Raw genomic sequence first — 57,671 nt, forward strand, 5'->3', positions numbered from 1 at the left:
CATGAAATATCAACCTACTAAGCTGATTGAAAGCCTTGAAAATGCTTCCTCTCAGGAGACATTTTCAAATTTATAAAACCCAGGCTTTTGACATTAAACCTCCTTTCGTTTTTGCTGATTTCAATCCTTATTATCACGGAACTACATCTCGAAGAGGAACGAGCTTATTAAACATAATTCGGAAATTCTGTTTCAATCCTTATTATCACGGAACTACATCTCGAAGACCTTCAGGCACGTGGACATTAATAGATTTTTTGACGTTTCAATCCTTATTATCACGGAACTACATCTCGAAGTGTGTGGCCTGCAGCTCAGCAAAAGGCCTGATGCGTTGTTTCAATCCTTATTATCACGGAACTACATCTCGAAGTACCTTCAGGCACGTGGACATTAATAGATTTTCTGAGTTTCAATCCTTATTATCACGGAACTACATCTCGAAGTTGCCGATCCCCTTACCAATACCTCTCACGACTTTTTGTTTCAATCCTTATTATCACGGAACTACATCTCGAAGTTTCATCAGCGTCTACGATTACGTGGCCTTAGAGCCAGTTTCAATCCTTATTATCACGGAACTACATCTCGAAGATTTTGGATATTCATATGCAAATTCGATGAAGATGTAGTTTCAATCCTTATTATCACGGAACTACATCTCGAAGTAACAACCCAGGACGGCCGTAATTCTCTAATAACTCGTTTCAATCCTTATTATCACGGAACTACATCTCGAAGTCGAAGGCCTGATTGAATGATGGGCAATGGGTTTTTGTTTCAATCCTTATTATCACGGAACTACATCTCGAAGCCTGTATGCCTTTTTTTTGAATAATAGACTTGATTAGTTTCAATCCTTATTATCACGGAACTACATCTCGAAGGACTTAGGTTTTCTTACAGGATCTTCAATTTAAAAATGTTTCAATCCTTATTATCACGGAACTACATCTCGAAGCTTGGCTTTTCAAATCGCCGGCAGAATTCGAAAAAGAGTTTCAATCCTTATTATCACGGAACTACATCTCGAAGAATAATTATTGCCTATAATTGTGTTATGATTTCAACGTTTCAATCCTTATTATCACGGAACTACATCTCGAAGCCGTTACCTATCATAGCCCATTGATTTTCAGTTCTTATGATGAAAGAATAAATATTTGTTTTTCCAAATTTCAATACATCAAAGAGCGTTTTTTTAACGGAATCATCATACTTTCCGTTCACATATCTATTTGATCTGTAGGTATTTATATCCATTTTTTTAAGAGGGCCAAATAAATTGCTTTGAGGATCATTCTTATTTGATACATATATTCCTATAAGTACAATTTAAGCATCTTCTCTTAAATTTTGTAGCCCTAGGGTAGGTATTATTCTCAATGATAGATAGAATAGCATCTATGGAATCACGGATCAGTGCTTTATCTTTTTCAGATATTTCTACTTCAATTAGTTTATTTTTTGAACGCACATAAACCAAATATCCCCGGTTTACAGGTTTGCTAAAATTTTCTTCTATTAATACGGCATAACAGGACATTTGCTGTCGATAGGTATCATAAACCCGGTCATTATAAACAGCAAATTTATAATCCAGCGGCACCATAGTACCATCGTTGAGCAAAAGTACTTCATCAATTTTGCCACGAAGGCTGTCGTTGGTCAGGTATTGATCCGGCCATTTCTCAACCACCCCGATCTTTTTGCGCAGGTAATTTTTATTCTGCTCCAGACGTGTATCATGTATATTCCTGCCTTTTTGAACTTTGTAATATTTTTCTTCATATTGAGGAATGGCCAATACATACTCAAAATAGGTATAACGCGGACAAAAAAGATATTCAATGATGTGTGAGGGTGTGAGTGAAGCCATGGATTAAAAAAATAATGCTTTTACCTCATCTGTCACAAACTTCTTGTCAAAGGCTTGCCCCAATAATACAGTGTCATTGAGTTCATTTTTGGACATAGGGAATATGTATACTGAGTCGTCCGTTTCCTCAATCAAATCCTGAATTTCCAGTTCCAGGGTATCTTTTTCATTTGAGTTCAGTGTCCCCAGAAAAACGGAAAACTGCACCCTGTACAAGCCGGCCCGCTTACATACTTTGGCCACACGGTTTCTGGCCTTGTCATTTTTTATATCATATAGTACCCAAACAATCATTATCAATAGGTTTTAAGCTTTAATCAATTCATTGGCAAAGGCATGTGCATCCATCTGCAGAGCATTAAAACGCGTTTGATTGCGACCTTTATAACGGATGGGTATCTGCTCAATGTATTCAATAAAATGTTGCACAACAAAGGGCTTACCTTCGGTATTCAGCGTATAACCACCAGCGATTTTATCGAAAAAACTTTTTTTTACCTTTTTTGTAGAAAACAGGGTAAAAACACAACGTTCGGCATAAATTCTGTAAGGTTCAATAAAATCAAATACCAGGCTTTTCATATTATAATCATCCCTGTGAAGAAAACCTACATACGGATCAAGGCCGGCAATCATCAACGCCCTTTCAACTCGGGAATATAAAATTCCATAAGTGTAGTTTAGCATTGCATTAAATGGGTCTTTCGCAGGTCTGAAACTGCGGCCCTGAAAAGAAAACTCATCCGGTACTGATTTTCCCAGCGCCTCAAAATATTGACGTCCGGCACTTCCTTCCAACCCTCTAATAGTATCGGCAACTTCGTTAACAATCGTAGCTGGCAAACCACTAATCTTTTCCTTAAATTCTAGAATACTTTCTTGCTTTTCTGTGAGTAATCCAGAGATTTTTTTCCGGTGTTTTTTAAGATCCTGAAGATAATCGGCCTGGTTCTCGAGCTTTGTGGTAATCCAGACTTTAACCCAATTTAGCCCTTCCTCATTCAGACTAGCTTCTAGTTGCCTTTTTCGGATTTTAGTGGTACTGCCCAATTTACTATGCCAAAATCGACCAATCGGGTGTCCGTCCCTCTCCACCACGACAATATCAATGTTATTTTTTAATGCGAGAGCAATAGCATCGGTGGTCAGCGCCACGCCTTTACTTATAATAAAAGAAGAGATCTTATGCGCAGCAATATGATTTACCTTGACTTTTTCCTTCGGATCTTTACGCAAGCGGATCTCAAACATATCTTCTTTTACATGAACGTACGTACCATAAGTGTTGATAAATATTTGCATGATCAGAGTACTTTTATTGTGCCAAATCCTCTTGATACTGCCTTCCCTAATCCGATGTTTTCAGGCAAAAGCGCATTAACCAGAAAGTTCCCGGAAAAGGCCACCATTTTTTGCTCTTTAAAACGGGTACTCTTGACCTGTACTTTGGTTTTGGCCAGCAGTCTATGGTTACCTTCCAGGAAAAGGCCCATTTGTTTATAAAATGAAAGAACATGGCCTATGAGAATTTTATTCAACATCGCAGCCTGTTCTATCTGGTTCAGGGTAAGGTATTTCCGGTAGTTTTCCTGATTTAGTGCCATCCATAGCGTTTCAAACTTATATTCCTTAAGTTCATCGGTATAGCCAATCATTTCATGACCGCTGGCAATGTTTTTAGCATTTACTTCATGCACGTACCCATCGATTTGCAATTGCGTAATTTTCAGGAAAAGCCTGGTGAGCAGTTCAGCCCCTTCTTCAACAGCTACCAGGGATGGGATCCCATTCAATATCTTATACTGTACCAACGGGTACCGATGGCGAAATGAACCATTGTCATAGTGATTATGCAGCAACGGAGAATACTCCTTGAATAAATTACCGAAGTACCCTCTAAGCTTATGTGCGTCCCTGGTTTGAAGTTTTACTTCCGGGAATTGAACAGTGGTTATATGAATGGTTTTCATGGAATAAGGAGTTATGTATTGTCGGTGTTGGCGTTGTCTCTCCTTCCAGTTACACTATCGCTTTTAGTCATACTATCTTGAGTGATAATATGACTACTGCTAGACATAGTACCACTATCAAATACTTTATAAGATTGCTCCACAAACAGATCATAAGATTCCGGGACTTCGAGCAATTCACAAGCAAGCTTTTTATTACAAAGCGATTCATTTCTCAAGCCCGCAAAGTCTCGGAATGAACTCATTTCCCAATCTTCCATACGCTTGACAAGTCCGGCCTTCATAGGGTTTTGATGGATGTAATGGAAGCAGGTGAAAGGGTAGTTATCATCATCCCCAGTAGTCATACTATGACTATTATCCATTCCCTCCAACGGTTTTATCTTTGTATGTTGCTGAAACAAAGATCCTGTCCTCTTTTCTTGATTGTTAATAGCCCTTGTATATGAGCGTAGCATCACGCGAAGGTCATTGCTGAAATCCCTGCCCAGCATGTTGGTCCTGGAGAAAACCAAAAGATGGAAATGATTAGGCATAAGACAGTAGGCAATCAGATCGACATGAGGAAGCAGGTATTTTTCAGCCTTTCTTTGAAAATACAAATAATTCTCCCTGGTAAAGTACAAGGGCAACTGATTATTGCCCCGGTTGTAGATATGATAAAAAGTTTCTGGTTCCATGGGTAAATGTTTATTTACAGTTTAAAAAATTACTCCATTATAGCATATTAGTCATAGTATGACTTTAAGCCATACTATGACTTCGAATGATATTATTTTAGAATATCTCCACGGCTTTTTCAGTTTCGAGTATTTTGTAACTTAGACTTTTGTTGTAAAAATGTGGCCAGTTTTTGATCAAAAAGAGATTAAAGCAAGACTCTTGTAAATATAACCTTCATTCATGGCAAGGTTTTTTTGATCATATAAATAGATATCATAATTATCCATATTATTACATTCATACATATAAAATCCTTTATAAGCTTCAATAGGCATTTCCAGACAATTCTTGTCATAAGGTATTGGAATGTTGATCACATAGTCATAAAACTTTGGTTTAAATTTTGAGAATAACTTTTTTTTATCAAGATCTGAAAGATCTTTGTCTTCATTAATCCTAACAAATTCCTTCCAAACGTCTTTGGCATTGTCATCTAATGCTACAAACATTGACTCAGATTTAACTTCTTCTATCAGTTTAAATTTCCCCACCTGATCAAAATTTAATGATAACAAATCATTTATAAGCTTTTTATCTGAATAGTTTGAAAGATCCTGTATTTGTTTAAAGTACTCTGTGATAATTTGTAGGTACTCCTTTTCTTCTATATGAATCTGATCTCCAAGAACCAGTTCAGTCTTTAGAATAAGTTCCTTCCCATACAATCGACAAGAAATAGGGTATTGCTCATCTATTTTGTATAGAAAAACTTCGCTGGCGGTTTCCTTTTTACCATATCGATTGGCTCGACCTGCTGCTTGGATTATGGAATCCAAGGGAGCTAAAGTCCGAAAAACAGTATCTACTGATATATCTACTCCCGCTTCTACCAATTGCGTACTGACAATGATGTATTGCTTATTTGGGTTCCTATTTCCTAGTTCTGAAATAATCTTCTTCCGTTCATAAGGTGTAATTAAGGTAGTCAAATAACGTAATTCGGTATTTTCTGGCAGCACTTTTCGTAATTCCCGAAAACAGGTCAAGGTAGTTTTCTTAGTATTCAGGATAATTAAAATATCTTTGTTTGGACTTTCTTTGATATAAACTAGGACTTCATCAATAAATACTTGCAATGGGATGGATTTAGCTGTTTTATTGATAAGTTTTGTTCTGTTAAAGAAAGAAAAATACTTTTGATAATCGGCAACAAGTTCTTTGATTTCCTCACCAGGGTGGAAAATTAATGGCTGTGTGGCTGACATAAGGATAACATAACAATTAAGTTGTTCAGTTGTGGTAAAAAAAGCTTGACGAACAGTTTGCCATAATTGGTAAGGGATCTGTTGGACTTCGTCTAATAAGATAATTGAATTAGAAAGTGAATGGAATTTTAACAATTTACCTTTGTTGTTGGTGATGAGGCACTCCAGCAATTGAACAAAGGTGGTAACGACCACGGAACTTTGCCAGGTCTCGATCAAATACTGGCTTTCTTCACTACTTCGGAAAGAATCTTCACCATCCTTATATTGAAGCTCTGCCAGATGATGATGTTTTAGCAGCATATTGCTGTCAGGGTTATTTAATACTTCTTCATAAACCTTATAATTCTGATCTATGATGCTTGTAAATGGTATGGCAACAATTATTCTTCCTTCTTTCAGATTTGCCATAGATTTTAACATTAAGGCTGCTCCAAATGATGCGAGTGTTTTACCTAAACCAGTTGGCAAGGTAATAGAGTAAAGTTTTTGCTTAGGATCAAACTTTTGATTTAATCGATCTAAAACCGAATAGTAGGCTTCATTCTTTAGTTGGTTTATTTGTGAAGTAGGCTTATTGAATCCATTTTTCTTTCTATACTCATCTAGGTATCGTATCCGAGGTAATGGTAATATTGGAAAAGCTCCTGCTAGTATTACATCAGATTTATCAGAGTACAATAAAGTACTGAACATCCACAGAAAGAAAAAATAAGCAGATGATTTTTGACCCATTTCCCAGTTATCAAATTGATCCAACTCAAAATCCAGATATGCGATATTTGCATCTCGTTTAAATCCTCCAGAGCTAAACCACGAAACGAACCGGTTCCAATCAATGCTTAATTTATGTTCAGAGATGCACTTGTCTATTATATTTTGAGCTTCCACAGGAGAGATGGCGTCATATTGTTTTTGTAAATTGTCATATTTATCTTCTATCGAAATTTCATTATTGAAATCCTTAAGATGCCCATGATGTCTTTTTACAATTGTAAAACAAGTCGAAGCCATGAAATAGCCAAGCTCCTTCTCATCAGTTGCCAAAGTCTCCGTAAATCTTTGCACCACATAAAAAACAAACACTGCTGACGGGAGTGCATGGTTCTTTAAAGACGAATGTTCTGCTTCAGGATTTTTTAAGTAGTCCTGAAAATAAGAAGTAGCCTTACCCAAATCATGAAAGACCCCGCAGATATAAACCAAAGTCTCTTTTGTTTTTTGCGAAAAACCAAAATCAGTGGAATTCTTTCGGGCTATTTCTAAACAGTTTGAAGCGACCGCTTTCAAATGTTTGATCAATGGGACACCTGGATGAGACTCTAACATGGTTTATAGCAACTGAATATTTCCTTCTCCTTCTATGGCGTAAGCTTCATTACTTACTTTTGACAAAATAGGATTACCTGTCGTTTCTACTAATACTTCTCCGTATCTGGTAATTACCCTATTTGATTTCATTTCGATTGGAAGTGTTTCAACCTGAATTTGTTGCTTTTTCATCAATTCGAAATCTACCGGTGTTTCTTTATCACTTAACTGTGAAAGATTAATAGCAGAATGAATAGGAACGTAATTATGGCTCTCAATTTTTTTGCCTTGCTTTTCTCCTACCCATGTCATATCAGCGGTGAACTGGCTAAGTCCAAGGTATGGATTAAAATGAAATTGCTTATTTGTAAGCCGGTCAATTAATTCGCTTCTTCTGGGATGTTTCCAATCAAGATATATCCTGTAAACCGGATTTTTGAGTAATTCATATTCAATTTGAGTTCTACTGATAATATTGAAAAATGACTGAGGAGAGTCAGTATCCAATAAGTTAAAACCTATATTCACTTTATTAACTTTATTTAAAACTCTGATTCCGATTTTAGTGTTTTTAGGTGAGAAGACCCATCTGAGTGGCGTATTACCCTGTTTTACTTTGTTTTTATTATCCTCTCTTTCAATGCCTAACACAGCTCCTATTAAACCGGCAATGGCAGTTGGTGTGGGAATAGAATAGGATAAAGGCGAAGTAGTAGTATTAAATTTTCTGAAATGCCCGAATTCAGCGAAAACATCAAAAATGATAAACGATTTAGAGTTCATTGACTAAACTATTTTTGAGATTAACCAATGACCCATTATCAACCACTTTTAACCGAGGGTCTACTTGAACAGATATATTTTCTATTTTATCAGCATGTTCTTTTAATACGGTTTTTACGTTTGAAATATCCAGTTCATAATCTTCCAAACTTCTTATTTGAAGATCATTTTTCGTTGAGTTCAACTTTAGACGTTGTCTTAAACCTCCAATGTAAAAAGGTTCTTTATAATCAATAACTAGTAATAATAATGGAGTTTGGCCAAACTTTGAGCGAGAAATCAAGTTTTTGGTGCCATTCCAGATGCCTTCAATTAAAAGTCTTTTATCTTCTTCCGTCATTTGAGTGTACTGGCCAGCTTTTTCGTTAATGATACCATTGAAACCAATCAATGCATATGGAACTTTGTATTCAGTTCTAAATGTTGCCTGGGCCCTCTTTTCTCCAGAAGCAAAAGCGCCTGTACCTTGTTCAGTCATAATATCCGTTTCATGCAGGGATTTCCCCATTTGAAATTGAGCAGGGCCAGTAAAGGTAAATGTGTCTCCTTTTATCGGTAAAATTCCTCCAAATACTCTTACATCAATGCACGTCTCCAATACTTTGTCTTTACTCTCCTTAAATAATTCTGCACGTTGTTTTCCAGAGGCTACATAATTTTTACCATCCATCTCATAATTTGTTTCCCTAACGAAGATATCTTTTTCATTAGAACCATTAAAACCTTTATATTCGAACCAATAATCTCTAATGGTTCGTTTTAATCTGACATCAGACACCAGAATTTTGTTATCTTCAGTATCAAAACGGGGACGGTTTTCATTCAATGGATCTCCATTGGGGTTTGCGTTTTCAATTTCATAAAGAAATAGGATTTCTGATCGATTGTTTATCACATTCATTGTTTTGGGCTTTTTTAAAGATTTGATGCTATTTTCTCGGATTTGAACTTGCGGCCTAATTCAAGACCACTAACAAAATAAAAAGATATTTCCTGATTTGGTAAGTTCTTAATTTTGTAAAAATTGACAGCAAAGTTTTCAGTGGTCAAATCTCTCAGATTTTTGTAGGTGTATATTGAAGAGTATTGATTTATTTTGCTAATGCTATCAATGAAGATCCTTTGTAAGTCATTAGCTGACAAGTTTAATCCTCTTAATTTTTTTTCAAATGGTGTATTGCCTATACTTGCTTGTTGCATACTAAAAACAAGACTCACCAATACCCCTAAACTAAAAATACCCGCTATATGATTAGCATAAATAAATTCTTTGTTTTTATTTAAAAAGTCTTTTAACTTATTGATGTCAAAAGCAATTTTTTTTTGTAGTTCTTGTTTTTCTTCCTCTGTTTCTGGTATCATAAGTGTCATATTTGGTGTAAATACAATATTTAATTTTTCTAAGTATCGTAGTACAAGATGTGCTTTTAATATGGTAAGTGACATGTTTTCCACAAAGTTATCCGTGGTCATTTTCTTGTTATAGTTATTTCGGATGACCAGCATGAATCTATGGAATAAGTCGGTTCTGTTTATTGATTGCCCTGTAAATACCTTGTAAAGAATATCATAAAAGCTGTCTTCAAAGAATTGTTTAATAAGACCAAAACTAAATTTAAGATCAATTTTTTCCTTCTTTTTAAAATGGTAGTCTGCATTTTTGTACAAAGGATGATTGTTGATAATTTTGGGAATGTCTATGAACAATGTTCTGAATCTGGAAGGAGGTATTTCTTCCAGCATCAGTTTGATTTTAATGGCTTTGGTAGTTGGGTTTTCTTCATAAAACAGCATATTCAATGTGAAAAAATTATCTAGTCCACCAATTCTTTCCATTAAATAGTCTTCTCTTCGTTCTATGTCATTACTAACTTTGTAGGCTAATTTCTTAAACAGGTTAAGAGCGCTTTTTAGACCCTGCTTGTCATTAGGTAATACTGTTTTAGGTATTAAATAATAGCGTTTTCCAAAAAAGCTTCTGGACAAATTTTTAGTTACATAATTTTTCCCCAATTCAAACTCTAGGGCACAGGTTTTGCAAATAGGGTAGTTAATCCAATTGTTTTTCTGTAAAAAAAAACCACTTACCGTTCCAGGCTTATCAACAGTAGCATACTTGAATGGTGATCCAAAACCATATAGATAAGCTTTGTTCTCGAGACAAATTGAACAGACACTATTTTTCCCTTCGGAGGTGACTTTATATTTTTTCTTTTTGCCTTCAGTCCCACTTAATAGAATCTGTTCTTGAACTGACTCGAAGTCTGCTAAAAATTTTTGCTTATTATCAATTTCAATTGCTAAGGTGAATGCACTGGTTTGTCGATCTTTTATATTCAATCCAGAATGAAAAGAAGCGAGATCTGATTGAATTTGATTTTTACTTTGTTCAAAAGCATTTTTCCATTCCTTGAATAACTGGTATTCTACGATGGAAACATTTTCAGCAACTTCCAATTGACGAGGCCATTGCGAATTGAGAAGAATTCGGAGTTTTTTGTCGAGATCCCCGAATTTGGTTGTGAAAGTTATGTCTCCTCCACGTGCGGAACCTTTTCTATATCCAAATTTTTGATAGTTATCTTCATTCACTTTTGCAATATCTATATTTTTATAGAGTATATCTCCATTGGTTTTACTAAAAACGATTAAAGCCATGGTGCACACCTTTCCAGGTGTTATTTCCTCTATATAAAGCTGGAAAGGCTTTAAATCAATTTGCTTTTCCAATTCTAAGTTCCCAATTTCAGATATAGCCCTGTCTTGCACTTTATGTGTAATGTTAGTTTAAAAATTTGAATTGATAAAACTATATAATTACTTTTAGATATCCAAATCCAATAAGGATTGAAACTGTGTCATTTTAGTTTGCAACAATTCCATTTTTAACAAGGGTAAAATTGACTGAAATCACAAATCTCCATAGCTCAATCGGATAGAGCCGTACCAACGAAGGACGAGATCCGGGTTCGAATCCCGGTGGGGGGCGCTTAAACATTTAGATTGTTCAGGAGTTCTTTGATTTTGCTGCTGGAGGATTTTTAAAGGTGTTAGTATCATGACAATGGGTTTATTGTTTGTTTACGTTTTAGTCATGGTATGGCTTGGAGCCATGCTATGACTGATTCGAAGGGATGACTTGTTTAAAGTCATGCCGGACTGGTGGGAATATATTTTCTGCCCCTTAAGCTTGTTTTTTTCTTTGAAGCTTACTGAATAGTTGCATCGCCTGAACTACCAATATTCACTGGTGGTGCGCCTGGTTTGGTTGAAAGTGGTTCCCAATCCATGTTAGGTAAATAAAAAACAGTATTTAAACGCCATAGCGATGATTAAGAAAAACTTCACGATCTTCACGGGAAACCAATCTATTGTGTTTTGCCGATCCATGTTCATAATGGATATGATCAATATTCCTGAACAGCCTTTAGGAGGGATTTTCACCTTGATATTTTATCCCCAGTAATAAAGATAGCGGATGGGGGTGAAGGAAGCAACCTTTTTTTTGAATTTTGGGTGGGGTTGCCATTTATTGCGTTTTAGTCATAGCATGGCTTGGAGCCATGCTATGACTTGTTTGGAATTCAGTTATGATGTTTAGAATTCGACCGTATACATGATCGTTGGAAACATCGGCAGTTGCTCGCTGGTTTCTATTTTGTCGGTGAGGGCGTCGTAGTATTGGTCAACGTCGCCGGCGTTGTTGGTGAGGTTTTGGATGGAGAGGTTAATTTCCTGCCGGGTTTTTTTCTTGTTCCAACTGTAAGAAACAGATATGTCCCACTTGAATATGTCATCCCCGCGTTGGCTGAAGGCGTTGCGCTCGTCATATACCACGCGCCCGAGCCCGGAGCTGGCTTCAAAGTCGACATTGGTAAACCGGCGGGCACCGGCCCAGCTTACTTTCGTGTTGAGACTCAATATTTTGTTCTTCGATCCTTTGATATAAATCTCTTTACCCATCAGGAAATTGGTGAGATAATTTCCATTAAACATATTGTCCCTTTCAATGCCATCGAGCGCCTTATAGGTGGATTGGTACAGGGAACCGGTGATCAGAAAGTAGTAATTTTTGCTGAAATACCTTTCCAGTGTCAGTTCGATTCCGTAATTAATGCCTGTACCTTCATTGACAAGAGCCCTATCAGTGAATCCGCCAACTGCGTTAATAAGGGAATAGCTACTTCCGGGATCATTTTCGACGGGAATGTTGTACAAATCCTGATAGTAAATCTCTGTTTTGAAATACAGGTTTTCGTTGATGATTCGGTCATATCCAAGCACATAGTGGATGGCTTTCATAAAATCCAGGTCCAGGTTGGGACGGGTTCTTAGTCCGTTTTCGTTTTCAACCAGTGAGTAGTATGCAGGCAACGAGGCCAACTGGCTGTGTAAGCCAAACCCGGCAAAAATTGATTGATTTTCGGCTAGCTGATATTTGACTGATGCCCTTGGTTCCAGGGCCTGGCTGTTGTTAAGCAGAAAATTCTGGTAATGGAGCCCTCCGGTTACAGTCCAATCATCATTGATGCGATGTTTCCAGGTGGCAAAGGCTCTGACAAGGCCTGCGTCCCCGTCATCATCCAGCCAGGTTTCAAATACATTTTGATTATTGAGAAACTCCTGCTTAAAATCAAATATAAAATGCTGGTATCTGAATCCTGTTTTCAGGGTGTTTTTTGCATTGATTTTGCTTAAAAACGAGGTGCCGGCCATCAGGGTAAATCTGTCCAGTTGGTCTTTGAAAGTTCTTTCGAATACTTCGGGATCGTTGTTGTTTTCTTTTAATTCATAGCCACTGCCATTTTGTGAAAGTGACAGGAAACTTTCTATAGAGTTGTTGTTGTTAAAAAAATAGGTGTGACTGAGATTGACCGTACCCATGGAGGCGGTGAAGTCGTCTTTGCCAATTATCTCTTCGGTTTCGTCATCCTCGATGTCTTCCTTGATAGCGCTCAACCCACCAATGCCAAAAAGTGTGAAAAGCCCTGCTTTTTCGGTAGGAAAGGATAGTTTGAAGGCCAAATCCTGATAGATAGGAACTCCACCGAAATCAACGATCCCCAGATTATCTATTAAGCCCAGGGTCGAATACCTGTAATTAGCGAGATAAGAGGATTTTCCCCCTTCGACGAATGGGCCTTCCAGCGTGATATCAGTCCCTAAAACACCCACACCAAAGGAATATTCACGTTTATCGCGGTTCCCTGTACGCATTTTCATATCGAAGACTCCGGCCAGCACATTGCCGTACTCTGACGAAAAGGCGCCTGAATAAAAGTCTGAATTTGTCAGCATTTTACCGTTCAATATATTGATGGCGGCGCCGGATGACCCTTCTTCGGCAAAGTGGTTGGGGTTGGGTATTTCGATGCCTTCCATCCGCCATTGGACATTGTTGGGGGAATTGCCACGCACAACTATATGGTTACTTCCTTCGGCATTGGCCTGAATGCCGGCAAAGTTGGAAACTGCCCTGGCAGGATCATTGAATGTGCCGGCGTACCTGTTGGTTTCCTCAACAGAAAAAGTGCGGCCGCTGACCTGGACCATTTCATTGGAAACCTGGGATTTATGATCCCTGCCAGTCACTACTATTTCTTCCAGTTTAACCAGTGACTCCTCCAGCGAGACATTGATGACCACCTCTTTACCCGAACCTACCACTATATCGGCTATGACCCTTTGTTCATAGCCAATACTGGTTATAACGAGCGTGATACGGCCAATAGGGACATTTTCGATCCGGAAGGTACCGTCCACATCAGTACTGCTTCCCAGCACGGGATCGGAGTTCAAAACAATTACATTGGCCCCTATGATGGGCGAGTTACTGTCCTGGTCGGTAATGGTTCCTTTGACTGTTTGATGTAATGTTTCCTGACTAAGGGCAACAAATGTGGGCAGGATGATGTACAATAGTATCCTTACCGGTATTATTATGATTTTATAATTCATTGTTTTCGGTTTAAAAATTTGTGTTTGTTGAAAAGTAGCTGATTGATGTTTAGAAGCGGATGCCTGCGTTAAGACCCAAATACATTTTAACCCGGTTATTGGAATGGGTTCTGTCGTAAAGATCCCAGGGACTAAAACTGTCCCCAATCACCTGGCCTTCGGCATCTTCGATGCCTGACACAACTACATTAAAGCTGGGCCCGGCGAATAGGGCAAGTTGATCTGTAAAATGGAATGAGAAATTAAATTTCAAGGTATTGAGTAAATTAAGCTCATCCGTCCACCACGCGTCTTCATTGACCTGACTGGCTATCAGATCCGTGTTGAGACTCACGCCCTGAGATAACCTGAAGAGACTTCCTACCCCTATGCCAGTCGCCCAGAATGTCCTGTTGTTATCGGTTTTAAAGCCCACCTTATAGATCATGTAAAGTTGATCTATTCCTGATTTGAAAGTAGCATTAAGGTAAAATGTTTCATTCCACTCGACTTCAAATCTGTGGTAGCCGTTTCTGTAAAAGGTAATCAAACCCATGCCACCGCCTTTTTCCACTGAATCGGCTATGTTCACCAGGCCTAGCTGAAACCCATTGAGTTTGCGTGTGTAATTCACAAGGCCTACTTGTGTACCGGTAACGCTTTTCACCGAAACGTTAGTCAAGCCTAGCTGCAGGCCCCTGAGGTGGCCTGTATTTACATTCGCTAAACCTGCGACCTGAGCGCCATACACATTTTTGGCAGGTGCATTGATCAATCCGGCCAATTGTATTCCTTCAACCGCCCCTAAACCAGTGTTGACCAAACCTGCTGTTTGCAGTCCTTTTACATGACCTTTGTTGAAGTTAACCAGCCCGGCTAACTGTAACCCTTCTACATTACCCAGTGTGGCATTGGCCAGTCCGGCAGCCTGAAACCCCTTCATATGGCCTTTGGTGAAATTACCCAAACCTCCGATTTCCAGCCCTCTTACGCCAGCAGATACGCCGGCCAGCATATTTAATGAAAAGTTGTTAACAACCCGGTGTGAATTGAGCCCATTTGTGCCCAAGGGAAATAAAAATGTAAGTTGAGCCGGCATTTTTTTGGCCGGCAATTCCTGATTCTGGGCATTTACCCGGAGACCTATGGTTGCATAGAAGAAAACCAGAGCGCTTAGGAAGGCTGTTGTTGAGGTAGTCTTGTTTGTTCCTGATTTGTTCATATCGATTGTCTTTTTGTGAAATTCCCTGCTAAGACAATCGTTGGAAGTTTTACCCCTATTGTATTAGTTTTTTTATGCTGTTACTGAGTCATTAGGGAGTGGCGGCGGGTTCCGGGATGCTGGTTTCAGGTTCCGGGGTTAAAAGTATGGCGCAAGCGTCGCGTGGCTGTTGCACACCTTAAGCATGTGCCTGTATTTTTTATAGCCGAAAACCTCTGTGCCTCTTCGTGACTTTGTGCCTCCGTGGTGAACAATGGTTAACCACCAAGACATAAAGAGACACCAAGAATTTTTCCAAAACGTTGTCCGACAGCCACGCGACGCTTACCCTATCCGATGCCCCTAATGACGAAAGAATGAGACGATTTCATAATCGTCGCCCCAAAGGTGTACACCCTAAAATAATTGTCAATTGTTCATTGTCAATTACCAATTACACTTATTTGTTTGCATTTATCTTAGAATACGGGTTCGCGTGTGGTCTATGACTGAGCCATCACCCGCCACCTGTAACCCGACAACCAGGAACCCGCCCCCCTTACCACAAACGCACCCCAACCTCAAAACCAACCCAACCCTGCACAACATGATCCCCGAAGCGGGTTTTGTACATTTCATAAGGGGCAATATCTTCGATAAAGGGTTCCTCGGCCACATTATCCCGGTCATAGATAAAGTGGCTCCAGACCGGTCCACCGTAAATCATGAGCCTGCGGTGGATGCGAAAGCTGTAAAATGCACCGAGTCTTACATTTAAATTCATGGTTTCGGCCCAGGTATCGTCATTTTGCAGGTCGGTCACTGAAAGGTCGATGTTAAGATCATTCTGTTTTTTGCCTGCCGGTATGACGGTACCCACACCGTACGAGTAGCCCCAAACGTTGTTCGATGCAAAACCCCTTGTACCAAAACCCACCGAGTTATAAAATTTTCTGGTGCCGAATTTTATGCGTGCATTCATGGGCAAAACTTCATGGGCAAATAACTCCACTTTGTTATAACCCCGCCAGAACAGGTTGAGAAGACCTATAGAAGTGCCGGTGGCCGAAAGCCCAATATTTACCAACCCAAGTTGAACGCCGCTATTGTGTTTTGCGAAGTTTACGAGAGAAGTAAACTGCGTACCGTGCAATGTATCTACCGCGATGTTCATTACTCCCGCCAGTTGCCATCCCCTTACCTGGCCGTAGCTGCTGTTCATGACCCCTGCCAACTGAACGCCGGTAATATCTGCTCCAAAATTTACTACCCCCGCCAACTGTAACTTATTAACCTCACGCAAAGTCACGTTAGAGACGCCTGCCACCTGTATACCATCGAGGTCATTACGGGCGAGGTTGTTGATACCCGCTACCTGGATGCCGTCAGTTCTGCCGGTGATGACATTGTTTATTCCTGAAAACTGAACACCTCTCAGGGAATCAAGCACCAGGTTATTGATCCCGGCTATTTGCAACCCTTTCACCGTGCCGAAGTTGGTATTAAAAATACCTGCCAATTGTATACCGTTTGTTTCAGTGCCCACAACATTTCCTATACCGGCTATCTGGGCTCCTTGGGAGTAAAAACGGTTGATATTGATCAACCCTCCAAATTCCAGCCCGTTGCTGGCACCATTGTATCCTGCCAGAACGTTTAAAGAAAGACTGTTTTCAACGCTGCCACTCATTTTCAGATTAGTGCCGACAAATGGGACAAATGAGGCCTGGGCAAACCTGTAATTCCTGACAAACAGGTTTCCGGAACGTGCCAACCCCTGATCAGAGGAAAAAAGCTGAACAACTTTCAGGCTGTTGACCATAGCAGCCCCTTCGCCGATCCCGCTGCCAGTACTGTTACTTATACCTTTTGATGGTATAACCGGAATATTCAGGTTTTGATCCTTGTTCAGCAAAACTACCGCGGTTTCCTCAAATTTATTGCTGGCCACTCCAATGGCAATGACCTCCTCTTTTACAGGTATTTCGAGTGAAAAATAGCCTTTGGAGTCTGTGGTGGTAGATCTGAGCCCTGCAATATCATATACGGTGGTATTGCCGACATACTCCCCGGTATGGGCATTCCGGAGATATCCATCTATGGTATAATTTTTTTTACCGGCCAGGGTCCCGCTATTCTGGCTGCCGGAATATTTTGTTTTTAAAATCACCAACAGGTTGCCGCTGATTTTATATTCCAGTTCCCGCCCCAGCAACTGATTCAGCAGACTTTTAACAGAAGAGTTTTCCTGGTTAAGAGAGATCAGGCTGTCTACCGGAAGGAGGTCCGGATTGTAAGCAAAGGAAAACCCTCCCGCCTCGGCCAAATCCAGCAGCACATCCTCCAACCGCTGATCTTCTGCTTTGAAGTTAAGTCTTTTCTTCAGCACTGCTTGCTGGGCAGAAACACCTGTGTGCAGTAAAAGAAGTAAAATCAGGCAAACGAGATCAATTCGCATTGCAACCGTTGGATGTTATTTCTATCTGGTTTTCGGAAATGATATACTCGAAACCCATGACTACTGAGAGATTCTGCAGGATATCTTCAAATTTTTGATCGTTAAATACGGCCGATACCCGGCAATCGAATATGGCATCGGGATTATATAATATTTTCTTTTCAAAAATAACAGCCAGATCTTCCAAAACCTGCTGTAAAGGGGCCTGCCGGTAGGTGAGTTTACGATTAGCCCAGTACAAATGGTTAAGACTTGAGAGTTTGGTTTTGCTCAGGATGTTTTTTTCAATGTCCAGAATCCCTTGCTCGTTCGGTCCGAGAACGATACTTGATGGCGTTGCTGACCTGGGTGATGAAAGGCTGACCTTCCCTCGCTCTACCTCTACGGTCATATTATCTATGTTTTCTTCTACCAGGAAAGCGGTACCGAGAACGGTCACCTGTCCATCTTTGGTCATAACGATGAAAGGCAAATTTTCATTTCTTACTACGTCAAAATAAGCTTTTCCCTCCATTTGCACAGTGCGATGATTATGATTGAAATCTTTGTTGAATACAAGCCTGGAGGCACCGTTTAAAACCACACGGGTGCTGTCCGGAAAATAATACTCATTGATGCCCTCTTCAAAGTTAACCGCCACTTCTTTGCTAACCTGCCGGTTTACCAAATAGAACACAAGTGTCGAGCCTATAACCACGGAGGCCGCTATTTTTAACCAGGGAAAAGAAGTGCCTTTCCCTTTGTGCCCGGCAACCGGATCGACAGGCAGGGTGATGGTTTTATCTTGCTCTGTGACCAGTCCGGCTTTTTGCGCTACCTTGCTCCATGCATTATCCGTATTAAAGACTACTGCTTCGTCAATGCTGTCTTCAGTTGGCGGGTCGATCATATAATCCAGTTGAAAAACCTTCTTATACTGCTCATAAATTTTGCGGTTATCTTCAGAAGCATCGATCCACCTTTGCATGGCCTCTCGCTCTGCAGCACTTCCCTCCCCGGCGATGTAAGCCGCTAGTTTGTTGTAATCAATATTTTCCCCATCATTTTTCATTGAGTATATAAATGACAATTCATAATATATTTACCCCTATTCATAACCAAATCTTTTCCAGTATTTTTACTACTATTACTAATGTTACGCTTAAAAAGTCTATGAGCTCGGATTTTAGAAATTTGAGTGCTTTACTCATTTGATTCTCAACTGTTTTTACCGATATATTCAACTTTTCTGCGATCTCACGATATTTCAAACCTTCATTTCTACTCATCAGGAATATCCTTTTTCTTTCCGTTGGAAGTTTGTCAAGTGTTTCACGAATTCTGACTTCCAGTTCCAATGCTACCAATGTATCACTGACGTTTGCCGTGGAAGAAGAATCAATGCTGTTTTTTTGATATTCGAGTTTTACCGCTTCATGTTTCAGATGGTTGAGGCAAATGTTGCGAACCGCCTGATAAAGGTAACTTTTCAGCGAAGTAGCAATGACCAAATCTTCCTTTTTTTGCCATATCCGCACAAACATTTCCTGAACAATTTCCTCGGCCTCATCCGGATCCCTCAGGTACTTAAGTGCAAAAAGGCAAAGCGGTCGGTAGTATTTACGAAAAAGTTCCTCATAGTAACTGGCGTTACCCGACTTTATCCTTTCTAATAATTGGTGATCGTTCAAAATATGCCATTAAAATGACCAAAGATAGTGTTATTACTCCTACAGTTCAAACAGGAAACCTTTCTTAATGAGGTTATTGTATCTGCCTTTATCAAATTTATAGAGGAATGCGCCCTTTTTGGAGCTTGATTTATCTTTTTTGCTGGATTTTACAAGCAGATCCATAGAAAGGATTTTTTTTCGGAAATTGCGGTCATCCAGCGGTTTCTGATAGATCTCCTGGTATAGTTTCAGCAATTGTGGCAGTGTAAAATATTCGGGCAACAGATTGAATCCTACCGGCTTTCTGATGGCATTTTGTTGAAGCTGTTCCTGGGCATCGCGCACCATTTCGTTATGGTCCAGCACAAGCGGAGGCATATCCTTTACGTCAAACCATTGGGCTTCATGCAGGTTTTTGAGCTTACGGTTGATCTGAATGAGACTATAATACGCGATGGAAATGACACGTGAACCCGGGTCGCGGTTTACCTTCCCATAACATGTAAGCTGTTCTAAAAAAACATTTTTCAGGCCGGCTAGTTCTTTCAGAATTCTGTGCGCGGCTACGGATAAATCTTCATCTTTGTGAACGAAACTGCCTACCAGGGACCACTGTCCGGCAAATGGCTCGACCAGTCTTTTAAAAAGCAGAATCTTAAGTTTTTCTTCATTGATATCAAAGCCGAAAATAATACAATCGACAGCGACGAGTATTTTTTCAGAGCCGTAATAATAAATATTTGTCAGAGAGTGGTCGCTTTTGGCTTCTTTCATTGTTGAGGAATGAACTGTATAAAGTACGGTTATTTAATCAAAATCAAATATAAAAAATTTAGTTACGGACAGTATCAAAAAGGTGAAGTATCCTGGTTTTAAGTCGCACAGAGGAACAAAACAAGAGATTTATACCAGCGAGGTGTATTTGACAGGGTGAGTGTTCTACCCATGCTCTACCGGTACTAGTTTTGAACCAGGAACACTTCGTATCTGTTACATGGATTAAAAAGCCTGAAAACAGTGGCCCCATCGTTTGGAAGTTCTGAGGCATATACTTCACTTCCTTCAAAAATAGCATCGGTGATTTCCCGGAGGTCATTTTCCAGTCCGGTGGAGCCGTCGTCGAAATAGAATTCTTCAGTCAATGTAATGGTAACTTTGTTGCCTTCGCTGGTTGTTGGTTCGAATGCTCTTACATAGATACTACCATCTTCCATGAGCAGGCCGATAGCATAAGGGGGAAGGTTAGGGTCAATGGGATTTATGCCGTAGAGAAAGGCAAAACCGGAGGCTTCCGGGAATTTTTCTTCGATGATTCCGCCTTGCGCCAGTGAGTTGCCCTCTCCGTCAAAAACAAAAATGACATTTACGGTGTATGCATTATTGGGTTGAAAACCAAAACCTGTACTGTTAAGCAAGCTACTTATGACAGTAACGTCATTACTACCTCCGGGGATCCGCCCTTTATAAGTGGGCCCCGGTTCAGTGGAAGCATTACATAGAGGCGGGGCAGTCATCTCAAAATTATCAAGAGAGACTTCACTAATTGTAATCTGCTGACCTCCTGCCACAAAAGTTACAGGTTCTACCAACACCAGACTCCCATCGCGAAATGAATAGGCAGTGTTTTGGCGAATTCCTACCAGACCGTTGGTTAATACTTCATCCACAGTCGTGCCCACACCAGCGACATCAGCCAGGATATTTCTTCTTTCCAGATCGATAGACCAGAAGACAGAAATATTTCTGTCTTCAAGGATGAGTTGTTGAATAGGAGGATCTCCTCCGAAAATTTGCGAAGTCAGCGTGCCAAAGGCATTGAGATTTTCAGAGATTTCGCGCGCAAAGGAAGATGCTGCGCCCGGTGCTGCAGGAGTGAAAGTCAGTACTGTGGGCGATCCGAAATCGGTCGCACTGTTAAAGATGAGGTTGTCACCCACTTTTTGATCAAAAATAAATTCGAACTCAGCCCCAAAGTTAGCCTGTTCCTGTTCGAACAGGAAGTGGAAAACGCCATAAGTCTCCAAAATCAATTCCAGCCCTAATGCATTATCGATTCGGTAGGTAATGGTCTGATCATAAAATTCACCATTGTTAACAGCTACATCTGATTGAATCCTGACTTCTCCATTTTCATCAAAATCGAGGAGCATAAAAAACACCCCGGCATCTGGCCTGGGCTGATATTCCAGTTGCCATCCATTGGCAGGGGCCGTAAGCTCGTTCCTGAGACCTGATATGGCCTCATTCACCCTTTCTTCCACTGATGGCAGTCGTGGGCCATCGTCATCGTTACACGAAATTGTCAGAATCAAACACAGAAAAACCGCTGGTGTTTTATATAATCTGGTCATGAAATATTCAAAGTTTTGATTGAACCGCCTCCCTTAATTTCAGGAGATTTACGCCAGTCACCTTTTCATAGTGTTCGGAAATGGCATTGACTTTTTGTCTTATCCGTTCCCTTCCCTCATTTCTGCTGACACATTCCGGTGTATCACAATCAGCTTCATCCGTTAGCACATTATCGATAAAATTAGTGTCAAAAAGGTAAAAAGCCACTGTTTCTGCAAAGTCCTCATTGGGAGAACTGGAGGCGTAGGGTGAAACAAAGCCTCGTTGCAATGCTTCTTCCTCGGGTAAATTGAACCAGGAACCAGCGCTGGTATAGCCGGTGGGAGAAATGGTTTCGAAGGCTGTCGGAAGCTTGTAGCGTTGATGGACTGTATGGGCAAACTCATGATATACGGTTTGTAGTTGCAGGTTTCTCCAGTCAGTATCCTCAGGATCAATTGCATTGACATTGGTAAATGTAATCCTCGCCCCGGCATCCGCTGTTCCTAAAGTGACCGTTCCGTCTTCATTATAGATAAACCCGCCTAAAAATACAATCTCAACCGGAACGTGATCCACGAAAAACTCCTCCCCATTTTCAATTTCAAGGTACGGCGCAATCCAGAAGTCCTCGATGAAATCCAGCATGGGCCTGACAACCTCTACTCTTGGCGGGGTTGCCCGTTCATCGGGATCGACAAACCGGTCCACAAACCGGTACCTGATAGCCATGTTGTATTTTTGCGTGAAATTCTCATCGATGTACTGGTCCAAAGGAGTCAATTCAACATTTGTGTCCCTTACCGGAACATTTAAAGATTCATCGTCATAACAGGAGTTAGTAACAAGCAACAATCCCACAAAAAGTGTGAACTTCATGAAGTTGCCTTTGGAAAAAATCGTGTTAAACATCTCAATCTGCTTTTTCGTTATCTAATTTCTTTTACAAATTATCTTGGGTTAGGTCTCAGACCACCTACATCTATAGCCGACTCCGGTATCTGAAGTACTTTGCGCCGGTCATCTTCCCTGAGTGTAATCACAGATACATTATCACCCAGTACGTGTCTTACTTCGAGCTCAAACCTCCTTATGTCAAACCAACGCATACCCTGTGCAATAAATTCTTTCCTTTTTTCAAGCAAATAATACCGCATCATAGCTGACTGATCAGTGACAAATGGATTGCCACCCGCCCCAATAAAATTCCTGATACGGGAAAGGGATAACGTTAAATCATCAGCCTGTCTATACCGTTTATCGGTCAGTACCTGAAGGTCAGAAATGGCATCATTAATCCGGTTTTGGCGGATATAGGCTTCAATGCGGTTCAAAAGGACTTCTTCGCCTCTGAACGCTAAGGCAATATGATAGGGAAACCCAACATTTGAATTCAACCCGCTTCTTTCGAAAAGGTTTTCGTACCTGGATGGAAATGTGCCGTTGATTCCTTTTACGAAGGAAGGATCCTGCCTGTCATCGATAGTGCCGCCGCCAAATGGATGCGTGGAGAATAAGCCGCTGTAAATCTCGTCGGTAGGGCCGTGTGCAAAATCAGTTCTTTGTACCAGGGAGATTTTTCTCATCAACATTAAATTACTGGCCTGGCTGGGAGAAGAATACAGTTGTGGATAGCCTTCTATGGAGGCACTTGCAGCCCGGAACTCATCCGAAGTAAGATCCCGGACAAAAAACGAAGGGTCGGCCCCCAGTAATTGATTGCTAAATTCAATGCACCGGTCATATTCCTCTTTGAACAAATAAAAACGGGAAGCAAAGGCCAGCGCGGCATTTCTGTTGAAATGATATTTGCCCGAGTTTTCGAAAAAATTATCATTAACCAGCTCAATTCCTCTCAGCATATCGGCCTCCGCCTTGTCATACACTTCCTGAACGGAATTACGTTCATACTCGGCGATAAAAACTGTTTCGGGTTCTTCTATGTACGGTACGCCGGGGTCGCTGGCGGATGAGCTCTCGTCATAATTTCTTGCAAAAAGCGTGACCAACATAAAATGTCCGTAGGCCCTCGTTAACCTGGCTTCCGATTCAATGGCCGCTTTTCTGGCCTGCAGTTCTTCAGTATTTGCCGGTAGTTCGTCCAGTACGGCCAGCACTTCATTGGCATGTGCAATGGCATTGTAAGTTTCAAACCAGAAAAAGGCCGGTGTATCCTGATCGGTGGGGCCGCCGGTAAAATCCTGCCAGGTATAGGCTTCACTGTGATTAGGCCTGATATTGACGCCCCGGGTAAATCCTGCATTATCGGTCATCCAGTCAGTAAAAGCATAGCTGGAGATGGAATAAGCATTGGTGAGCACCTGGGCAGCTTTTTCCAGATCATCCAGGGTCACCCGGTTATCGGGTACCTCGTCAAGGAAACTGTCACAGGACGTACCTATGAATAACAAGATGAATGTAAGTAAGCAACTAACCCCTTTAAAATGGTGTCTTTGTCCCCGGTCTCGTTGAATAGCTACTATATTACTTAATAACATCTGATGAAATCTTTAGAATCCTATATTCAAAGAAAATGTAACCAGTCTGGGTTGCGGAAGCGATACACCGCCTGACCTGAAAAACTCAGGATCCTGTCCGTTTAACGCATCATCTGAATACAACAATGCCAGATTTTGCCCTTCTACGGCTAAACCCGCACTCGCAAGACCAAACCGGTTGATCCATTGAGAAGGCACCTGGTATGACAATCTGACATTTCTCAATCTTACGTAGTCACCATTGGCTACCCGTACATCACTGTTATTGAATAGCTGATAGGCCTGAATAATATTGCCGTCACTTTGCGCCACACCCAGATCCAGAATAACCGGAATGTTAGTCCTGTTTTCATCGCCGGGAACTGCCCACCTGTCTGCCAACTCTCCTGGCAGGGCATCAAAATCCGTGTACGTGGGGAAAAAGCCGTCGTTGAGCCTGATCTTGTAGTCAAATTTGAAAGATAGTAAAGCAGTAAGGGTGAATCCTTTGTAGGTGAAGGTGTTGGAAAACCCTCCCGTACCCCTGGGTTCGGTTGGCCCTTCAAAGGTAAGGATATCATTCAGGTTGTTTCTGTCCTGGAGATCATATTGAAATACCGTTTCACCGTTTTCATTGAAGAATTGAGGAATGCCCTGCGAATTCAAACCGGCAAATCTTGTGGAAAACAATCCCCTTCTGGGGCCTCCAAGCACCGCCGCCCCATTCTGGCTGATGGCGTCTGCGATTCTGGGCCCAAAATCAAGCCTCGTGATTTCATCACGGGTATAACCGACATTAAATCTCGCATTCCAGGCAAAATTTCCTTTGCGCATAATAAGAGATGCCAGCGACACCTCGTAACCTACAGCTTCCATGTCTGCAAAATTACCAAATTTTAGTCCCTGGCCTCCTACACCGCTGGTTTGAACGGTGCCGATAAGATCAAAAGCTTCCCTGATATAGAAATTAAACGATCCGCTAAGTCTGTTTTCTTTCAGTCCAAAGTCCAGGCCAACATTAAACTCCCGCAGTTTCTCCCAGGTCAGCTCGGTGTTAGTGAGGTCCACAATCTGAAGAAAAGGTTCTACGTCCGTCGGACGAATGGTAACATCTGATTGCAGGTTGAGCAGGGCGCTTGCCTGGGGGGGCAGATTACCGGAAATGCCATAGGTACCCCTTAATTTCAGATAGTCAAAGGGTCTGAATATGGAAATATTTTGAAAGAATGGTTCATTCTCGATATTCCAGGCCCCGCTGACATTCCAGGTAGGTAAGAAACGTGCAGCGTCACTTTCCCCCAACTGATTAGAACCGTCGTAGCGAACCGTGAAATTAGCGATGTAACGTGACTTATAAGCATATCCTCCGTTGAAAAACAGCCCGAAAAAGCGGTCCCGCTCTTCATTTAGCCCGAAATAATCAATGTTTTGCAGGTTGAAAAACTCGATGATGGAAGGATCGGTTACAACCACCCCGCCACTCTCATACACCACACCAATGCCGGTAGCACTTTTGGCCGTCCTGTTGGTAAAACGCAACTCTTGTCCTGCCAGGACATTAAATTCGTGCATATCGTTTAAGCTGTAAGACCATTCGGCACTTATTCTGTTGAAAATATTGATCAGTTCACTTTCATCTAAATAATTGAAACCACCTTGTGGTAGCACTACCTGAGGGTTCAGACCAGGGTTGTTGGGGTCTCTGAAAAGCAGGTTATTAGCGTCCTGGATAAATTGTGTTTGGTTTGCGCGGTAAGCCTCGGCCTGGTTAGAGTTTTCATGTACGGTATGATCCCGTTCCGTATTGGCAAACCTTGCCTGTGCCACGCCTTTAATAGAAAGATTATTAATCGGATTGACCTCAAAATCCATCTGGGCCGATACGTCTGCGACCTGAATATCAATAAAGTTAAGCTCCAGCTCTTCCAGGATATTGAACGGAGCAAAATTGCGCCTGAAGAACTCCCTGTTACCATTTTCGTCGTAAGGCCTGATGGAACGGGCTGTATTTAAGGCATAGCTTAAAGGGTTGATATCAAAGCTTCGGCTAAACCTTCCGGTAATAGGATCAAATTCCCTGTTTCTTGTGCCGGGCACTTTTTGATCCCGGTAACTGGCATTGAGTTTTAGTCCGAAAGTGAACTTATCAGAAATAAAATAGGTGTTTCTGGCAGTTCCTGTGAATCGCTGAACCCTGTCGGCGATGGTTTGTCCCTGGTCATTGAGATAACTTATCGAATAATAATTGTTGGATTTTTCATTACCCGTGGTGAAGCTTAATGAATGTTGTTGCTGCAAGCCCACATCCCGGAACAGTACATCAAACCAATCCGTGTTGGCATTTTCATACTGGTTGAGGAAAGCTTCGTTTAATGTAGACCCGGGGCCCCATGGCAGCTCATGGTTAGCAATCAAGGTGAACATTTTCCCTACGGCACCATAGTTTTGGGAACGTACCGAGGTACTGATATCTATCAGTCCTTTTTCAAACAATTCCCGGTAAACAGACATTTCTTCGGCTGAATTCAACAGGTTAAACTGGTTATAAGTCGGCCGGAGTTTTCCGGAGAAGTTACCGGTATAATTCACCTGGAGCTTACCGCTTCTTCCCCGTTTGGTGGTAATAACAATTACCCCATTCGCTGCGCGGGCTCCATAAATGGCGGTCGCCGAGGCATCTCTCAGGATCTGGAATGACTCAATGTCATTGGGGTTGAGATTGGCGATAGAGGAACTGACCAGGGTGTTGGAATTTCCTGAAATAAAATCTTCGGTATCCACGTTGGTGAGATCTTCGAGAATGACCCCATCTACCACAAAGAGTGGCTGATTATTGCCATTAATGGAGGCATTACCCCGGATTCTGATCCTCGGTGATGTTCCAAACGTTCCCGATACATTATCTACGCTTACACCGGCCGCCTGCCCTTCCAGGTCCCTGCTCACGTCCACGGTACTGATTGCCTGGATATCCTCCATTTTTATATTTTCAGCGGCTCCTGTAAACAGCTTTCTGTCGACTTCCTGAAAACCTGTCACTACCACCTCATTAAGCAGAGATGACTCCTCCTTAAGTGCTACTGACAGGGGCGCATTGTTTTGAATGGGTATTTTTGTGGTTTCCATACCCACCATTTGAAACACCAGCACTTCTCCAATCCTGACCTGGATCGAAAAATCACCATCCACTCCTGAAATGGTTCCTGTGGTAGTACCTTCAATAAAAACGGAAACCCCGGCAAGCGCCTCTCCACTTTCATCCGTCACTTTTCCTGTAACCGTTGTTTGCTCCTGGGCAATGGAAGGAATAATCCGGATAAAAAGGGCTATCAATACTATTATCCAGCCCTTTTTCTTAAATACTGGATTGTATTTGGAAACCATAGCATCAATTTCCTTGAAATTTTACTCCAATCTAAAGGTCAAATCAACATCGAGAAGTCCCTGAACCGCCTGATTGACAACTCGTATGGAAATAAAACCAGCATCACCTTCGTCATTTTTAACAGTAGGTGCCTGGAGCTGATCGAATTGAACTCCTGAGATCGTGACAAAATCATCGTTTGTAGCGGTGGCTATATCTTCACCGTCAAAATCGATAATGACAAATCTCCATTCTTCATCAGTCAGGACAATACGGTTATTATCCGGATTTATTGATATACTGAATGGTGCAGTAAGATTGTTGAAAGGCCCGGCAACAACTACCTGATCATCGTCTGGGGAATCGGCAGGAAGAAGCTGTATAATGATGTCAGCAAGGCTATCCACCCCGGTCTCATCCGGATCCCACGCGGCATCAGCATTTGTTTCGGGATAGATATTGACAAATATGCCCGTTAAAATGCGTTCTTTTACAGTAATTTCCTGAGAAGTTTCTACAAATTGTTCATCGGCCGTAAATGCTTTCAGGGTGACAGTTACGGATCCGGGAGTTGTAAAGGTAACGGAGGGGGAAATATCTGTAATCGGATCTAAGCCATCACCGAAATCCCATTCATACCTTGCGGCATTGATGGAAAGGTTATCGAACATGACAGGTACCCCAACTTCTATCTCTGCCGGTTGTACCTCGAAAGCAGCGGTAGGCAATGGCAGGGAATCATCATCACTGCACGAAAGAGCAAATATGGCCACGAAAACAAACCATAAGCTTTTGTAAAATCTTGTCATACATTTTAGAGTTTAGTAAAATTTATGTATTATTCGTTAAAGTATTTTGTATCAATTGTATTTAATAGACGCTACAAAACTACAAAAAGTGTGTTTATGATGTTTAAAATTAACCAAACGCAGCAAATATAATAATATTATTGCCTTTTAAAACGATGGGTTTTCTGCTTTTAGCATTATAATGATCTTTTTAAAAGTAACCAGAATAGAATGTTAATCAAAACAATATTTCCGGAAAATACGTTCAAATCGCTTATTTGAGACGCGACTGAGTCGTTAATGAAAGACAATATAAGGCCTCGACCGGCTGAGTCTGACTGGTAATCCCCTATGAAAACTGAAAACTAAATGTATCCGGTTATTGGCTAACTGAAATAACCGAAGTACCTTCGGCAATATTTACCGGATACACTTTGATGCTGTGGCCAAATCTTTCTTCAAAATTCCGGCTAATCTGTCCGATCATATTTTCCGGATGATCGTCCAGTACCAGATTCAGTGTACAACCCCCAAAGCCACCTCCCATCATTCTGGCACCCAGAATTTCAGGATAATATCGGGATTGCTGCACTAAAAAATCCAGCTCTTCGCAACTAACCTCGTAGTCCTGGCTCAGGCCGGCGTGTGTGGTGTACATGATTTTGCCTAATGTGGCAAACTCTCCCTGCTCAAGGGCCTTGGCAGCTTCTTTAACGCGTTGGTTTTCTTTTATAACATATTCACACCGTTTAAGTATATTAGGTGAAAGGCCGGCACTTACCTGTTCAAGCTGGGCCAGGCTGGCATCCCTGAGACTGTTAATCTCCGGAAAAGCCTGATGAAGGGCATTTACACCAATTTCGCACTCTTTTCTTCTTTGGTTATATTCAGAATCCCCCAGCGAATGGTGAACACAGGAATCAAATAGTATCAATGAAACGTTTTGAAAAGATGAAGGATGGTATTTGAATTCCATGGTTTTACAATCCAGCTCGATGGCGTTGTTGTGCTTTCCAAACATGTTGGCAAACTGATCCATAATGCCGCATTTAACACCTACAAAATGATGTTCGGCCGCTTGACCTGCAAGGGCTATTTCCATCCTGTCCATGCCCATATCAAACAATTGATTCAACCCGAAAATGATGCCACATTCCAGCGCGGCCGATGATGACATACCCGCACCAATCGGAATGTTACCCCCGAAAACGCAATTGAAACCCGATACGGACTTTTTTAACTTCTTTAGTTCATTGACGACACCTACTACGTAATTGCTCCAATGTTGATCTTTAGGGCACAATTCGTCGTCAATATTGAAGCTTATCCTGTCGTCAAGGTCATAGGCAATGACTTCACACTGCCTTGTTCCGTTGGATGCCATCGCCAGGTAAGTCATTCTGTCAACGGCCGCTGGCAAAACCAAACCTTCGTTGTAGTCAGTATGCTCGCCCAGCATATTGATCCTTCCGGGAGCGCTAATCATAATGGGTTTATCCTGGAAACGATCCTGAAAACCTAAGGTGAAAGCAGTATGGATTTTTTTTATGTAGTCTTGATTCATTGAAATACCGGTAACCGGTCAATAAGCGTAAATATAACGGTTATTAATCAATATTAAAAAGAATGCTGATTAATCATTCGAATGGCAACAAAATTGTATGTTGACTCAGGTGTTTGGCTTTGGCATGGAACCCGGTGTTACAATGAGTCAGGAGTTTGGTTCTTGTTTTGGCACTTGGTTATGTGAGGACTCCGGAGTTGAGCTTTTGTTTAGTGCTTGTCAGGCGATTAGTCATACTATGACTTTGAGTCATAGTATGACGCTTTAATAACAGCTTAATTGCCAGAGGTCAGTGTTTGCCAAACCGCTTTAAATTTTGGTTAACATATTTTTTCAAGCCTTCCAATTCTTAATAAATACTTAACTCACGGTTAAAATTCTATTCACATTTAGTTAATTAATTGTACACATCAAATTTATGTTTACAAAACAATGCAGAAAGGGAAAATTTTAATATTTGATGATGATGTGGAGGTGTTGGAATTATTGAAAGATCATTTGGAAAAAGAGGGATACAAAGTAAACGCCTATAACAAAGGGGACCTGGCGATGCAGCACGCGCTGGAATTTCTTCCTGACCTGTTCATCATCGATCCACTAATGCCAGATATGGATGGATTAAAGTTTTGCAGGGCAATTAAAGAAAATGAGGTTTTTAGCAACGCCTATGTGATATTTCTTTCAGAGAAAAATGATGAGTCGCTGGAAATAGATGCTTTCGAGAACGGGGGGGATGATTTTGTCCCTAAGCCGGTTAAAATTCGTGCGCTTAAAGAGCGGGTGAATAAAATTTTTGCCAGAAAAATACAAAAAGGTGAAAACCTGGAATTGATAGCCGATGGTAAGCTCGTCATCAACCATAACAGCTACACCGTTTTTCTTGGTAAGAAGGAATTGAATTTTCCAAAAAAGGAGTTTGATCTCCTGAGGTTTTTGGCGGCAAACCCGCAGAAAGTGTTTTCCAGGGATGACTTGTTATCCAATATCTGGTCGAGCGATTATGATGTACAGCCGAGAACCATCGATGTACATATCAGAAAGATTCGTGACAAAATAGGAAAAAATTATATCAGCACCATCAAGGGAGTAGGATACCGATTTAATCTTGGAAAGTAGCATAGATACGTTGCTTATGCGTATTCCGAAATTTTCAAGCCGCTTAGATCCAATTCAACATCTGTCCATTCCCCGTTGATAAGTACTCTAACGTATTTAAAACCTATTTCTTTTAGCATATAAGCCGCCTTTTCAAAACAGTTGATGATTTCTTCGGGGTGATGGGCGTCAGAGCTAAGGGTGATGGGAATTTTCATTTGTTTAACCTTTTCTAAAATCCACTGGCTGGGATAGGTATGTACCGTTTTCTTTTTGTAAATACCCCGTGTGTTAACCTCCAGTATTGCGCCGGAGGCCTTGATTTCTTCCAGGGTGTGCATTATTTCGTATTGATACCAGCGGTTAAATTCGTGGTAAAACTTGCTTTCCCGGTTTTGAATTTTGATTTTGTCCAAATGGCCTATGATATCGGGGCAGGCTTCCCTGACCATGGCCCTGGTTAGCTGAAAATAACGCTTGATTACTTCCATGATATCATTTTTAAATATGGCGTGTAGCCCTTCCAGAAATGTGTTGTGATTACCATCGATTTCCCAGGGTTGGCCGTTTTCATACTGATCTATAAAATGAATGGCACCTATGGTGTAATCAAGGTCCAGATTCAAGATAGAAGGATGCCTGGGTGAGATGACATCCGGAATGTAGTCGACTTCCATGCCAATGTAAAGCTGGATTTGATCGGCATATCTTTTCTTTAAAATCTGTAATTCGTTGATATAATTGAGTGTTTCCTGAGGACGCATACACCAGTCGCATTCAAATGGCAGCGGTGCGTGTGAACTGAAACCATAAGAAAATACTTTCATATCAATAGCCCTTTGAACATATCTTTCAGGCTCAAATTTCCCATCGCAATAAAAACAGTGACTATGAAAATTACTCCAGCTCATCAACTAAACAACAGTTTAAAATAACAAAAGGTTATATTATAAGCTAACGAAATAACCACCCGCAAAGATGATAGGAAATCCATTTAAAAAAACTTGTTTACAAATTTTTAACTTAAAATTAACGGATAGATAAAGTTGAAATAATTTTAAGGCTTTTGATTAGCTGGCAGATCAATATATTTGAATCTGGCTATAGATTCTAGGTGCCACATGCAGAAAAAAGAAAAACTGGTTTTCATTGTTAACCCGATTAGTGGCTATGGAAAAAATGCCGGGATAGAAAAACTAATTGCCAGGCATCTTGATCAAAGCAGGTATGAGTATGAGCTGTTAAAAACAAGCTTTCCGGGCCATGCCCGTGAACTGGCCAATGGGGCTATCGACAACCATGTCGATATGGTGGTTGCCGTTGGTGGTGATGGTACGATGAACGAAATAGCCCATGTTCTGGTAAATACACAGGTAAAACTGGGTATTATTCCTTTGGGATCGGGTAATGGGCTGGGGAGGCATGTGGGTATATCTTTAAATCCCAGAAAGGCCATTAATGTGATTAACGAAGGGAGATGTGTAGCTGTCGATACATGTCTGGTTAATGATACAACTTTTGTCAACATAGCCGGTGTCGGTTTTGACGCATTCATCAGTAAAATTTTCAATCAAAGCCAGGAAAGGGGCTATTTGACCTATCTGAAGTGCATTATCCAAAACATTAACAGATACCGCCCGCAGCATTATACATATAACCATCAAGGAAAACCAATTCAAAAAAACTACCTGACCATTGCTTTTGCAAACTCCCGGCAGTATGGCAATAATGCCTACATCGCGCCGCTTGCAAGCATTACGGACGGTTACCTGGATGTGGTATTTGTCAGGCCTTTTCCTGCTTACTACTGGCCGATGCTGATTTTCAAGACGCTGACAAAAACCCTGCACACCTCCCGGTACATCAGCACTTACCGGACACGGCGCTTTCATCTAAAATCAAATCATCCTGTTCCCATGCATGTGGACGGAGACTTTCTTGGCATTCACAATAGTTTTAACGTACAAATTCAGCCTGAAAGTTTACAGCTTATCGTAGGAAGGGAGGTTATTTAAAATAAACTTAAAACTGGCTTAACACTTGGTTGATGTCTGAAAGTTATTTTTGTAAAAACCCCCAAAATCGTGAAGACAATTCTTTTTAAATATCAAAGTTTGTTGATTAGCCTGTTTCTTACCAGGCTCTCCTCGTTTTACTCCCCGTTGAAAGCCAGCAAGAGGAAAAAGCGTATTATCAGAAGATACTTTTAACGCCGGGGCATGGGCAAGAAAAAGAGAGAGGTTGACATTGTGGTGATTTCAGATATCCACCTGGGTACGTATGGCTGTCATGCCAAAGAGCTGCTCCAGTACTTAAAAAGTATCAAACCTAAAAAGGTAATTTTAAACGGCGATATTATCGATATCTGGCAGTTCAGCAAACGTTATTGGCCCAAATCGCATATGCAGGTGGTGAAGCATATCATGGGGTTGATAAGTAATGGTGTGAAAGTTTACTACATTACAGGGAATCATGATGAGTTACTCAGAAAGTTTGTAGGTTTCAGATTGGGCTCCTTCAGCATATTGAACAAGCTGGTGCTTAAGATTAGCGGCAAACGTGCCTGGATTTTCCATGGGGACGTGTTTGATGTTACTATGCAACATTCCAAATGGCTGGCTAAGCTTGGGGCGATTGGGTATGACACGCTGATTTTGATCAACAGGGCGGTGAACTTTTTTTCGGTTAAACTGGGAAGCGGACCTGTTTCAATGTCCAAAAAAATCAAAAACGGTGTGAAATCTGCCGTAAAATTTATTAACAATTTTGAGCAGACCGCCGCAGACATTGCCATCTCCAACGAATATGATTATGTCGTGTGTGGCCATATCCATCAACCTGAGATAAAAACCATGACCAACAGGGAAGGGGAGGTTATTTACCTGAATTCCGGTGACTGGGTCGAGAACCTGACGGCCCTCGAGTGCACAAAGGGCGTATGGGTGATGTACCGGTATCACGAAGATGAAAATGCCAAGCGAATTGACATCAATAACGGCAGGGACAAGTCATTGGAAAATGGCCAGCTTTTCAAGAAACTCCAGCAGGAATTTAATTTATTAAAAAAATGAGGATACTTTATGCTATCCAGGGCACGGGTAACGGACATCTAAGCCGGGCCAGGGACATCATCCCTGTTTTGCAGCAAAAAGGTGAGGTTGATATTGTCGTAAGTGGTATCCAGGCTGACGTTACACTGCCGTATGACATAAAGTATAAACTGCGCGGGTTTAGTTTTATTTTTGGAAAAAAAGGGGGGGTAGATGTGTGGCAAACCTATCTTAAATCCAAATCCAAGAAACTTTACAAAGACATCAGGCAAATCCCGGTAGAAGACTATGATTTGATCCTCAACGATTTTGAGCCTGTTTCTGCCTGGGCCGCTTATCTGAAGAAAATTCCCTGTGTCGGGTTAAGTCATCAGGCGGCGGTGGTCAACAAAAATTCCCCCAAACCCAAGAAAAAAGATCTGCTGGGCCAAATTATTTTAAAAAAGTACGCGCCTGTTTCTGTACAATATGGTTTTCATTTCCAATCGTATGATGACAATATTTTTACACCGGTGATCAGAAAGCAAATACGGGACTTAAAGACTGATAATTTTGGTCATTACAGTGTATATCTGCCAGCGTATGAGGATAAAAAACTGATAAAATTCCTTTCGCGTTTTGACAAAACAAACTGGGAGGTATTTTCAAAACACAATCAAAAGGAAATAAAACATAATAATGTGGTAGTTAAACCGATAAATAATGAAGCGTTTCTGGAAAGCCTTCGCACCTGCCAGGGAGTTTTATGCGGGGCTGGGTTTGAAACACCGGCCGAAGCCCTGTTTTTAGGCAAGAAATTGATGGTTATTCCCATGAAGGGGCAGTATGAACAACAATGTAACGCGGCGGCATTGAAAAAAATGGGGATACCTGTTGTAAAATCCCTAAAGAAAAAGTATAATGCTAAAGTTATAGATTGGCTGGAGTCGAATCAAATAGTATCGGTTGATTATCCTGACATCACCAGGGAAATCATTGACCACATTATTGAAAAAGGCCCATATCAGGTTAGCAAAAAAGCCCATAATTTTTTAGAGGCTGATTATTTTTTAAAACAGGCCTGATTTTTTAAAAGTTTCTTGAAATACATGATTATATCCAGTGCTGATTTTGGAAAAGGCTTTCAATGGGGTGTTTCAACAGCCGCCTATCAGATAGAAGGCGCGTATCAAAAAGATGGAAAAGGTCCTTCAATTTGGGACCAGTTTACCAGTGTCAAAGGGAATATACAAAGCGGGCATCATGCCAACAATGCGTGTGATTTTTATCACAGGTTTGAGCAGGATATTGACCTGATGCGATACATGGGCATCAAAAACTTCAGGCTTTCGCTGGCCTGGACCCGGATATTTCCCGAGGGGAGGGGCCGGGTTAACCGGAAAGGCGTTGAATTTTATCACCGGTTGTTTGACTACTGCCTGGAGATGGGCATAGAGCCGTGGGTTACCTTGTATCACTGGGATCTCCCATATGCGCTGGAATTGAAAGGAGGCTGGACCAACAGGGATATTATTTACTGGTTTCAGGATTATATCGCCTTTTGCATCAAGCAATTTGGCGATAAAGTAAAACATTGGATGATCATGAACGAACCCATGGTTTTCGTGGGGGCAGGCTATTTTTTAGGCGTTCATGCACCGGGAAAAAAAGGCCTGGGAAACTTTTTGCCGGCAGTTCATCATGCTACGCTGGCCCAGGCCGCCGGAGCCGAGGCAGTCAGAGCCATTGCCTCTCATGCCGAAATCGGAACTACTTTTTCCTGTTCCTACATTGAACCATATAGCCACCGGCTGAAAGATGTAAACGCTGCCATCAAGGTGGATGCTTTGTTAAACAGGTTGTTTATTGAACCCACTTTGGGATTGGGATATCCTTTGAAAGAGCTGAAAGCATTAAATAAAATCGAAAAGTATGTCAAAGCCGGAGATGAAAGTAATATGAAGGTGGATTTTGATTTTATTGGCATTCAGAATTATACGCGTGAGATTGTAAAGTTTGCCCCGATGGTACCTTTGATCAGGGCAAAACTGGTGAAAGCCAGGAACAGGGGCGTGAAAACGACATTAATGGGTTGGGAGGTTTTTCCGCCGGGTATTTATAAAATGTTGAAAAAATTTGATGCCTACAGTGACATAAAGAAGATTATTGTCACAGAAAATGGTGCGGCTTTTAATGACACACTGTCTATGAATAAGGTAATCGATGAGTCCAGGGTAAATTATTTGAAGGATCACATTGCCCAGGTTTTGAGAGCAAAAAAGGATGGGGTGAAAGTCGAGGGTTATTTTGTATGGACTTTTCTGGATAATTTTGAATGGGCCGAAGGTTATCATCCCAGGTTTGGGTTGGTTTATGTAGACTTTCAAACCCAGCAAAGAATCGTAAAATCATCAGGTCTGTGGTATAAAAACTTTTTGGGTCACAATGGCCTGGCCAATTAAAGCGCGATACCTCTAAAAAGCATGGGATTTAGTCGGGCAAGTTTGTTGACTGGGGTAGTTTGAATTCAATGATTTCTTTAAGACTTAGTTGTAATTCCTTTTTGTATATTTTAAAGATAAGTGACCATTCCTCCTTGGCCATAAAGCCATCAGAGTTCGCAATGCTTCTCATCCAGGCAAGGGCTCTCGTCTGCTCTTCTCTGGTACATGATTTTAATAAATTTATGCACATTCTATACACCTCATCCAGGGGCAGATGCCTGATGGACGCCATGATGTGATCGAATGCTGATATGTCGATCTGCTCTGATTTTATCATCCGTTCACAAATCTTTTTTTCGAAATCACTGATTTTTCCGTCGGCCGAACTGACCAGGTAATAAAGTGATACAATCGCTTCTATAAACCTTTCGCTTTGTGTGACCATAATTTTAATTGCTTCCCGTTGAACCTAAAATATCGATTATCTTGAACTTTTTTGTAAATATCCTTTTAGAGGAATTGAAATAAAAGATTTTCTAAAAGGCGAAAATACGCAAGTGAGTTTTTTGTTTTTTTACATCTGAAAGCCTTTTAAACCATTAGTTTTGACTCATATAAAATGTGTAGTCCGGATCAGGTAACTCAAAATCAAGTATTTCCTCCAGTGTAATATCCAATTCTTTGTTGTATACCTGATAAATGATCGACCATTCCTGGTCTCCCAGGTGTCCATCGGCATTGGCAATTTTGTTCATCCAGGCCAGACATTTGACCTGCTCGGGCTTTTCGCATTGACTCAAGGCCCGGACTCCCCTTTCCAAAATATATTTGTGTGACATAGATTGGATTTCATTCAGAATCAAATCCGCCACATGCTCCGATATATTTTCTTTGTGCTTAATGAACTCGTACATTCTTGTTTCAAAGTGAGTCATATTTCCGTTTGTATTACCTATTAGATAGCAGAGCGACAATGTACTCTCGGTAAACTTCGATAATGTTCCAGTATTTTTCATGATGTTTTTGGTTTACCATTCTTGGTGCATAATGTTTGCCAAAGTTTTATCAGGGTTGAAATTTCATTAAAAAACGCCCTTAGCACCTTGAAAAGGCCTTTTTTGAAGGGTGGGAAATTGTTAAGAATAATTCCCAAAATGGGAATTGGGTTTTTTGAGGGGACAAAATTCCCAAAAAGGGACAGCTATCTGGCTGACAGGGAGAATAAAAAAACCCGGTTGCGCGCAACCAGGTTTGAGATAAGTCTAAATCAAAGTATTATTTTTTATCGTCAACTTCTTCAAATTCAACATCAGAAACATCACCATCTTCAGAAGAAGAAGCGCTTCCTTCCGCACTATCCGGTCCTGGTTGCGATTCACCACCAGGGGCTCCGGCGCCCTGTGTAGCTGCATACATTTCCTGTGCTGCTCCTTCCCAGGATTTATTGAGCGCTTCCATGGCAGCATCGATGGCAGCGATATCTTTTGACTCATGTGCCGCTTTCAGCTTATCAAGGGCCTCATTAATGGCAGTCTTGTTGCCATCCGATAATTTGTCGCCATATTCCTTCAACTGTTTCTCAGTCTGGAATATCAGCGAGTCAGCCGCATTGATTTTATCGATTTTCTCTTTTTCATTCTTATCTGCCTCCGCATTGGCCTCGGCCTCTTTTTTCATCCTTTCGATTTCGTCTTCCGTTAAACCTGAAGATGCTTCTATGGTAATCTTTTGTTCCTTTCCGGTGCCTTTGTCTTTGGCAGAAACATTTAAAATACCGTTAGCGTCGATGTCGAAAGTTACTTCGATCTGCGGCATACCTCTTGGCGCGGGAGGAATATCCCCCAAATGAAATTTTCCGATAGTCCTGTTGTCCCTGGCCATTGATCGCTCACCTTGCAACACATGAATTTCAACGGTGGGCTGATTGTCTGCCGCTGTTGAAAATACTTCTGATTTTTTCGAAGGAATGGTAGTGTTGGCCTCAATCAATTTGGTGAACACGCCGCCCATGGTTTCAATACCCAAAGATAGCGGGGTCACATCCAGTAATAAAACATCTTTTACTTCCCCGGTCAACACCCCGCCCTGGATAGCGGCACCAATGGCAACCACTTCGTCGGGATTTACGCCTTTTGAAGGCTTCTTACCAAAAAACTTCTCTACTTCTTCCTGAATTCGCGGAATTCTGGTAGACCCACCTACTAATATTACCTCATCAATTTCCGAAGTACTCATGCCTGCGTCACGGATCGCTTTTTTACAGGGCTCCAGGCTTCTTTTTATCAAATCATCTGCCAATTGCTCAAATTTGGCCCTGCTGAGCGATCTTACAAGGTGTTTTGGAATACCGTCGACCGGCATAATATACGGGAGGTTGATTTCGGTGCTGGTGGAGCTTGATAATTCTATTTTGGCTTTTTCCGCTGCTTCCTTTAATCGTTGCAGCGCCATCGCATCTTTTCTTAAATCGATCCCTTCATCTTTTTTAAACTCTTCAGCGAGCCAGTCGATGATGACCATGTCAAAATCGTCACCACCCAGGTGAACGTCGCCGTTGGTTGATTTTACCTCAAATACCCCGTCGCCAAGCTCCAGAATTGAAATGTCGAATGTACCACCTCCCAAGTCATACACCGCAATTTTCATATCCTTATTTTTCTTGTCGAGTCCATAGGCCAGGGCAGCGGCAGTAGGCTCATTGATTATTCTTTTTACATCCAGCCCGGCAATTTGACCGGCCTCCTTGGTAGCCTGTCTTTCGGCATCGTTGAAATAGGCAGGTACGGTGACTACCGCCTCTGAGATCGTAGTACCGAGATAATCTTCACCCGTTGATTTCATTTTTTGCAAAATCATGGCAGAAATCTCCTGAGGAGTATATTGCCTGTCCCCGATTTTAATCCTTACCGTGTCGTTATTACCTTTTTCCAGGTCGTAAGAGACGTGTTTTCTTTCCGCATCTACATCCGAATATTTTTTACCCATAAATCTTTTTACAGACATGATGGTATTTTTAGGATTGGTAATAGCCTGTCTTTTGGCCGGATCACCTACTTTTCTTTCCCCCTTACCATTGTCCAAAAAGGCTACAATCGATGGTGTCGTTCTCCTTCCCTCACTATTGGGAATAACCACCGGCTCATTACCCTCCATTACAGCCACGCAAGAGTTTGTAGTTCCTAAGTCTATTCCTATAATTTTTCCCATTTGATATAATTATTCTTTGGTTATAATAATCTGTTCTACTTTCAAACCATTCATCAATGTTTGTACCAAGACGCTTTCTTGCTGATATATGTGACAGATTGGCAGAATTTATAAGTGATTAACCCATCAAACGGTGTATTAAGACACAATATAATAGGTAACCTTGCGGAATTATTGCAGTATTGACGTAATTATCCCTATTTTTGCAGCCGTCAAAAGATCAGAAACCACGGAAAAACAGGATTTCCGGTTTGGTTCATCAGGCAGGTGACAGAAAATATGGAATTAGCAAAAGAGATAGAAAAAAGAAGAACATTTGGAATTATCAGCCACCCTGATGCCGGTAAAACCACGCTTACGGAGAAATTACTCCTTTTTGGAGGAGCCATTCAATCGGCAGGTGCTGTTAAATCCAGTAAAATAAAGGATCATGCCCGTTCGGATTGGATGGAAATCGAGAAGCAACGGGGAATCTCAGTGGCCACCTCGGTGATGGCCTTTAATTATAATGGTAAAAAAATAAATATTCTCGACACCCCCGGGCACCAGGATTTTGCGGAAGATACTTACCGTACCCTGACCGCTGTCGACAGTGTTATTATGGTAATCGACTGTGTCAAAGGGGTTGAAAGGCAGACAGAAAAGCTGATGGAAGTCTGCCGTATGCGAAATACACCGGTAATTTGTTTTATCAACAAGCTTGACAGGGAGGGCAGGGACCCTTATGAGTTACTGGACGAAATCGAGTCGAAACTATCCATCAGGATCAGACCACTGAGCTGGCCTATTGGTATGGGAAAAAGCTTTCATGGTGTATACAACTTATATAATAAAAGCCTTTACCTTTTTGAACCCAGCAAACAAAAGCTCGGGGAAACAGGTATAGCCATTAGCGATATTACTGATCATATACTGGAAAAAAAGATAGGCGACCTCAACGCCGCCGGGCTCCGTGAAGATATTGAGCTGATAGAAGGTGTATACCCTGAGTTTAAAGTCGATGCGTATCTATCGGGCCTTGTGGCCCCGGTATTTTTTGGCAGTGCTGTTAACAATTTTGGTGTGAAGGAATTGCTGGACACCTTCGTAAATATAGCTCCTCCTCCTAAGTCAAGGGAAACCGAAGAGCGGGTCATTGAACCGGACGAAAACAAGTTTTCCGGTTTTGTCTTTAAGATTCATGCCAATATGGATCCCAGGCACAGGAACCGTATTGCATTTATCCGTGTTTGTTCCGGCAAATTCGAAAGGGGCAGGAATTACCACCATGTCCGGCTGGAAAAGAATTTCAGGTTTTCAAATGCCACGGCCTTTCTGGCCCAAGACCGGGAAACCATTGACGAAGCCTGGCCAGGGGACATCGTCGGTATATATGATACCGGAAACCTGAAAATTGGTGACGCTCTCACGGAAGGGGAGATTGCCAATTATAAAGGGATTCCCAGCTTTTCTCCGGAGATTTTTAAGGAAGTAATTAACCAGGATGCTTTGAAGGCAAAACAATTAAACAAAGGGCTGGATCAGTTAATGGAGGAGGGAGTAGCCCAGATATTCAGCTATGAAATGGGCAGCAGGAAAGTCGTAGGAACGGTTGGTGCCCTGCAATTTGAAGTAATTCAGCACCGGTTGAAACATGAATATGGTGCCACATGCAGGTTTGTGCCTATCAATTTATACAAGGCCTGCTGGGTCGGCAGTGACAACAAAAAAGCTTTAAACGAATTTATAAAATCAAAGCACAGGCATATTGCTCGTGACAAAGATGGAAAAATTGTATTTATGGCAGAGTCGAAAGCCTGGCTCCAGATGGTTCAGGAAAATTTTCCCGAAATAGATTTCCACTTTACATCGGAATATTAACCGGATGCTTTACCAACAACATTTGTGTCAGTTTTGAAGTTAAATTACCAGATCATTTACGAAGATAACCACCTGCTGATCATTGACAAGCCTGCAGGGGTATTGGTTCAGGGAGATAACACCGGGGATTTTTCGGTCGTCGATCTGTATAAGCGGTACTTAAGGGATACTTACAAAAAAACCGGTAATATATTTTTGGGATTGGTACATAGAATTGACCGGCCGGTTAGCGGGTTGATCGTGTTGGCAAAAACCTCCAAGGCCCTGGAAAGAATGACCAGGTTATTTCAGCAAAGAGAGGTATCCAAGACCTATTGGGCCATGGTTAAAAACAGGCCGCCTGAAGAGGCATTAACTTTGACACACTGGCTGTTTAAAGATCATCGCAAGAATTTGGTCAGAATTCATAAAAGTGATAAAAAGGGGGCAAAAAAAGCTACTTTAAAATACTGCTTGCTAGGAAGAATAGGGGATTACTACCTACTGGAAGTTAAGCCGTTGACAGGCCGTCCACATCAGATCAGGGCCCAGTTGGCTGCAATAGGTTGTCCTATAGTCGGTGATGTGAAATATGGTTTTCCAAGTGCTAACAGGGATGGGAACATTCAGTTACACGCAAAGTCACTAAGTTTTTTGCACCCTGTCAGGAAGGAAGTGATGAATGTGACTGTGCGCCCTGGAAATAGCGAAATGTGGAAATTGTTTAGAGATTTTCAATAATCCGGCTTACTTTTACATGACTTGGAAACTCATAGATTATTATGATGTTATACCTTGTCCGGTGGATTAACTGATGGTAAAGCATGAGTTAAGGCAAGGATGGAAAGTGATTTTGATGAACTTTTTAGCGTTGTCCTGACTGATTTCCAAAAGCCAAATCCAGGTGTTAAGAATTTAAGCTAAATGGCGCAGCAAAATAATTTTTTTGAAAGACTAAAAGAACGGTGGCAATTGGATAGCTTGTTTCAGGTACTGGTTGTTTTACTGGTATTTGCCTGCACAGGTTTTACCGTGCTGTTTTTGAAAAGACCAATACTTGGGCTTGTAGGGGAGGAGGCTAAAGATTCGGTTTTGTACAGTTTTTTATATTACCTTTTGATATTACCGCTATACCAGGTGGTTTTGCTTGTTTATGCATTTGTTTTTGGGCAGTTTAAATTTTTCTGGGCTTTTGAGAAAAGATTTTTTAACAGGATCGGCCAGCTCTTTAATGGAAGGAAAAAGTCTCAGTAGATTTAACAAACCTTCTTATAACCAGATGGACGCAGGCCTTAATTGCTAGGGTCGAAGGACCAGTGAGCGAGACCACCACTCGATAGTAAGTACACCGGCATTTTCATTTCGCCGCCCAAAACCTTTGTGTCTTGGTGCTTTTATGGTTCCCTTTTTTTCACCACGGATGCACTAAGACACAAAGAGGCGCTAAGAAATTTGTTGAAAATATTGTGTAAAAATGGATACCTGCCCCATTTTTGTGTAAAACCGCGGATTAGTTCAATATAGACTCGGCCAGAACGATAACGTTATTATTGAGCACTTCCACTATGCCGCCATCCACTACGAGACTGTGTGTACCTTCACTATCCTTATAAACCAAATCACCTTTACTAAGGGAACTGATCAGGGGAGCGTGGTCTTTCAATACCTGAAACGAGCCATCGGTACCTGGAAATGTTGCGGATTCTACCTCTCCTTCAAAAACCTTTTTGTCGGGGGTGATAATTTCTAAATGCATACCAGTTAAATTATTGGATCCGTTATTGAAAAACGAAGCAGCTTATTTAGCCTCAGCAATCATTTTTTCACCTCTTTCAATGGCATCTTCAATAGGCCCCGCCAGGTTAAATGCCATTTCGGGTATGTGATCTAACTCACCATTCAAAATCATGTTGAAACCCTTGATCGTATCCTTGATATCAACCAAAACGCCTTCAATACCTGTAAACTGTTCAGCTACATGGAAAGGTTGGGAGAGGAATCTTTGAACCCTTCTCGCCCTGTGAACCACTTCCTTGTCTTCATCTGACAACTCATCCATTCCCAGGATGGCTATGATGTCTTGCAGTTCTTTGTAGCGCTGCAATATTTGCTTCACGTTTTGTGCGCAGTTGTAGTGCTCGTCACCCAGGACTTCAGCGGTCAGAATCCGCGATGTGGAATCGAGAGGGTCCACTGCCGGATAAATACCGAGCTCAGAAATTTTTCTGGAAAGTACAGTAGTAGCGTCAAGGTGGGCAAATGTAGTAGCCGGCGCCGGGTCTGTCAGGTCATCAGCAGGAACATAAACGGCCTGAACCGACGTAATAGATCCCCGTTTTGTAGAGGTAATCCTTTCCTGCATGGCACCCATCTCCGTTGCTAATGTTGGCTGATATCCTACCGCTGAAGGCATTCTGCCCAACAGGGCCGATACTTCTGAGCCAGCCTGGGTAAACCTGAATATATTATCAATGAAAAAGAGGATATCCCTGCCTTCCCCTTCTCCGTCCCCATCACGGAAATATTCTGCTACCGTCAAACCTGACAAAGCCACCCTGGCGCGGGCACCCGGAGGCTCATTCATTTGACCGAATACAAGTGTAACCTGGGAATTGGCCAATTCTTTCTTATCGACCTTAGACAAGTCCCAGCCTCCTTCTTCCATAGAATGAAGGAATTCGTCGCCATATTTGATGACTCCTGACTCTATCATTTCACGCAAAAGGTCATTACCTTCCCTGGTTCTTTCCCCGACACCGGCAAACACAGACAACCCGGCATAAGCCTTGGCAATATTGTTAATCAACTCCTGGATCAATACGGTTTTGCCTACACCCGCACCGCCAAAAAGTCCGATTTTGCCACCTTTTACGTAGGGTTCTAACAGGTCAATTACTTTAATGCCGGTGAACAGGACCTCGGTAGAGGTAGAAAGTTCCTCAAACTTCGGTGCATTTCTGTGGATGGGAAGGCCTTTATTTTCCTGAGGTTGATCAATTCCATCAATGGCTTCACCAACTACATTGAATAACCTCCCCCTGATTTCTTCACCGGTAGGCATTTTTATGGGTGAACCTGTGTCTGAAACAGCCATGCCTCTTGTTAAACCCTCAGTACTGTCCATGGCAATGGTCCGCACCCTGTCTTCTCCCAGATGCTGCTGGCATTCTAATATGATTTTTTGATTATTTTCTTTTGTAACTACCAGTGCATCGAGAATATTGGGTAGTGAATCTTCGGTGTCAAAACTAACATCCACTACCGGACCGATCACTTGTGTAATTTTGCCTGTTTTTGCCATGTTTTATTAAATCTTAAAAATGGATCTTGCATGTTAAATTTTCAGAGTGCAAAGCTAAACGATTAATCATTGAAAGCAAAGTTAATAGGAAGGGAATTTTAGCCTCAACTACAGTATTATGTTTTCAAAATAATCCGGAATGTCGTTCCGGCATCCTGTTCAGAAGATTTTACAAAAATCTGCCCCTTATGATAGTTTTCTATGATACGTTTAACCAGGGTCAACCCCAAACCCCATCCTCTTTTTTTGGTAGAGAATCCGGGTGAAAAGATTTTTTTGAGGTTTGTTTTGGGAATTCCCTTACCGGTATCTGAAATATCGATAATGACCCTGCCCTCGTTGGCTTTTATGATGTTGATGGTAATTTCACCCACACCACTCATAGCGTCCACCGCATTTTTGCAAATGTTTTCGATTACCCATTCAAACAAAGGTTTGTTTAAATCAGCGTAGGTTTCTTCGGTGACGGTGGAAATTTTGAAATTAACTTTTTTGGAAACCCTGGACTCCAGATAATTCACCGTGTTCTTTACAATTTCATACACGTTTTCTTCCTGCAGGGCGGGTACCGAACCTATGTTGGAAAACCTGGAGGTAATCATTTCAAGTCGCTTGATGTCCTTGTCCAATTCCAAAGCGACCTCCTTGCTGGCTTGATTTTCATCCGTCCGGAGATACTCCACCCATGCCATCAGTGAAGATATAGGCGTACCCAGTTGATGGGCAGTTTCTTTGGCCAACCCGGCCCAGATTCTATTCTGTTCCGCTGTTTTGGAATAGCTAAAGATCATATAGACAATTAATCCGAAGATGAATATGATGGAAAGTTGTATGTAGGGATAGTATTTTAGTTGGTATAGTAAGTCTGAGTTACGGTAATACACATATTGATAGTTGATAACCCGGTCATTTTCCAGATCCCGTACGGTAACCAGGATGGGCTCATAGGCCTCCTTCATAACTGCCAGTTCCTTTTTTTCAATTTTTATCCGGGCTTCTTCGGTAATATCGTCACGCATTTTGATATTCCGGGTCGATAAGATGTTGTCAACGGAATCAGTCAGTATGAGTGGCACGGAGGTGTTGGAAGTAAGTATGTCCGAGTAAAAAGTGATATTTTCATCGTAGTCAAATACATTGGCGGTGTACTCCAGAATATTGGCATGAAGCTCAATCATTTTCTCTTCCCTTAGCTTAAACTCCTCTACAAGGAGATTGGTATAATAAATGGAAGTGGCACTTATTACGATAGCCACCACCAGCACCACCCATTTAATCCTGGAATTATTCTGGTAGATGTTAAAACCGTCGTTCTGTGCCATACGAAGATTTGGTACAAATTATCCTTAAAAATGTATGTTGAAGTAAATTTCAAAGGATTTCAGATCGCTAATTTAACTAAATAAATTTTTTTCGGGTGGTCTAAGTTAAAGTTGCTGTCAAAAGATTTTTCGGAATACCCATAACAAAAGGCTTAACAATATACTGGCCAGGATCATGGTAGTAATTGGAAAGTAGAACTTAAAATTGGGTTTTTCCACCCTGATATCTCCTGGTAATCTTCCTATCCATGGCATTTTATCATGAAAAAAATAAATAAGCACGCCGGCAATCAGGAGGATCATGCCGGCAACTACCAGATACTTACCAATGTTTTGTTCCATGATGTCATTCTTTAATCAGTCATAAAAAACCATTTCCAAAGGGTTTTATAATTTACCTTCGATCCATGCATTAAAATACCGACCCTGTATATTCTTCCTGCGAACCAGGTGGTAAAAATAAAGCCCGCTACCAGTAAAAACATGGATAACAACAATTCTGTGTTGGGCACATCAAATGGCACCCGCATCATCATAACCACAGGTGATGTCAACGGGATCACTGACATCCAGAAAGCCAGGGAGCCGTGGGGATCCTGCAGGACTGCACTAAGTACTATGATGGAAGCAATCAGCGGAATTGTAATAGGAAGCATAAACTGCTGTGAATCTTCCATACTATCTACTGCCGAACCAACCATGGCAAATAAAGCGGCGTACATCAGGTAGCCCGCTAAAAAGAAAAATATGAATGAAAAAATTGTTTTGAGTACCGGAAACCCTTCGACTTTATCAGCTATCTGGCTGAGCATCTTTGCTTGCTCGATTTTTGTGCCTCCGGGATTATTTATCAGGGACTGCTCCTGCTGCGTTTCGGCTAATAGTTTCATTTCATCTGCATAATAGGCCGAAATAGTGGTGTAGATAGCGGTTGTAAAGACCACCCAGATAGTCAATTGGGTCAATACTACCAATGCGATGCCCAATATTTTACCCATCATCAACTGGAACGGTTTTACCGAAGAAATGATCACCTCTACGATCCGGTTGGTTTTTTCTTCGGCGACACCTCTCATTACCTGAGCGCCATAAATAAAGATAAACATATAAATCGCGAAGGCGCCAATGTAACCGACTACACTGGCAACACCTGAATCGGCTTCCTCCTCGCCTGTCCGGGAGTTTCTGGTGTGGAGGTTAACGTGGACATTTAAACTGTCAAGCCTGCCTTCGCTTAATCCCAGTTTTGAAAGCTTTATCGATCTTATTTCTTTTTCGATGCTGTTTTCAATGTTGTTTTCGAATTCAATTCCATGGTTGTTTTTACCGTATAAAAATATTTCTGCGGTTTTATCGATATCAACCGTGGGAATATGAAGTATGGTACTGTCGCTCAACAGTAGGTTTTCAATGCTTTCGTTTGTATAGATAAATTCAATATTGTTGGCTTTTAACTTGTGAACGAAAAAGCCACTGTCATCCTTAACTACCACCATTTTTTCTTCGTTATCGCGGGTAGCCAGCCATATCGGAATTACCAGTATGCTGCCAAAAAGCAGGGGGCCGAGAACAGACATGATGATAAATGACCTTTTTCTGACCCTTGAGAGGTATTCTCTTTTGATAATCAGCAATATTTTATTCATGGTGGCTTCCTTCCTTAACTTTCATAATGAAAATATCATTGATGCTTGGCACCTTTTCCGTAAATCCATGTACCTCCGTCAGGGCTATCAGATCGCTCAACAGTTGGTTGGGCGAATTTCCATTTTTGATTTGCACTGATGTTTTTTCCATGCCATTTTCCAATGTGACGTGGTTGCTGATGCTGTAGTCCTGTTGGCTTAGCAGGCTGATGTCCCCTTTGTGTTCTACCTCAAAGGTATTGGTCCGGAATTGATCTTTGATAAGTGATTTGGGGCCATCCAGGATTTTCTCCGCCCGGTTGATAAGTGCTATATGATCACATAACTCTTCCACTGATTCCATTCTGTGGGTAGAAAAAATGATGGTACTGCCCTGGTCCCTTATTTTTAGAATCTCATCCTTAATGAGGTTGGCGTTGATAGGGTCAAAGCCTGAAAAAGGTTCATCGAGGATGATAAGACCGGGGTTGTGGATGACTGTGGCGATAAATTGTATTTTTTGTTGCATTCCTTTTGAGAGATCCTCGATGTTTTTGTTTCTCCATGCCCTGAGGTCAAATTTTGTGAGCCAATCGTTGATTTTTTTTATCGCCTGACTTTTAGGAACGCCTTTTAGTCGTGCAAGGTACAAGAGCTGCTCACCCACTTTCATTTTTTTATACAGCCCCCTTTCCTCTGGCAAGTAACCTATGGCACCTATATGCCGGGGGGCTAATCTTTCGCCATTGATATGGATTTCACCTTCATCGTTGGAGATGATCTGATTTACAATCCTGATAAAAGTGGTTTTCCCGGCCCCATTCGGGCCTAACAAGCCGAATATAGAACCTCTCGGTATATTTAGATTGATTTTGTTTAAGGCCTGATGATTTCCAAACTGTTTGCTTACACCTTTAGCGGTTAGAATATCCAATTTTTCTAATTTTATTCATTGGCAATAATGGCAAATCTAGTATAAAAATACGTAGTTATGATAAAATAATGATGAAAGGTAATTTGGGGATTTGAATTATCTGAAAATGATATTTCCCATAGCTACATCCAGGTTGAAAGTGATCAGGTTTTCCGCGTTTTCGTGGTAGCTGTTGTTGACGAAAACATTTTCGCGGATTTCTTTGAAGTGTTTATTTAGTTTTACCCGGCAAAGGATGGAGTTATTAACATGGATAATGGCAGGGGTGTTTTGATTAGCGATTGATATTTCCAGCGTTCCGGCACCTACGCTGGCCTTCACCCGGGTGTTGACCATCAGGGTGTCTGAGAGTTCCAGCTTCAAATCCCCAAAACCGACGTCGGCAATAATGTTCGAAGCTTTTGACAGGTTAACCCTTTTAACCGTCACTGATCCGAGATCCACCTTAATGGAAAAAGTATCCATTTTGACGAGATTTGCCTTGCCTTCCTGATAGCCTACAGTTACATCGGCACTGCCTGTATTAATCTTGAGCTTTTCTACTGCCAACCCTGATAAGTCGGCAAAAGCCTCCCCGACGCCATATTTTAAATCCAGTGTTACGGGCTTTTGATGAGAAAGGTAAACATTACATTTATTCTCAAGCTCCATATATGGGGATTTAAAAACTTTTCCTGAAAGGGTTTTGCTGATTCCATCTGATTTACCATCGTCCATGTCCAGGGAAACGAATTTGGTCATATCATTCATGCGGGTTATAAAGGCGGGATTATAGTCGTCATTTTCAGATTTGCAATAGATGGTCACCAACGTTGGATGGTGAGTAGGCCTTATCTGACAGGTACCGGAGGGTGAATATAAGTTGAAAGCCAGTTTCTCAAACTCAGCCGTTGTGTTTACCGTGTACCGTTTTTTAGTTTGTCCGTATAAAAGCCCGCTATTAGTTCCTAAAACTAATAATAGTATAATACTATTCCTCCACATGTCCCTATGTACGTGATTAGGGAAAATGTGTTACATTATCTCAATGATTCACCGGAAATTTTGGATGCTAAAAACAGCAGAGGCTGTCTCAAAAGGGTAGCCTCTAATTTTTTTGCCAAATATTATTATGCTTGGTTAAAATCTCACTGAGGATTGATAGAAAACAAGGGTTGTTTTACTCATATCCTGAGATAAATACCCATTCAACCTGTATCCGACAAAAGGATATTTGGTGTTAAAAGAGGCCATCTCACTCTTGAGACAGCCTCTTTTTAGTAATTTAGAAGCTTCTGTTGTTTGTTAAAAGAAGTCTTTCATTTTGTCAAAGAAGCCCTTTTCTCCTTTTTCTGGCCTGGGGGTAAAATTAGGGGATTCTCTCAATGACTCAAGTAATGCTTTTTCGTCATGGGTCAGTTTTTTAGGAGTCCAAACATTCACATGAATAAGCTGATCTCCCCGTCCATATCCATTGATATCCTTGATGCCCTTATTACGCAACCTCAGTATTTTTCCGGATTGGGTACCGGGTTCTATTTTTATTTTTACCTTGCCATCTATTGTAGGAACTTCTACAGTACTGCCAAGAGTGGCGTCTATGAAACTGGTATACAATTCATAGGTAATATTGTTGCCTTCCCTTTTTAGCTCCTGGTCCTCGATTTCGTCGATCAGGATTAATAAATCGCCTGGCATGCCTCCGCCAGGAGCAGCATTACCTTTTCCCGACATTGAAAGCTGCATGCCCTCAGATACACCCGCGGGAATTTTTATGTTGATGACTTCCTCCTTTTGTTGCAAGCCTGAACTATCGACACCAGGAGGCCGATGATCAACAATTTTTCCGGTACCGTTACAGGTTGGACAAGTGCTGGAAGAAACCATTTGCCCAAGCATGGTATTAACTACTTTTCTTACCTGGCCCGAACCCTGACAGGTAGTACATGTTTTAAATGTCACACCGTCTGCCGGTATCAGGCGGTTTACTTTTATCTTTTTCTCAACCCCATTGGCAATTTCCTGCAGATTAAGCTTTAGTTTAATGCGCAGATTTGAACCTTTTCTTCCTCTTGAACGGGCCCCGCCTCCACCAAAAAAGCTTTCAAAAGGACTTCCGGAGCCGAAGATATCACCAAATTGAGAAAATATGTCTTCCATATTCATGCCACCGCCGCCGAAACCACCACCGTTAACTCCCTGGTGACCAAATTGGTCATATCGTTGTTTTTTTTCAGGGTTACTTAATACCTCATAGGCTTCGGCTGCTTCTTTAAACATTTCCTCTGCCTGTGGGTTATCCGGGTTTTTGTCAGGGTGGTACTTTATAGCGATTTTTCTATACGCTTTTTTTATCTCCTCCTGAGCGGCGGACTTGTCGACACCCAACACTTCGTAGTAGTCTCTCTTAGCCATATTATGTTCCTATCACAACTTTTGCAAAACGAATCACTTTTTCTCCAAGGTAGTAACCTTTCTCAACCACATCTACCACCTTTCCTATGAAGTTTTTCTTAGGAGCGGGTATTTGTGTAATGGCTTCATGTAACTCTGAGTCAAAGTCCATCCCGGCTTTACTATCCATTACTTTCAGCCCTTTTTGCTCTAAAATGTTTTTTAATTTGTTATGGATCAAAGAAAAACCTTCCCTCATGCTTTCCACATCCGCATTTTTATTGGATTCCGCGGCTCTTTCAAAATCGTCGAGCACCGGCAGTAAAGCACTAATGATTTCTTCATTGGCGGTGCCTATCAGACTTAGCTTTTCTTTGGCAGTCCTCCTGCGAAAATTTTCAAATTCCGAATATAGCCTCAGGTACTTGTCTTTGGCTTCTGCCAAATCTGCCTTTGTCTGGTCTAATTCTGGTATTTCTTCTGAAATTTCGTCAGTATCTTTGACGTTCTCTACCGTCTCTTCCGCCACCTTTTCCCTTTCCTCGCTTTTATCCGTTAAATTTTCTTCAGCCGTATTATTCCCTTGTTGTTCTTCTAAATGTTCTTTTTCCATGATTTAATAGCTTAAACCAGATCAAATCTTAATATTCAACGCTTAAAAATGCAATAATTAATAGTGCAATCAGCTTATATAAATCACTGACTCCCCTCAAAAGCAACAATTTTTTTGCCAATTGAATATTTATGCCATAATGACACGTTGCAGCAACAGCATTGACCAACAGCAACAGTTAGGAAAATGGCAAAAGTCACCATAATAACCTCCTGCATAATACCTCCCCCACCATTCAATTACCCCCCATCGATTATCCATTGAGGCTGTGTAAAAACAACAACATTGCAAAAATTGACCGAATTAAATTCTGCTTTAGTTAATTGAAGGAAAAAATAAATAACATATGCTCATTTCACCGACTTTTCTCAAAATATTATTTTTAGAAAAGTTTTCAACGTTTCATTTTTACACAGCCCACATTGTCAATTATTCATTGTCAATCCCCCCCAAAACCTCCCAAATAACATCCTTTAATTTTTGTATGCCTTTTCCGGTAATTGAAGAAATAAAAACGGATTTAACCCCTGAAGGCAATTCTTCTGCCAAAGCGCTTTCCAGTTCTTCGTCCAGTAGATCAGATTTTGAGATGGCCAGCAACCTTTTTTTATCCAATAACTCCGGATTATATTTTTCCAGCTCTTTTAACAAGACTTGATACTCCTGGCCGATATCTTTGGCATCGGCAGGAACCAGAAATAGCAAGGTGGCATTTCTTTCAATGTGGCGGAGGAATCTCAGACCTAAGCCCTTCCCTTCACTAGCTCCCTCGATGATGCCAGGAATATCGGCCATTACAAATGATTTATCATCGCGGTAGGCCACTACACCAAGGTTAGGTACGAGTGTGGTAAAAGGATAGTCTGCTATTTCAGGTTTAGCGGCTGAAACCACGGAGAGCAGGGTAGATTTACCTGCATTGGGAAAGCCAACAAGGCCGACATCAGCCAGCAACTTTAGTTCCAGAATTACCTGGAATTCCTCCCCTGGTTCTCCTGGCTGTGCGTATCTGGGCGTTTGGTTGGTGGCAGTTTTGAAATTTTCGTTCCCAAGACCTCCCAGTCCTCCTTTGGCGATGATAGCCTCCTGTGCTTCCTCAGTAATCTCAGCAATGGCCGTTAGTGTTTCAGCATTTTTTATAACCGTGCCTAAGGGTACCTCTACCATCACATCTTTGCCTTCGGCCCCGGTTCTTTTTCCTCCTTCACCAGGTTTTCCATGACTGGCGATCAGGTGCTTTTTATATCTCAAATGTAACAAGGTCCAAAGCTGGGGATTGCCTTTTACAATGATGTGACCGCCCCGCCCCCCATCACCGCCATCCGGACCACCTTTTGGTACATGCTTTTCTCTTCTGAAATGAACTGCCCCCGGGCCTCCATTACCCGAGCGAAGATGGATCTTTACATGATCGATAAAATTTGAATTGGCCAAAGGGGGATTTTTAAAAACCTTTTTTGATGAATGCGTAACAGGCAGGTTTATAAGTGTTTGTCGACCTCCTTACAAATATTTTCGAAAATCTTGTCGATTGCTCCAACACCTACAACGTTGTTGTATTTTTTCTGTTCCTTGTAGTAGGTAGCTACGGGCAGCGTTTCTTCCTGGTACACCTGTATCCTGGTTTTAATCTTATCTAAATTCTGGTCATCCGGCCTTCCGGAAGTTTTACCCCTTTCCAATAACCTCGTTATTAGTTCTTCTGCGGGCACGTCCAATGATATCATTGTAGAGATGGGAGTTTCATTTTTATCCATCAAACGATCCAGGGCCTTTGCCTGTTCAATGGTTCTGGGGAAACCATCAAATAAATATCCATTGATCTCCTCACGCTCTTTTATCCGCTCATCTACCATTCCGATCACTACTTCATCGGGAACCAGATTACCTTCATCCATATACTTTTGCGCCAGTTTACCCATTTTGGTACCCTCGTTAAGGTTTTTTCTGAATAAATCGCCGGTAGAAATATGTGCCAGGTTATATTTGTCGATTAACTTTTCACTTTGAGTTCCTTTACCGGCGCCCGGAGGGCCAAAGAGCACAATATTAAGCATAATTTAGTGTTTAAAATTTTCCAAAAAACAAAGATAGATTTTTTAATAATTATTCCTAAAACGGCGGTACTGAATGATGTTATTCGCTTAATTCAAAGATATCCCTGCAATTTCTGCCATAACCGTCGTAATCCATGCCATAACCTACTACGAACTTATTGGGGATAGAGAAGCCCACGTATTTTATACTTAGGTCTCTTTGCAAGGCGTCTGGCTTGTGCAATAAGGTCGCAATTTCAATGGAATCAGTCCCAAGCGCACTAAAACCTTCCAGCAGATGAGATAACGTATTACCTGTATCTACAATGTCTTCGATAATAATCAGGTTTCTTTTAAAAATGTTTTCCTGCAAACCAATCAACTCCTTGATGTTTCCCGTGCTTTTGGTAGCACTGTATGAATTTACTTTAATGAAGGTTATTTCTGCCGGGATATTAATCTGTTTCATCAAATCCGAGGCAAACATAAATGCTCCGTTCAAAATCGCTATAAACAGTGGGTTTTTACCTTCATAGTCCTTGTTGATGTCTTCGGCCATCTCCCTGACCCGTTGAAAGACCTGCTCATGATCAATTATTTTGGTGAAAGATTTATCCTTGAGTTTTAGCATGGGTTTACTAATCATGACGCTGCAGAATCATAGGTTACGGGCGGCAAATATAGATATTTATTTTCAACTGTTTTTTTAAAACCTTCATAATTCTTTCAATAATTTTTCATATAAATGTATCATAGCCTCGAGATCCTTTTTATGTACTTTTTCATGGGGGGAATGTGCATACTCTTCCGCCGCACCTACAAAACACCAGTCTACCGGGTAGGGTGAAAGTTGAATTTCCCTTCCGTCGCTGGAGCCTTGCCCCTCTACTTCTAATTGATAGTCGATCCCTGACTTATAGGCGATACTGATAATTTTATCAACAAAGTTTTTGCGTGGAATGTTTTTGTCCCTAAGCGAGATTACAACACCATCGCCCGGATATACACCATCTGTAATCCAGGTTATATCTGAGATCAGGGACTGCCTGATGTTAAACCTTTCAAACAGGAATTTCACCAGATAAGGTACCGAGCCGCCACCATGTTCTTCCCAACATGAAAACACCAACACACCATTTTCCAGGTTTTCAGCCAGTTTCAGGCAATTGTAAACTCCCAGGCGATTGTCGAGATAACTGGATTGGATATACTCATTATTCTCTTTGAAATGGGTTTTAAATACCAGATCGGTACCACGATGAATGGGCCTTCCGAATTTGTACCGCAAGTTATTGGATTCATCTACTACCAATTCACATTCGATTGGTCCCAATTGATCTTCCCCGACCAATTTATAGCCTGTCCGGGCATCGGGACTTCCTATAGGAACCAGTTGGTCTTCATATCTTACCGTAAATCCGATAGAATCCATATGGGCATAAACCGCTGTGCGTGGCCGGCCAAATTTGAGGATAAGGCAATCCTGAAAATCATCACCGTAAATTATTTCCGGTTTGCAGACCCACTTATGCTGGTTTTCGTTGACATAATTAATGATATAGGTTTTGAGTGCGGATTCATTTCCGGAAGGAGCCCGGATTTCACAAAGTCTCTTTAATAATTCCATGATATTTTTCAGTCATTTAACAGGCAAAAAAAGCAATATAAAATTTTATTTAATATCATGTTTAAAACTTTCAATAACACATACACCCCATAAAATTTCTTTTTGATGGATAAAAATAACCTTTATTTGGATAAATTGGCGTCTGGTTTTAACGCACTGAAGGTAAGCATGCTTATAAAAAAATCAATAAATTTAAGTGACTGGTATTCACTTGCCTATTACCTGATTGTCAAATTTGTAAAATTTCCATCGATAAAATCCACGTAATGTTTGTTTTAAACAAAACCAACTCTATAGCCAATCATTTTCTGGCCGAAATCAGGGATCAGCATATTCAAAAGGATAGTATGCGTTTCAGAAAGAATCTTGAGCGACTTGGCGGATTATTAGCTTATGAAATTTCCAAATCACTAAGTTATCAGCCTCAGCCTGTTACAACTCCTCTTGGTATTTCTCATGTTAACTTACTCGAAAATCAACCGGTATTAATACCCATTATGAGGGCAGGTATTCCATTTTATCTGGGAGTGCTCAATTATTTCGATGGTGCGGTAAGCGGGTTCATCGGGGCTTACAGGCACCATGCCATTGGTAACGATGATTTTGAAATTCAAATGGATTATGTGGCTACACCTTCACTTAAAGACCGGAGAGTTATATTAATTGACCCGATGCTTGCTACGGGCAAATCTATCGTTAAGACCCTGAAAGCATTAAGAAAAAATGGGGAACCACAACATATTGACATTATGTGTGTGATAGCAGCACCCGAGGGAATAGACTTTTTGCATGAACATATTGACCTGAAATTCAACCTTTGGGTTGCAGCAGTCGATGAGAAACTCAATGACCGTGCCTACATAATCCCTGGCCTAGGTGATGCCGGTGATTTGGCATATGGCCACAAATCTTAATTTGTCTCACCGTGAATCAACTGATGGTGATGTCATGTCAGGCAAAAATTAACAGGAAATCGAAACCTTTGGGCGAAAATCCTGTTTTTAATTATTAAAGACTCTGGTGTTTTTGACGAGTCGAACAGGCTGATGTCAAATTGAATAATACAACTCAGGTTTTTGAATTAAGCGAAATAATCATTACTATAATGTTTTTTATTGCTGGCCAAAAACCTTCCTGAATCGGCAACCTTACAGATGGCGGCTTATACATAGGAGACTTACCTGACGATCCGGAAACTTGAAAGATTCTGACTTTTTTTTAGTCCCTTGGTGGCGAGATATCATATGTAATAATTGATGTCGAAATTACAAAGGCCATTTTAAGTGTGGATATGATTTGGATGCTTGGTTTAACCTTAATAATTTTGCCGCCGAATTGCATTTTAGTTTGGAAACCGGATAGTTTTCGGGGATTTAAAATTGAATAATTTACGTCTTTCAAACGCTTGTGGTAAGTAGTATAAGGCATGTTGGTTGAGATCATCAAATATATTTCAATTTATCTTTTGACGATGATAAAATTCATTGCGGGCCCTACTATGGGACCAGCATCCGGATTGTCATGGGGAGAAACCGTATTAATTACCATAGCAGGAATGATGACAAGCGTGTTGATATTCACAAGTAAAGGATTTAAGGACAGGCTACCATTTCTATTCAAAAGAAAAAGAAAGAAATTTACCAAAAAAAACCGAAGGTTTGTGGCCATATGGAGAAAATACGGTCTGTTCGGGGTTTCATTTTTAACGCCCATCGTTTTTACACCCATCGGCGGTTCTATCCTGGTGTCCTACCTGGGTGGGGGTCGAAGAAAGATTATTTACTACATGCTGTTTAGTGCAGTATTTTGGTCTTTGATATTCTCAACGATATTTTATTTTTTTATTACTGAGATAAAACTTTAACCGACGTTTCCGTCTTGATCAGGCATGATTTCAATATCCTGGATCAGCACATTTTTGGCGATTCGCTGGCCAGTGGGCGTGGCAGCCAGTCCTCCTTGTGCTGTTTCTTTGTAACGGCTTTCCATACTCTGGCCAATTTCACCCATGGCTTCAACACATTCATCCACAGGAATGACGGCGCTCACATCCGATAAGGCGATTTGTGCCGAGGAATTGGCAATAGCTGCCGCACTGGCATTTCTTACGATGCATGGTACCTCCACCAATCCTGCCACCGGATCGCAAACCAATCCCAACATACATTGGATGGTAATGGCCACGGCATTAAATACCTGATCGATGTTTCCATCCAGGCAATAAACTATTGCCCCGGAAGCCATAGCTGCTGCACTTCCGGTTTCGGCCTGACAACCTCCGACAGCACCCGCCAAAGAGGCCTTTTCTTCGATGACCAGGGCAATTCCGGCACCCACCAAAAGCCCTTCCAGTATTTTTTTATCATCCAGTCGATGAATTTCCTGTAAAGTATACAAAGCTCCCGGTAAAATCCCCGAAGCACCGGCTGTAGGTGCTGCTACCACCCTTCCCATGCATGAATTTACCTCTTTGGCAGCCAAAGCCCTGGCTATTAACTTTTGGAATTCCGGAGATAACACCGTCAGCTTATTCTGGTAAACCTTTTTGGCACCATTATTCACCATTCCTGAACGAGATGTCAT

At 41.3% G+C, this 57,671-nt stretch carries 49 protein-coding genes and 1 CRISPR repeat array (1 of these 50 running past the window's edge); of the genes, 10 read left to right on the forward strand and 39 right to left on the reverse strand.

What is annotated here, in order from left to right; translation table 11 throughout:
• Positions 1 to 117: 117 nt before the first annotated feature.
• Positions 118 to 1,108: a CRISPR direct-repeat array (repeat unit 37 nt; unit sequence GTTTCAATCCTTATTATCACGGAACTACATCTCGAAG).
• A gap of 195 nt (positions 1,109 to 1,303) precedes the next feature.
• From cas4 to galK, 21 genes are all read right to left on the reverse strand, one after another.
• Positions 1,304 to 1,879 (reverse strand): CRISPR-associated protein Cas4, encoded by a 576-nt coding sequence (cas4, locus tag AC04NP_RS20390; RefSeq protein ID WP_482861788.1) that lies wholly within the window; start codon positions 1,877 to 1,879, stop codon positions 1,304 to 1,306.
• Positions 1,880 to 1,882: 3 nt separating this feature from the next.
• Entirely contained in the window at positions 1,883 to 2,173 is a 291-nt protein-coding gene (cas2, locus tag AC04NP_RS20395) for a CRISPR-associated endonuclease Cas2 (protein ID WP_482861789.1), read from the reverse strand.
• 12 nt (positions 2,174 to 2,185) lie between these two features.
• On the reverse strand, positions 2,186 to 3,181 hold the full coding sequence (gene cas1 / locus AC04NP_RS20400; RefSeq protein WP_482861790.1) for a CRISPR-associated endonuclease Cas1: 996 nt from the start codon (positions 3,179 to 3,181) through the stop codon (positions 2,186 to 2,188).
• Positions 3,182 to 3,183: 2 nt separating this feature from the next.
• Positions 3,184 to 3,849, reverse strand: coding sequence for a CRISPR-associated endonuclease Cas6 (locus AC04NP_RS20405; protein WP_482861791.1), 666 nt, complete (start codon positions 3,847 to 3,849; stop codon positions 3,184 to 3,186).
• A gap of 11 nt (positions 3,850 to 3,860) precedes the next feature.
• On the reverse strand, positions 3,861 to 4,529 hold the full coding sequence (locus AC04NP_RS20410; RefSeq protein WP_482861792.1) for a transposase: 669 nt from the start codon (positions 4,527 to 4,529) through the stop codon (positions 3,861 to 3,863).
• A 177-nt stretch (positions 4,530 to 4,706) separates the two neighbouring features.
• Positions 4,707 to 7,106 (reverse strand): CRISPR-associated helicase Cas3', encoded by a 2,400-nt coding sequence (cas3, locus tag AC04NP_RS20415; protein WP_482861793.1) that lies wholly within the window; start codon positions 7,104 to 7,106, stop codon positions 4,707 to 4,709.
• A 3-nt stretch (positions 7,107 to 7,109) separates the two neighbouring features.
• On the reverse strand, positions 7,110 to 7,871 hold the full coding sequence (gene cas5b / locus AC04NP_RS20420; RefSeq protein WP_482861794.1) for a type I-B CRISPR-associated protein Cas5b: 762 nt from the start codon (positions 7,869 to 7,871) through the stop codon (positions 7,110 to 7,112).
• The gene (gene cas7b, locus AC04NP_RS20425; protein ID WP_482861795.1) at positions 7,861 to 8,772 is read right to left on the reverse strand and encodes a type I-B CRISPR-associated protein Cas7/Csh2; all 912 of its coding nucleotides are present in this window, start codon (positions 8,770 to 8,772) and stop codon (positions 7,861 to 7,863) included. The genes cas5b and cas7b overlap by 11 nt, the downstream gene beginning before the upstream one ends.
• Positions 8,773 to 8,786: 14 nt before the next feature.
• Positions 8,787 to 10,640: a TIGR02556 family CRISPR-associated protein gene (locus AC04NP_RS20430; protein WP_482861796.1), complete on the reverse strand. Its 1,854-nt coding sequence runs from the start codon at positions 10,638 to 10,640 to the stop codon at positions 8,787 to 8,789.
• Positions 10,641 to 11,468: 828 nt separating this feature from the next.
• Positions 11,469 to 13,829 (reverse strand): TonB-dependent receptor, encoded by a 2,361-nt coding sequence (locus AC04NP_RS20435; protein WP_482861797.1) that lies wholly within the window; start codon positions 13,827 to 13,829, stop codon positions 11,469 to 11,471.
• 49 nt (positions 13,830 to 13,878) lie between these two features.
• The gene (locus tag AC04NP_RS20440) at positions 13,879 to 15,030 is read right to left on the reverse strand and encodes an LA_2272 family surface repeat-containing protein (protein ID WP_482861798.1); all 1,152 of its coding nucleotides are present in this window, start codon (positions 15,028 to 15,030) and stop codon (positions 13,879 to 13,881) included.
• A gap of 538 nt (positions 15,031 to 15,568) precedes the next feature.
• Positions 15,569 to 17,467 carry an STN domain-containing protein gene (locus tag AC04NP_RS20445; protein ID WP_482861799.1) on the reverse strand — a complete coding sequence of 633 codons (1,899 nt, stop codon included), beginning with the start codon at positions 17,465 to 17,467 and terminating at the stop codon, positions 15,569 to 15,571.
• Positions 17,457 to 18,536, reverse strand: a complete 1,080-nt coding sequence (locus AC04NP_RS20450; protein ID WP_482861800.1) for a FecR family protein — start codon at positions 18,534 to 18,536, stop codon at positions 17,457 to 17,459. Before AC04NP_RS20450 ends, AC04NP_RS20445 begins: the two co-directional genes overlap by 11 nt.
• A gap of 22 nt (positions 18,537 to 18,558) precedes the next feature.
• Entirely contained in the window at positions 18,559 to 19,137 is a 579-nt protein-coding gene (locus tag AC04NP_RS20455; RefSeq protein ID WP_482861801.1) for an RNA polymerase sigma-70 factor, read from the reverse strand.
• Positions 19,138 to 19,176: 39 nt separating this feature from the next.
• Entirely contained in the window at positions 19,177 to 19,893 is a 717-nt protein-coding gene (locus tag AC04NP_RS20460; protein ID WP_482861802.1) for an NUDIX hydrolase, read from the reverse strand.
• A 185-nt stretch (positions 19,894 to 20,078) separates the two neighbouring features.
• Positions 20,079 to 21,470 carry a DUF4302 domain-containing protein gene (locus AC04NP_RS20465; RefSeq protein WP_482861803.1) on the reverse strand — a complete coding sequence of 464 codons (1,392 nt, stop codon included), beginning with the start codon at positions 21,468 to 21,470 and terminating at the stop codon, positions 20,079 to 20,081.
• Between the two features lie 7 nt (positions 21,471 to 21,477).
• Positions 21,478 to 22,362: a putative zinc-binding metallopeptidase gene (locus AC04NP_RS20470; protein WP_482861804.1), complete on the reverse strand. Its 885-nt coding sequence runs from the start codon at positions 22,360 to 22,362 to the stop codon at positions 21,478 to 21,480.
• A gap of 38 nt (positions 22,363 to 22,400) precedes the next feature.
• Positions 22,401 to 23,948, reverse strand: a complete 1,548-nt coding sequence (locus tag AC04NP_RS20475) for a RagB/SusD family nutrient uptake outer membrane protein (protein WP_482861805.1) — start codon at positions 23,946 to 23,948, stop codon at positions 22,401 to 22,403.
• Positions 23,949 to 23,960: 12 nt separating this feature from the next.
• Positions 23,961 to 27,311: a SusC/RagA family TonB-linked outer membrane protein gene (locus AC04NP_RS20480; RefSeq protein ID WP_482861806.1), complete on the reverse strand. Its 3,351-nt coding sequence runs from the start codon at positions 27,309 to 27,311 to the stop codon at positions 23,961 to 23,963.
• Between the two features lie 21 nt (positions 27,312 to 27,332).
• Positions 27,333 to 28,100: a PKD domain-containing protein gene (locus AC04NP_RS20485; protein ID WP_482861807.1), complete on the reverse strand. Its 768-nt coding sequence runs from the start codon at positions 28,098 to 28,100 to the stop codon at positions 27,333 to 27,335.
• Between the two features lie 358 nt (positions 28,101 to 28,458).
• Entirely contained in the window at positions 28,459 to 29,643 is a 1,185-nt protein-coding gene (gene galK, locus AC04NP_RS20490) for a galactokinase (RefSeq protein WP_482861808.1), read from the reverse strand.
• A 432-nt stretch (positions 29,644 to 30,075) separates the two neighbouring features.
• On the opposite strand from galK, the gene AC04NP_RS20495 reads away from it, so the two are divergent.
• Positions 30,076 to 30,759 (forward strand): response regulator transcription factor, encoded by a 684-nt coding sequence (locus tag AC04NP_RS20495; RefSeq protein ID WP_482861809.1) that lies wholly within the window; start codon positions 30,076 to 30,078, stop codon positions 30,757 to 30,759.
• 14 nt (positions 30,760 to 30,773) lie between these two features.
• Here AC04NP_RS20495 and AC04NP_RS20500 read toward each other — a convergent pair whose 3' ends face one another.
• Complete coding sequence (locus tag AC04NP_RS20500) at positions 30,774 to 31,649, reverse strand: histidinol-phosphatase (protein WP_482861810.1); 876 nt, start codon at positions 31,647 to 31,649, stop codon at positions 30,774 to 30,776.
• Between the two features lie 210 nt (positions 31,650 to 31,859).
• On the opposite strand from AC04NP_RS20500, the gene AC04NP_RS20505 reads away from it, so the two are divergent.
• The 4 genes from AC04NP_RS20505 (at position 31,860) to AC04NP_RS20520 (ending at position 36,229) form a co-directional block, all read left to right on the forward strand.
• The gene (locus tag AC04NP_RS20505) at positions 31,860 to 32,753 is read left to right on the forward strand and encodes a diacylglycerol/lipid kinase family protein (RefSeq protein ID WP_482861811.1); all 894 of its coding nucleotides are present in this window, start codon (positions 31,860 to 31,862) and stop codon (positions 32,751 to 32,753) included.
• A 204-nt stretch (positions 32,754 to 32,957) separates the two neighbouring features.
• The gene (locus tag AC04NP_RS20510; RefSeq protein WP_482861812.1) at positions 32,958 to 33,809 is read left to right on the forward strand and encodes a UDP-2,3-diacylglucosamine diphosphatase; all 852 of its coding nucleotides are present in this window, start codon (positions 32,958 to 32,960) and stop codon (positions 33,807 to 33,809) included.
• Complete coding sequence (locus AC04NP_RS20515; protein WP_482861813.1) at positions 33,806 to 34,852, forward strand: glycosyltransferase family protein; 1,047 nt, start codon at positions 33,806 to 33,808, stop codon at positions 34,850 to 34,852. The genes AC04NP_RS20510 and AC04NP_RS20515 overlap by 4 nt, the downstream gene beginning before the upstream one ends.
• Before the next feature lie 24 nt (positions 34,853 to 34,876).
• Positions 34,877 to 36,229 carry a GH1 family beta-glucosidase gene (locus AC04NP_RS20520; RefSeq protein WP_482861814.1) on the forward strand — a complete coding sequence of 451 codons (1,353 nt, stop codon included), beginning with the start codon at positions 34,877 to 34,879 and terminating at the stop codon, positions 36,227 to 36,229.
• 28 nt (positions 36,230 to 36,257) lie between these two features.
• On the opposite strand, the gene AC04NP_RS20525 is transcribed toward AC04NP_RS20520, so the two are convergent.
• The 3 genes from AC04NP_RS20525 to dnaK all read right to left on the reverse strand — a co-directional run bounded on the left by AC04NP_RS20525 (position 36,258) and on the right by dnaK (position 39,418).
• Positions 36,258 to 36,656 carry a TerB family tellurite resistance protein gene (locus tag AC04NP_RS20525; RefSeq protein WP_482861815.1) on the reverse strand — a complete coding sequence of 133 codons (399 nt, stop codon included), beginning with the start codon at positions 36,654 to 36,656 and terminating at the stop codon, positions 36,258 to 36,260.
• A gap of 154 nt (positions 36,657 to 36,810) precedes the next feature.
• Entirely contained in the window at positions 36,811 to 37,227 is a 417-nt protein-coding gene (locus AC04NP_RS20530; RefSeq protein ID WP_482861816.1) for a TerB family tellurite resistance protein, read from the reverse strand.
• A 259-nt stretch (positions 37,228 to 37,486) separates the two neighbouring features.
• Positions 37,487 to 39,418, reverse strand: a complete 1,932-nt coding sequence (gene dnaK / locus AC04NP_RS20535; protein WP_482861817.1) for a molecular chaperone DnaK — start codon at positions 39,416 to 39,418, stop codon at positions 37,487 to 37,489.
• A gap of 279 nt (positions 39,419 to 39,697) precedes the next feature.
• On the opposite strand from dnaK, the gene AC04NP_RS20540 reads away from it, so the two are divergent.
• The 3 genes from AC04NP_RS20540 to AC04NP_RS20550 all read left to right on the forward strand — a co-directional run bounded on the left by AC04NP_RS20540 (position 39,698) and on the right by AC04NP_RS20550 (position 42,511).
• Positions 39,698 to 41,278 (forward strand): peptide chain release factor 3, encoded by a 1,581-nt coding sequence (locus AC04NP_RS20540; protein WP_482861818.1) that lies wholly within the window; start codon positions 39,698 to 39,700, stop codon positions 41,276 to 41,278.
• Positions 41,279 to 41,302: 24 nt separating this feature from the next.
• On the forward strand, positions 41,303 to 41,998 hold the full coding sequence (locus AC04NP_RS20545) for an RluA family pseudouridine synthase (RefSeq protein ID WP_482861819.1): 696 nt from the start codon (positions 41,303 to 41,305) through the stop codon (positions 41,996 to 41,998).
• A 183-nt stretch (positions 41,999 to 42,181) separates the two neighbouring features.
• Complete coding sequence (locus AC04NP_RS20550; RefSeq protein ID WP_482861820.1) at positions 42,182 to 42,511, forward strand: DUF6787 family protein; 330 nt, start codon at positions 42,182 to 42,184, stop codon at positions 42,509 to 42,511.
• 256 nt (positions 42,512 to 42,767) lie between these two features.
• Here the strand turns inward: AC04NP_RS20550 and atpC are convergent, their stop codons facing one another.
• The 13 genes from atpC to AC04NP_RS20615 all read right to left on the reverse strand — a co-directional run bounded on the left by atpC (position 42,768) and on the right by AC04NP_RS20615 (position 55,088).
• On the reverse strand, positions 42,768 to 43,013 hold the full coding sequence (gene atpC / locus AC04NP_RS20555) for an ATP synthase F1 subunit epsilon (RefSeq protein WP_482861821.1): 246 nt from the start codon (positions 43,011 to 43,013) through the stop codon (positions 42,768 to 42,770).
• Between the two features lie 42 nt (positions 43,014 to 43,055).
• Complete coding sequence (atpD, locus tag AC04NP_RS20560) at positions 43,056 to 44,558, reverse strand: F0F1 ATP synthase subunit beta (RefSeq protein WP_482861822.1); 1,503 nt, start codon at positions 44,556 to 44,558, stop codon at positions 43,056 to 43,058.
• A gap of 116 nt (positions 44,559 to 44,674) precedes the next feature.
• Complete coding sequence (locus tag AC04NP_RS20565; RefSeq protein ID WP_482861823.1) at positions 44,675 to 45,880, reverse strand: sensor histidine kinase; 1,206 nt, start codon at positions 45,878 to 45,880, stop codon at positions 44,675 to 44,677.
• A gap of 117 nt (positions 45,881 to 45,997) precedes the next feature.
• Positions 45,998 to 46,222: a DUF2905 domain-containing protein gene (locus AC04NP_RS20570; RefSeq protein WP_482861824.1), complete on the reverse strand. Its 225-nt coding sequence runs from the start codon at positions 46,220 to 46,222 to the stop codon at positions 45,998 to 46,000.
• A gap of 11 nt (positions 46,223 to 46,233) precedes the next feature.
• Positions 46,234 to 47,526: an ABC transporter permease gene (locus AC04NP_RS20575; protein WP_482861825.1), complete on the reverse strand. Its 1,293-nt coding sequence runs from the start codon at positions 47,524 to 47,526 to the stop codon at positions 46,234 to 46,236.
• Entirely contained in the window at positions 47,519 to 48,439 is a 921-nt protein-coding gene (locus AC04NP_RS20580; protein ID WP_482861826.1) for an ABC transporter ATP-binding protein, read from the reverse strand. Before AC04NP_RS20580 ends, AC04NP_RS20575 begins: the two co-directional genes overlap by 8 nt.
• Positions 48,440 to 48,535: 96 nt before the next feature.
• Complete coding sequence (locus AC04NP_RS20585) at positions 48,536 to 49,423, reverse strand: DUF4097 family beta strand repeat-containing protein (protein ID WP_482861827.1); 888 nt, start codon at positions 49,421 to 49,423, stop codon at positions 48,536 to 48,538.
• A gap of 300 nt (positions 49,424 to 49,723) precedes the next feature.
• Entirely contained in the window at positions 49,724 to 50,833 is a 1,110-nt protein-coding gene (gene dnaJ, locus AC04NP_RS20590) for a molecular chaperone DnaJ (protein ID WP_482861828.1), read from the reverse strand.
• A 1-nt stretch (position 50,834) separates the two neighbouring features.
• The gene (locus AC04NP_RS20595; RefSeq protein WP_482861829.1) at positions 50,835 to 51,425 is read right to left on the reverse strand and encodes a nucleotide exchange factor GrpE; all 591 of its coding nucleotides are present in this window, start codon (positions 51,423 to 51,425) and stop codon (positions 50,835 to 50,837) included.
• A gap of 429 nt (positions 51,426 to 51,854) precedes the next feature.
• Positions 51,855 to 52,859: a GTPase ObgE gene (obgE, locus tag AC04NP_RS20600; protein ID WP_482861830.1), complete on the reverse strand. Its 1,005-nt coding sequence runs from the start codon at positions 52,857 to 52,859 to the stop codon at positions 51,855 to 51,857.
• A gap of 47 nt (positions 52,860 to 52,906) precedes the next feature.
• Positions 52,907 to 53,482 carry an adenylate kinase gene (locus tag AC04NP_RS20605; RefSeq protein ID WP_482861831.1) on the reverse strand — a complete coding sequence of 192 codons (576 nt, stop codon included), beginning with the start codon at positions 53,480 to 53,482 and terminating at the stop codon, positions 52,907 to 52,909.
• Between the two features lie 79 nt (positions 53,483 to 53,561).
• Positions 53,562 to 54,092, reverse strand: coding sequence for a hypoxanthine phosphoribosyltransferase (hpt, locus tag AC04NP_RS20610; RefSeq protein WP_482861832.1), 531 nt, complete (start codon positions 54,090 to 54,092; stop codon positions 53,562 to 53,564).
• 84 nt (positions 54,093 to 54,176) lie between these two features.
• Positions 54,177 to 55,088, reverse strand: coding sequence for a M20/M25/M40 family metallo-hydrolase (locus tag AC04NP_RS20615; RefSeq protein ID WP_482861833.1), 912 nt, complete (start codon positions 55,086 to 55,088; stop codon positions 54,177 to 54,179).
• A gap of 266 nt (positions 55,089 to 55,354) precedes the next feature.
• Between AC04NP_RS20615 and upp the strand changes: the two genes are divergently transcribed.
• Both upp and AC04NP_RS20625 read left to right on the forward strand, forming a co-directional pair.
• Positions 55,355 to 56,002 (forward strand): uracil phosphoribosyltransferase, encoded by a 648-nt coding sequence (gene upp / locus AC04NP_RS20620; RefSeq protein ID WP_482861834.1) that lies wholly within the window; start codon positions 55,355 to 55,357, stop codon positions 56,000 to 56,002.
• A gap of 557 nt (positions 56,003 to 56,559) precedes the next feature.
• On the forward strand, positions 56,560 to 56,952 hold the full coding sequence (locus AC04NP_RS20625) for a hypothetical protein (RefSeq protein WP_482861835.1): 393 nt from the start codon (positions 56,560 to 56,562) through the stop codon (positions 56,950 to 56,952).
• Here AC04NP_RS20625 and sdaAA read toward each other — a convergent pair.
• On the reverse strand, positions 56,949 to 57,671 hold the 3' portion of the coding sequence (sdaAA, locus tag AC04NP_RS20630) for an L-serine ammonia-lyase, iron-sulfur-dependent, subunit alpha (protein WP_482861836.1). The gene runs 189 nt beyond the window's last position; 723 of the gene's 912 nt are visible here — the last part of the coding sequence; the start codon falls outside the window, past its right edge; its stop codon occupies positions 56,949 to 56,951. The two genes, AC04NP_RS20625 and sdaAA, sit on opposite strands and share 4 nt — an antisense overlap.

This window comes from Agaribacillus sp. DX54, from assembly GCF_056858335.1.

Coding starts and splice junctions, on each gene's coding strand:
- cas4 (WP_482861788.1), bottom strand. CDS start 1,879: ATGGCTTCACTCACACCCTCACACATCATTGAATATCTTTTTTGTCCG.
- cas2 (WP_482861789.1), bottom strand. CDS start 2,173: ATGATTGTTTGGGTACTATATGATATAAAAAATGACAAGGCCAGAAAC.
- cas1 (WP_482861790.1), bottom strand. CDS start 3,181: ATGCAAATATTTATCAACACTTATGGTACGTACGTTCATGTAAAAGAA.
- AC04NP_RS20405 (WP_482861791.1), bottom strand. CDS start 3,849: ATGAAAACCATTCATATAACCACTGTTCAATTCCCGGAAGTAAAACTT.
- AC04NP_RS20410 (WP_482861792.1), bottom strand. CDS start 4,529: ATGGAACCAGAAACTTTTTATCATATCTACAACCGGGGCAATAATCAG.
- cas3 (WP_482861793.1), bottom strand. CDS start 7,106: ATGTTAGAGTCTCATCCAGGTGTCCCATTGATCAAACATTTGAAAGCG.
- cas5b (WP_482861794.1), bottom strand. CDS start 7,871: ATGAACTCTAAATCGTTTATCATTTTTGATGTTTTCGCTGAATTCGGG.
- cas7b (WP_482861795.1), bottom strand. CDS start 8,772: ATGAATGTGATAAACAATCGATCAGAAATCCTATTTCTTTATGAAATT.
- AC04NP_RS20435 (WP_482861797.1), bottom strand. CDS start 13,829: ATGAATTATAAAATCATAATAATACCGGTAAGGATACTATTGTACATC.
- AC04NP_RS20440 (WP_482861798.1), bottom strand. CDS start 15,030: ATGAACAAATCAGGAACAAACAAGACTACCTCAACAACAGCCTTCCTA.
- AC04NP_RS20445 (WP_482861799.1), bottom strand. CDS start 17,467: ATGCGAATTGATCTCGTTTGCCTGATTTTACTTCTTTTACTGCACACA.
- AC04NP_RS20460 (WP_482861802.1), bottom strand. CDS start 19,893: ATGAAAGAAGCCAAAAGCGACCACTCTCTGACAAATATTTATTATTAC.
- AC04NP_RS20465 (WP_482861803.1), bottom strand. CDS start 21,470: ATGACCAGATTATATAAAACACCAGCGGTTTTTCTGTGTTTGATTCTG.
- AC04NP_RS20470 (WP_482861804.1), bottom strand. CDS start 22,362: ATGTTTAACACGATTTTTTCCAAAGGCAACTTCATGAAGTTCACACTT.
- AC04NP_RS20475 (WP_482861805.1), bottom strand. CDS start 23,948: ATGTTATTAAGTAATATAGTAGCTATTCAACGAGACCGGGGACAAAGA.
- AC04NP_RS20480 (WP_482861806.1), bottom strand. CDS start 27,311: ATGGTTTCCAAATACAATCCAGTATTTAAGAAAAAGGGCTGGATAATA.
- AC04NP_RS20485 (WP_482861807.1), bottom strand. CDS start 28,100: ATGACAAGATTTTACAAAAGCTTATGGTTTGTTTTCGTGGCCATATTT.
- galK (WP_482861808.1), bottom strand. CDS start 29,643: ATGAATCAAGACTACATAAAAAAAATCCATACTGCTTTCACCTTAGGT.
- AC04NP_RS20495 (WP_482861809.1), top strand. CDS start 30,076: ATGCAGAAAGGGAAAATTTTAATATTTGATGATGATGTGGAGGTGTTG.
- AC04NP_RS20500 (WP_482861810.1), bottom strand. CDS start 31,649: ATGAGCTGGAGTAATTTTCATAGTCACTGTTTTTATTGCGATGGGAAA.
- AC04NP_RS20505 (WP_482861811.1), top strand. CDS start 31,860: ATGCAGAAAAAAGAAAAACTGGTTTTCATTGTTAACCCGATTAGTGGC.
- AC04NP_RS20510 (WP_482861812.1), top strand. CDS start 32,958: ATGGGCAAGAAAAAGAGAGAGGTTGACATTGTGGTGATTTCAGATATC.
- AC04NP_RS20515 (WP_482861813.1), top strand. CDS start 33,806: ATGAGGATACTTTATGCTATCCAGGGCACGGGTAACGGACATCTAAGC.
- AC04NP_RS20520 (WP_482861814.1), top strand. CDS start 34,877: ATGATTATATCCAGTGCTGATTTTGGAAAAGGCTTTCAATGGGGTGTT.
- AC04NP_RS20525 (WP_482861815.1), bottom strand. CDS start 36,656: ATGGTCACACAAAGCGAAAGGTTTATAGAAGCGATTGTATCACTTTAT.
- AC04NP_RS20530 (WP_482861816.1), bottom strand. CDS start 37,227: ATGAAAAATACTGGAACATTATCGAAGTTTACCGAGAGTACATTGTCG.
- dnaK (WP_482861817.1), bottom strand. CDS start 39,418: ATGGGAAAAATTATAGGAATAGACTTAGGAACTACAAACTCTTGCGTG.
- AC04NP_RS20540 (WP_482861818.1), top strand. CDS start 39,698: ATGGAATTAGCAAAAGAGATAGAAAAAAGAAGAACATTTGGAATTATC.
- AC04NP_RS20550 (WP_482861820.1), top strand. CDS start 42,182: ATGGCGCAGCAAAATAATTTTTTTGAAAGACTAAAAGAACGGTGGCAA.
- atpC (WP_482861821.1), bottom strand. CDS start 43,013: ATGCATTTAGAAATTATCACCCCCGACAAAAAGGTTTTTGAAGGAGAG.
- atpD (WP_482861822.1), bottom strand. CDS start 44,558: ATGGCAAAAACAGGCAAAATTACACAAGTGATCGGTCCGGTAGTGGAT.
- AC04NP_RS20565 (WP_482861823.1), bottom strand. CDS start 45,880: ATGGCACAGAACGACGGTTTTAACATCTACCAGAATAATTCCAGGATT.
- AC04NP_RS20570 (WP_482861824.1), bottom strand. CDS start 46,222: ATGGAACAAAACATTGGTAAGTATCTGGTAGTTGCCGGCATGATCCTC.
- AC04NP_RS20575 (WP_482861825.1), bottom strand. CDS start 47,526: ATGAATAAAATATTGCTGATTATCAAAAGAGAATACCTCTCAAGGGTC.
- AC04NP_RS20585 (WP_482861827.1), bottom strand. CDS start 49,423: ATGTGGAGGAATAGTATTATACTATTATTAGTTTTAGGAACTAATAGC.
- dnaJ (WP_482861828.1), bottom strand. CDS start 50,833: ATGGCTAAGAGAGACTACTACGAAGTGTTGGGTGTCGACAAGTCCGCC.
- AC04NP_RS20595 (WP_482861829.1), bottom strand. CDS start 51,425: ATGGAAAAAGAACATTTAGAAGAACAACAAGGGAATAATACGGCTGAA.
- AC04NP_RS20605 (WP_482861831.1), bottom strand. CDS start 53,482: ATGCTTAATATTGTGCTCTTTGGCCCTCCGGGCGCCGGTAAAGGAACT.
- hpt (WP_482861832.1), bottom strand. CDS start 54,092: ATGCTAAAACTCAAGGATAAATCTTTCACCAAAATAATTGATCATGAG.
- AC04NP_RS20615 (WP_482861833.1), bottom strand. CDS start 55,088: ATGGAATTATTAAAGAGACTTTGTGAAATCCGGGCTCCTTCCGGAAAT.
- upp (WP_482861834.1), top strand. CDS start 55,355: ATGTTTGTTTTAAACAAAACCAACTCTATAGCCAATCATTTTCTGGCC.
- AC04NP_RS20625 (WP_482861835.1), top strand. CDS start 56,560: ATGATAAAATTCATTGCGGGCCCTACTATGGGACCAGCATCCGGATTG.